Source organism: Phaeobacter sp. HS011 (assembly GCF_018101215.1).
Lineage (GTDB): Bacteria > Pseudomonadota > Alphaproteobacteria > Rhodobacterales > Rhodobacteraceae > Phaeobacter > Phaeobacter inhibens.
In genome coordinates, this window is record NZ_JAGEUF010000007.1 from 1 (window position 1) to 56579 (window position 56579).

General features: G+C 56.9%; 56 protein-coding genes and 2 pseudogenes (1 of these 58 running past the window's edge). 47 read left to right on the plus strand and 11 right to left on the minus strand.

What is annotated here, in order from left to right; translation table 11 throughout:
- Positions 1-57: 57 nt before the first annotated feature.
- A pseudogene (locus tag J4721_RS14185) lies at positions 58-560 on the minus strand (integrase core domain-containing protein); the annotation flags it as partial.
- Positions 561-579: 19 nt separating this feature from the next.
- Here J4721_RS14185 and J4721_RS14190 point away from each other — a divergent pair.
- The 6 genes and pseudogenes from J4721_RS14190 to J4721_RS14215 form a co-directional block, all read left to right on the plus strand.
- A pseudogene (locus J4721_RS14190) lies at positions 580-765 on the plus strand (IS3 family transposase); the annotation flags it as partial.
- A 338-nt stretch (positions 766-1103) separates the two neighbouring features.
- Positions 1104-1970, plus strand: coding sequence for a fumarylacetoacetate hydrolase family protein (locus J4721_RS14195; protein WP_211003040.1), 867 nt, complete (start codon positions 1104-1106; stop codon positions 1968-1970).
- Between the two features lie 77 nt (positions 1971-2047).
- Positions 2048-3100 (plus strand): AraC family transcriptional regulator, encoded by a 1053-nt coding sequence (locus tag J4721_RS14200; protein WP_211003038.1) that lies wholly within the window; start codon positions 2048-2050, stop codon positions 3098-3100.
- Between the two features lie 115 nt (positions 3101-3215).
- Positions 3216-4034, plus strand: coding sequence for a luciferase family protein (locus J4721_RS19920; protein WP_211003037.1), 819 nt, complete (start codon positions 3216-3218; stop codon positions 4032-4034).
- Positions 4035-4038: 4 nt separating this feature from the next.
- On the plus strand, positions 4039-5091 hold the full coding sequence (locus tag J4721_RS14210; RefSeq protein ID WP_211003035.1) for an SMP-30/gluconolactonase/LRE family protein: 1053 nt from the start codon (positions 4039-4041) through the stop codon (positions 5089-5091).
- Between the two features lie 102 nt (positions 5092-5193).
- Positions 5194-5766 (plus strand): cytochrome b, encoded by a 573-nt coding sequence (locus tag J4721_RS14215; RefSeq protein WP_211003033.1) that lies wholly within the window; start codon positions 5194-5196, stop codon positions 5764-5766.
- Between the two features lie 19 nt (positions 5767-5785).
- Here the strand turns inward: J4721_RS14215 and J4721_RS14220 are convergent, their stop codons facing one another.
- On the minus strand, positions 5786-6634 hold the full coding sequence (locus tag J4721_RS14220; RefSeq protein WP_211003032.1) for a LytTR family DNA-binding domain-containing protein: 849 nt from the start codon (positions 6632-6634) through the stop codon (positions 5786-5788).
- A 256-nt stretch (positions 6635-6890) separates the two neighbouring features.
- On the opposite strand from J4721_RS14220, the gene J4721_RS14225 reads away from it, so the two are divergent.
- The 9 genes from J4721_RS14225 to J4721_RS14265 all read left to right on the plus strand — a co-directional run bounded on the left by J4721_RS14225 (position 6891) and on the right by J4721_RS14265 (position 17633).
- Positions 6891-7676, plus strand: coding sequence for a MipA/OmpV family protein (locus J4721_RS14225; protein WP_211003030.1), 786 nt, complete (start codon positions 6891-6893; stop codon positions 7674-7676).
- Between the two features lie 57 nt (positions 7677-7733).
- The gene (locus J4721_RS14230; protein WP_211003029.1) at positions 7734-8939 is read left to right on the plus strand and encodes a fumarylacetoacetate hydrolase family protein; all 1206 of its coding nucleotides are present in this window, start codon (positions 7734-7736) and stop codon (positions 8937-8939) included.
- Positions 8940-9071: 132 nt separating this feature from the next.
- On the plus strand, positions 9072-9683 hold the full coding sequence (locus J4721_RS14235; protein WP_211003027.1) for a TetR/AcrR family transcriptional regulator: 612 nt from the start codon (positions 9072-9074) through the stop codon (positions 9681-9683).
- 105 nt (positions 9684-9788) lie between these two features.
- A complete protein-coding gene (locus J4721_RS14240; RefSeq protein WP_211003025.1) occupies positions 9789-10655 on the plus strand; it encodes a bile acid:sodium symporter family protein in 867 nt (288 codons plus the stop codon).
- A gap of 81 nt (positions 10656-10736) precedes the next feature.
- Positions 10737-12812, plus strand: coding sequence for an NADPH-dependent 2,4-dienoyl-CoA reductase (locus tag J4721_RS14245; protein ID WP_211003024.1), 2076 nt, complete (start codon positions 10737-10739; stop codon positions 12810-12812).
- Positions 12813-12846: 34 nt separating this feature from the next.
- A complete protein-coding gene (locus J4721_RS14250) occupies positions 12847-14364 on the plus strand; it encodes an NAD(P)/FAD-dependent oxidoreductase (RefSeq protein ID WP_211003023.1) in 1518 nt (505 codons plus the stop codon).
- A gap of 3 nt (positions 14365-14367) precedes the next feature.
- Positions 14368-15531, plus strand: a complete 1164-nt coding sequence (locus tag J4721_RS14255) for a 2Fe-2S iron-sulfur cluster-binding protein (RefSeq protein ID WP_211003022.1) — start codon at positions 14368-14370, stop codon at positions 15529-15531.
- A 31-nt stretch (positions 15532-15562) separates the two neighbouring features.
- Complete coding sequence (locus tag J4721_RS14260; protein WP_102877067.1) at positions 15563-17296, plus strand: AMP-binding protein; 1734 nt, start codon at positions 15563-15565, stop codon at positions 17294-17296.
- Positions 17297-17393: 97 nt separating this feature from the next.
- Positions 17394-17633, plus strand: a complete 240-nt coding sequence (locus J4721_RS14265; protein WP_211003021.1) for a transposase — start codon at positions 17394-17396, stop codon at positions 17631-17633.
- 403 nt (positions 17634-18036) lie between these two features.
- Here the strand turns inward: J4721_RS14265 and J4721_RS14270 are convergent, their stop codons facing one another.
- On the minus strand, positions 18037-18957 hold the full coding sequence (locus J4721_RS14270) for a LysR substrate-binding domain-containing protein (protein WP_102859033.1): 921 nt from the start codon (positions 18955-18957) through the stop codon (positions 18037-18039).
- A 300-nt stretch (positions 18958-19257) separates the two neighbouring features.
- On the opposite strand from J4721_RS14270, the gene J4721_RS14275 reads away from it, so the two are divergent.
- The 5 genes from J4721_RS14275 to J4721_RS14295 all read left to right on the plus strand — a co-directional run bounded on the left by J4721_RS14275 (position 19258) and on the right by J4721_RS14295 (position 24729).
- Positions 19258-20301 (plus strand): amino acid ABC transporter substrate-binding protein, encoded by a 1044-nt coding sequence (locus J4721_RS14275; protein WP_102859032.1) that lies wholly within the window; start codon positions 19258-19260, stop codon positions 20299-20301.
- 18 nt (positions 20302-20319) lie between these two features.
- Positions 20320-21525 (plus strand): amino acid ABC transporter permease, encoded by a 1206-nt coding sequence (locus J4721_RS14280; RefSeq protein ID WP_211003020.1) that lies wholly within the window; start codon positions 20320-20322, stop codon positions 21523-21525.
- A gap of 1 nt (position 21526) precedes the next feature.
- Complete coding sequence (locus tag J4721_RS14285) at positions 21527-22900, plus strand: amino acid ABC transporter permease (RefSeq protein ID WP_070356492.1); 1374 nt, start codon at positions 21527-21529, stop codon at positions 22898-22900.
- An 85-nt stretch (positions 22901-22985) separates the two neighbouring features.
- Positions 22986-23705, plus strand: coding sequence for an amino acid ABC transporter ATP-binding protein (locus J4721_RS14290; RefSeq protein ID WP_211003054.1), 720 nt, complete (start codon positions 22986-22988; stop codon positions 23703-23705).
- 67 nt (positions 23706-23772) lie between these two features.
- Positions 23773-24729 (plus strand): ornithine cyclodeaminase family protein, encoded by a 957-nt coding sequence (locus J4721_RS14295; RefSeq protein WP_211003019.1) that lies wholly within the window; start codon positions 23773-23775, stop codon positions 24727-24729.
- A gap of 440 nt (positions 24730-25169) precedes the next feature.
- On the opposite strand, the gene J4721_RS14300 is transcribed toward J4721_RS14295, so the two are convergent.
- The 4 genes from J4721_RS14300 to J4721_RS14315 are packed head-to-tail and all read right to left on the minus strand — an operon-like array spanning position 25170 to position 29878.
- Positions 25170-26600 carry an ATP-binding cassette domain-containing protein gene (locus tag J4721_RS14300; protein ID WP_211003017.1) on the minus strand — a complete coding sequence of 477 codons (1431 nt, stop codon included), beginning with the start codon at positions 26598-26600 and terminating at the stop codon, positions 25170-25172.
- Entirely contained in the window at positions 26593-27408 is an 816-nt protein-coding gene (locus tag J4721_RS14305) for an ABC transporter permease (protein WP_211003015.1), read from the minus strand. The genes J4721_RS14300 and J4721_RS14305 overlap by 8 nt, the downstream gene beginning before the upstream one ends.
- Complete coding sequence (locus tag J4721_RS14310; protein ID WP_211003014.1) at positions 27405-28346, minus strand: ABC transporter permease; 942 nt, start codon at positions 28344-28346, stop codon at positions 27405-27407. The genes J4721_RS14305 and J4721_RS14310 overlap by 4 nt, the downstream gene beginning before the upstream one ends.
- A gap of 8 nt (positions 28347-28354) precedes the next feature.
- On the minus strand, positions 28355-29878 hold the full coding sequence (locus tag J4721_RS14315) for an ABC transporter substrate-binding protein (RefSeq protein ID WP_211003013.1): 1524 nt from the start codon (positions 29876-29878) through the stop codon (positions 28355-28357).
- 531 nt (positions 29879-30409) lie between these two features.
- Between J4721_RS14315 and J4721_RS14320 the strand changes: the two genes are divergently transcribed.
- The 6 genes from J4721_RS14320 to J4721_RS14345 all read left to right on the plus strand — a co-directional run bounded on the left by J4721_RS14320 (position 30410) and on the right by J4721_RS14345 (position 37020).
- Complete coding sequence (locus tag J4721_RS14320) at positions 30410-31435, plus strand: low specificity L-threonine aldolase (RefSeq protein WP_211003012.1); 1026 nt, start codon at positions 30410-30412, stop codon at positions 31433-31435.
- 138 nt (positions 31436-31573) lie between these two features.
- On the plus strand, positions 31574-32110 hold the full coding sequence (locus J4721_RS19775; RefSeq protein WP_247656132.1) for a hypothetical protein: 537 nt from the start codon (positions 31574-31576) through the stop codon (positions 32108-32110).
- A 150-nt stretch (positions 32111-32260) separates the two neighbouring features.
- Positions 32261-33346 carry a low specificity L-threonine aldolase gene (locus J4721_RS14330; RefSeq protein ID WP_102873785.1) on the plus strand — a complete coding sequence of 362 codons (1086 nt, stop codon included), beginning with the start codon at positions 32261-32263 and terminating at the stop codon, positions 33344-33346.
- A gap of 57 nt (positions 33347-33403) precedes the next feature.
- The gene (locus J4721_RS14335; protein WP_102855086.1) at positions 33404-34423 is read left to right on the plus strand and encodes a low specificity L-threonine aldolase; all 1020 of its coding nucleotides are present in this window, start codon (positions 33404-33406) and stop codon (positions 34421-34423) included.
- 82 nt (positions 34424-34505) lie between these two features.
- The gene (gene proC / locus J4721_RS14340; protein WP_102873787.1) at positions 34506-35312 is read left to right on the plus strand and encodes a pyrroline-5-carboxylate reductase; all 807 of its coding nucleotides are present in this window, start codon (positions 34506-34508) and stop codon (positions 35310-35312) included.
- A gap of 412 nt (positions 35313-35724) precedes the next feature.
- On the plus strand, positions 35725-37020 hold the full coding sequence (locus tag J4721_RS14345) for a D-serine ammonia-lyase (protein ID WP_211003011.1): 1296 nt from the start codon (positions 35725-35727) through the stop codon (positions 37018-37020).
- Positions 37021-37358: 338 nt separating this feature from the next.
- Here J4721_RS14345 and J4721_RS14350 read toward each other — a convergent pair whose 3' ends face one another.
- The gene (locus J4721_RS14350) at positions 37359-37808 is read right to left on the minus strand and encodes a MarR family winged helix-turn-helix transcriptional regulator (protein WP_201765406.1); all 450 of its coding nucleotides are present in this window, start codon (positions 37806-37808) and stop codon (positions 37359-37361) included.
- A 122-nt stretch (positions 37809-37930) separates the two neighbouring features.
- Between J4721_RS14350 and J4721_RS14355 the strand changes: the two genes are divergently transcribed.
- Entirely contained in the window at positions 37931-38884 is a 954-nt protein-coding gene (locus tag J4721_RS14355; protein ID WP_211003010.1) for a catalase, read from the plus strand.
- Positions 38885-39539: 655 nt separating this feature from the next.
- Here the strand turns inward: J4721_RS14355 and J4721_RS19780 are convergent.
- Positions 39540-40262 carry a MarR family winged helix-turn-helix transcriptional regulator gene (locus J4721_RS19780; protein WP_247656133.1) on the minus strand — a complete coding sequence of 241 codons (723 nt, stop codon included), beginning with the start codon at positions 40260-40262 and terminating at the stop codon, positions 39540-39542.
- On the opposite strand from J4721_RS19780, the gene J4721_RS14365 reads away from it, so the two are divergent.
- From J4721_RS14365 to J4721_RS14405, 9 genes are all read left to right on the plus strand, one after another.
- A complete protein-coding gene (locus tag J4721_RS14365) occupies positions 40156-41052 on the plus strand; it encodes a catalase (RefSeq protein ID WP_211003008.1) in 897 nt (298 codons plus the stop codon). The two genes, J4721_RS19780 and J4721_RS14365, sit on opposite strands and share 107 nt — an antisense overlap.
- A gap of 128 nt (positions 41053-41180) precedes the next feature.
- Entirely contained in the window at positions 41181-41600 is a 420-nt protein-coding gene (locus J4721_RS14370; protein WP_102877051.1) for a group III truncated hemoglobin, read from the plus strand.
- Between the two features lie 93 nt (positions 41601-41693).
- Positions 41694-42431: a DUF2189 domain-containing protein gene (locus tag J4721_RS14375; RefSeq protein ID WP_102870307.1), complete on the plus strand. Its 738-nt coding sequence runs from the start codon at positions 41694-41696 to the stop codon at positions 42429-42431.
- Positions 42432-42722: a DUF1971 domain-containing protein gene (locus J4721_RS14380; protein ID WP_014875444.1), complete on the plus strand. Its 291-nt coding sequence runs from the start codon at positions 42432-42434 to the stop codon at positions 42720-42722. It abuts the gene before it with no gap.
- A complete protein-coding gene (gene ccoN / locus J4721_RS14385) occupies positions 42712-44331 on the plus strand; it encodes a cytochrome-c oxidase, cbb3-type subunit I (protein ID WP_211003007.1) in 1620 nt (539 codons plus the stop codon). The genes J4721_RS14380 and ccoN overlap by 11 nt, the downstream gene beginning before the upstream one ends.
- 5 nt (positions 44332-44336) lie before the next feature.
- Positions 44337-45068, plus strand: a complete 732-nt coding sequence (gene ccoO, locus J4721_RS14390) for a cytochrome-c oxidase, cbb3-type subunit II (protein WP_211003006.1) — start codon at positions 44337-44339, stop codon at positions 45066-45068.
- Positions 45065-45232 carry a cbb3-type cytochrome c oxidase subunit 3 gene (locus J4721_RS14395; RefSeq protein ID WP_014875441.1) on the plus strand — a complete coding sequence of 56 codons (168 nt, stop codon included), beginning with the start codon at positions 45065-45067 and terminating at the stop codon, positions 45230-45232. Before ccoO ends, J4721_RS14395 begins: the two co-directional genes overlap by 4 nt.
- Positions 45223-46095, plus strand: coding sequence for a cytochrome-c oxidase, cbb3-type subunit III (gene ccoP, locus J4721_RS14400; RefSeq protein ID WP_211003005.1), 873 nt, complete (start codon positions 45223-45225; stop codon positions 46093-46095). Before J4721_RS14395 ends, ccoP begins: the two co-directional genes overlap by 10 nt.
- Positions 46082-46246, plus strand: coding sequence for a hypothetical protein (locus J4721_RS14405; protein WP_211003004.1), 165 nt, complete (start codon positions 46082-46084; stop codon positions 46244-46246). The genes ccoP and J4721_RS14405 overlap by 14 nt, the downstream gene beginning before the upstream one ends.
- 44 nt (positions 46247-46290) lie before the next feature.
- Here J4721_RS14405 and J4721_RS14410 read toward each other — a convergent pair whose 3' ends face one another.
- On the minus strand, positions 46291-46746 hold the full coding sequence (locus J4721_RS14410) for an Rrf2 family transcriptional regulator (protein ID WP_014875439.1): 456 nt from the start codon (positions 46744-46746) through the stop codon (positions 46291-46293).
- 107 nt (positions 46747-46853) lie between these two features.
- On the opposite strand from J4721_RS14410, the gene J4721_RS14415 reads away from it, so the two are divergent.
- The 10 genes from J4721_RS14415 (at position 46854) to J4721_RS14460 (ending at position 54946) form a co-directional block, all read left to right on the plus strand.
- Positions 46854-47363 (plus strand): cytochrome C oxidase subunit I, encoded by a 510-nt coding sequence (locus J4721_RS14415; RefSeq protein WP_211003003.1) that lies wholly within the window; start codon positions 46854-46856, stop codon positions 47361-47363.
- Positions 47364-48836 carry a cbb3-type cytochrome c oxidase subunit I gene (locus J4721_RS14420; RefSeq protein WP_211003002.1) on the plus strand — a complete coding sequence of 491 codons (1473 nt, stop codon included), beginning with the start codon at positions 47364-47366 and terminating at the stop codon, positions 48834-48836.
- Positions 48836-49435 carry an SCO family protein gene (locus J4721_RS14425; protein ID WP_102855073.1) on the plus strand — a complete coding sequence of 200 codons (600 nt, stop codon included), beginning with the start codon at positions 48836-48838 and terminating at the stop codon, positions 49433-49435. The genes J4721_RS14420 and J4721_RS14425 overlap by 1 nt, the downstream gene beginning before the upstream one ends.
- Positions 49432-49992 carry a hypothetical protein gene (locus J4721_RS14430; RefSeq protein ID WP_247656134.1) on the plus strand — a complete coding sequence of 187 codons (561 nt, stop codon included), beginning with the start codon at positions 49432-49434 and terminating at the stop codon, positions 49990-49992. Before J4721_RS14425 ends, J4721_RS14430 begins: the two co-directional genes overlap by 4 nt.
- Before the next feature lie 6 nt (positions 49993-49998).
- Entirely contained in the window at positions 49999-50826 is an 828-nt protein-coding gene (locus J4721_RS14435; protein WP_014875434.1) for a formate/nitrite transporter family protein, read from the plus strand.
- Positions 50826-51317 (plus strand): hypothetical protein, encoded by a 492-nt coding sequence (locus J4721_RS14440; RefSeq protein ID WP_102873798.1) that lies wholly within the window; start codon positions 50826-50828, stop codon positions 51315-51317. Before J4721_RS14435 ends, J4721_RS14440 begins: the two co-directional genes overlap by 1 nt.
- Before the next feature lie 58 nt (positions 51318-51375).
- Complete coding sequence (locus J4721_RS14445) at positions 51376-51741, plus strand: cytochrome c family protein (protein ID WP_211003001.1); 366 nt, start codon at positions 51376-51378, stop codon at positions 51739-51741.
- A gap of 480 nt (positions 51742-52221) precedes the next feature.
- A complete protein-coding gene (locus J4721_RS14450) occupies positions 52222-53298 on the plus strand; it encodes a Hint domain-containing protein (RefSeq protein WP_102914735.1) in 1077 nt (358 codons plus the stop codon).
- Between the two features lie 247 nt (positions 53299-53545).
- Complete coding sequence (rpsD, locus tag J4721_RS14455) at positions 53546-54166, plus strand: 30S ribosomal protein S4 (RefSeq protein WP_014875431.1); 621 nt, start codon at positions 53546-53548, stop codon at positions 54164-54166.
- Positions 54167-54373: 207 nt separating this feature from the next.
- Complete coding sequence (locus tag J4721_RS14460; protein ID WP_024096346.1) at positions 54374-54946, plus strand: PA14 domain-containing protein; 573 nt, start codon at positions 54374-54376, stop codon at positions 54944-54946.
- A gap of 42 nt (positions 54947-54988) precedes the next feature.
- On the opposite strand, the gene J4721_RS14465 is transcribed toward J4721_RS14460, so the two are convergent.
- Positions 54989-55450: an Lrp/AsnC family transcriptional regulator gene (locus J4721_RS14465; RefSeq protein WP_014875429.1), complete on the minus strand. Its 462-nt coding sequence runs from the start codon at positions 55448-55450 to the stop codon at positions 54989-54991.
- Between the two features lie 156 nt (positions 55451-55606).
- Between J4721_RS14465 and hisC the strand changes: the two genes are divergently transcribed.
- Positions 55607-56579 carry the 5' portion of a histidinol-phosphate transaminase gene (gene hisC / locus J4721_RS14470; RefSeq protein WP_211003000.1) on the plus strand. Its footprint extends 113 nt past the window's final position, so 973 of the gene's 1086 nt are visible here — the first part of the coding sequence; it begins with the start codon at positions 55607-55609; its stop codon lies beyond the right edge, outside the window.

Consider the following 56579-nt stretch of genomic DNA (forward strand, 5'->3'; position numbering starts at 1 on the left):
GCACAAACTCTCAGATGCACAAGAGCCGGGAGGAGGGCATATTGAACCGCACCGGGTTTACCGGAGACTGATTTCAGTTAGGTACGCGGCAATGTCCTCAGTTTCCAGAGCGGCGTAGAAATTGGCCGCTGCTTCTGCCGGCGGGATGTGCCCAATGGGTTCAAGCAGGCGGCGGTTGTTGAACCAAACCACCCATTCGAGCGTTGCGTATTCCACGTCTTCGAAGTTGCGCCAAGGGCCGCGGCGGTGAATGACCTCGGCTTTGAATATACCGTTGATCGTCTCGGCCAGGGCGTTCTGCGCCTTCAAATGATCCCCCCAGATCATTTGATCCGCTGCGCGGATCTGCTTGAACTCATAGCTGTCTCCAACGCTGCCCGCAGAGGGCTCGATACCGGCTTCGCCCAACCGCTCTGTGTATTTGATCGAAAGGTATTGGCTGACCCACTGCGTGACAGGCGATGCCAGCACCGCCGAGAATGGCGGCCGGAGTGATGAACAAGCCCCATCGCCTTTGTCGGCCGCCGCTCGCGAACAGCCTGCTCCAGCGCTTCCATTACCCGGCAGGCGCATGCGAAGCATGCTGCCGTCGAAACGTTCTTCAAAACCATCAAGGCCGAGCTGATCTGGCGGCGATCATGGGCAACACGGCGGCAAGCTGAAATGGCGATCTTCGAGTACATCAATGGGTTCTACAATCCTCGCCGCCGCAACTCAGCACTGGGCTGGAAAAGCACCGTCGTATTCGAACGAAAAGTGGCCTAAACTAGCACCAAGGGCGGCACAAAAACGGGACAGGTCAGCTGCTTGGCTAACCAGCGGGACTTTGGATGGTTCTTGATGCGGCACCTGACATTGTCAGGCATGACCGGAATTTTGTATGCAATCAGTGGTCGCGCAAGGTTTGCAAGACCGGCTTCTTTTCCAGCGCACCCAAACGGCGCGGCTGCCGATAAGCTGAAATCACCAAAATCCTGATCGCTTTGAAACTTCTTAAACCTCTGACCGGTGCCTAAGTTTCTGGAGCAACCAAAGCGGGCGTGGATCACTCAGTTTGAGCGTTACCGCCAAATGCGGCTTGCTTTCAAATGATTGGACACACCATGCAACTGACCACAGGCCCTCAGGAGGGCACGTTTCAAGACTTCCTTCCCACAACTGGTTTTGCTTATGCTTTCGGTCTTGCCTACGCGGACCACATCCGAGAAACCGGATCCGAGACACCGGAAACACCGATTGTCTTTCTAAAGAACGCCGCACCAAAGCCGGGCCAGGATAGCGTGGTGATTCCGACGATGGAGACTCTTCTTCGCGCGGTCATTAGCGCTGAACCGTCACTCTGCGAACGGGTCGACGCGCTAAAAGATCAGCTGGTGCCGATGATGGATTTTGAAATCGAACTGGGCGTTCAGCTGCTGGAAGATTGCACCTTGTCAGAGCTGCAAGCAGCCAAGCAACTGCCCATGATCGGTTATTTTCTGGCCAATGATGTGACGTCGCGGACTGTCCAGATGATGGGCGAGCTGACGCGTGACCGATATGTTCTTTGGTCCGCGAGCAAGAGTTATGATGGTTTTTTCCCATGTGGGCGTACGCTTTGGGTGCCTGATGCCGAAGCACGGGATCTGCTGCCTGCTGTCCGGCTGGAATTGAAAGTAAACGGAAAGATACGACAAAGCGAGCCTGTCAGTAGCCTGATTTATACTCCCCGGCAGATTCTGGAGGGAGCGGCAGCGTTTGCGCCGGATCAGAAACTGCGGGCTGGCGACCTCATCGTTACTGGCACACCAGCAGGGGTGACCTTTCAGATTTCTGCCGAGCAAAAGGCAATTTTTGCCAGCATGCCGCTGGATGTCAGCATTCCCAAGTTTCTCGAATCTGGTCGCAACAACCCTGATTACCTGAAGCCCGGCGACCTGGTCGAGATGGATGCCGAATGGCTGGGGCAGCTGACCTTTACCATGACCTGACACCGCTTATCAGCCCAGAACGGAGACACCGGAATTGACGTTGCCGGTGTCTTTTCGTGTGGTTATTGTGGCTGGTCATGAAACAGGGTGATGCCATCGGTGAAGGAGACTACGCTCTTCCTTTCAGCTATACTGAATTGCTGGTCTCTTTTGCAGCGGATTCAAGGGTTTCGGCTGAATTGCTGCTTGAAGGCAGCGGGCTTCATCTGCGCGACCTGGTCGCCGCCCCAAGCCACGTGCGCAGCAATAGCTATAGCCGTATGGTGTTGAATTTGCTGTCCCAGGCCCGCGATGATGCGCTGCTGCCCTGGCGGTACGGCCGCGCCATGAGCTTTCAGACACATGGTGCTTTTGGCCTGGCGTTGCGCAGTGCCAGAACCCTCGGCGAAGCCTATGAACAGCTTCCGGAACAATATGGTTCGCGCTCGGGCGGTGCTCAGTTCCTGGAAACCCGTAGTGCAGCCGGTCACTACGACATCGTTGTCCATTCCGGCAATCCTGATACTCCGGATGAAGCCGTGCGTTTCCATGCGATTTCAAGCCTGATCAATCTGGCTTGGCTCGCCCGCGCGATAACTGGTACTCAGGAAGAAAGTTTGCCAGGGCAATTGCATCTGGCTTGGCCCTATCCGGAAGATGGTGTGCCGCCGGATACGGTGCCTCCCGGCCTGCAATTGGTGTTCTCGCAGGCCGAAACTTTTCTGCGGTATCCGACGGCGCATCTGCGCATCCGCACCCTGGCCGGCGCTGCCGATCTGAAGGCCGCTGCAAGGTCACGCATCGAACATGAGCTCTCGGTGCCGCCTGCGACGCTGAATACCGTAGGCCAGGTGAAATGGGCGCTTGGCAAACTAGGTCTTTCTAGGGGCGCGGTTGAAAGCGTGTCGGCTCTGCTGCATGTGTCGCCGGCCACACTGAAAAGACGGTTGAAAAGCGAAAACGCCAGCTTTCTCGATATCAAAAACAGCGAGCGTTTCGAATTGGTCAAACGCCGCCTGCGCTCCAGCGATGTCACCCTCAGCGTGATCGCGGAGGAGGCGGGATATGACAATCCCAGCAACCTCTCCAAGGCTTTCAAACAGCATTTCGGCCTCTCCCCCGGTGCCTTTCGCGCCGGTCTTCGCAAATAAATTCGGGTGAGCCGTTTCCACCATTAGTCTGAGGTAAATCCACATTTCGCCTTTGGCTGTGCCGACTAGGCTGAAAAGCCAATCAGCACAGCGGAAGAGAGTTCAGAAGATGTGGGTGCAGCGAATATTTCATGTGGCAAATGCGGTGCTGGTTTGTGCTGCAATCGGGTTTGCCTGGGGGCAGCACCAAAGCTGGTCCGCAACTGGTGGCAGCCTGTTTGGTTGGGTCGTGGTTACAGCTGCTGTTGTTTTTGCCCTGCTGGCGGCGCTGGTCTGGGCAATCCGTGACTACCGCGCTTGGATTGCGCTGGGGGAGGGTGGGCTGCCAAGCAACATCTTTGGATGGTTCGCGGTCACAGCCATGCGTCCGATGGCGGGCGATCCCTATGATCAATCAGTATTTGCCGACAAACTTGGCGGCAGTACCGATCAAACATTTTTAGGCGATTTACCCACTCGTGCAGGTCCGCGCCCAACCGTTGCGCCCCATGCTGTGCCGCATCGTCAGACTGACCAGATCCCAGATCGAGACGTGATGCAGCAGCTTTCGAATATGTTCGATGGCATTGTTGCCCGAAATGATGACCGGTTGCACTATCAACTTAGCCAATATGAGAAACACAATCAGGCGATCTGGCTGCGCGATGTGGAGGGAGGGAACCCCGCCACCGGCCTGGGTGGTGAGATTGGTCATTTCCACCCCAGCGACGGATCGATGCATACGATCCTCAGCCCCAGCGACGCTAAACAGGTACTCGACAAGGGGTGGGGCGAGCTGCACTCCATGGCGCGGTTCAAGCGGATCTTTCCGACTGAAACATTCGTCATGCTCTACGCGCCAGCGCGAGCTGAGCATGTGCCTGTGATCAGAGACATCATCGAAGCGGCAACATGCTACGCGCTGCCGCGCGGTAACAATTCAATCAAAGGATAACCTTATGAAACGCCTGATCTATTCCACTGCTGCCATCATGCTGCTGCTGGCTGGAGGTGGGGCGGCCACGGTTTCTTCACTTGGCGCGTTTAACTCCGTAACGACCGCTTACAATGGTCAGTGCCGCTCGATTGGTCAGATGGTCGGGGCCGAAGATATCATTGCCGACTACGATGCTGGTGTGGCCTATATTTCATCTTTTGACCGGCGCACCGGGATGGCAGGTGAAGAAGTAACCGGCGCGCTGCACAGGCTTGTGCTGGATGGCAGCGACCAGCTGGTGGAAATGCCGCTGACCGGTCTGGACCCCAGCTTGCCGTTCCTGCCCCATGGGATGGATCTGAAGACCATTGATGGTGTGCAGTATCTCTTCGTGTTGAACCACCGCAGCGCCAGTGATCCGCAAGCTGGGCACGATGTCTATGTCTTTGAAGTTGGCGTAGACGCGCTGACCTTGGCCAGGCATCACACCAGCGATGGCATCAAATCACCCAACGGGATTGGTGCGGTTGATCTTGATACGTTCTATTACTCAAACGATCGTGGGGCCTTTGGTGTTTTTGGGAACATGGTTGAGATGATGTTCGCCCGCAAGATCAGCGATCTGTCGGTCTATGATGAGGGCGAAACTGAAATTCTGGAACCAATGGCATTCGCCAATGGAGTTGCGACAACGCCGGACGGCTCAACTGTTTACGCCACTGCGCTACGCGAGGGTGTGGTTAAGGTGTTTGCCCGGGATCAGGCCAGCAACGTGTTGACTTTGCAGCGTGAAATCCCTGTTGGGCAGGCGCCTGACAACGTGCGCATTGCCGAGGATGGCCAGCTTTGGGTTGCGTCGCATTTGAACCTGATGGCGTTTGACGGTCATATCAAAGATCCAACCGCACTCTCACCATTTCAGGTTTACCGTGTCGAACCGGACACCGGTACGAGTGAATTGGTTATGGAGAACGACGGCTCCCTGCAGTCCTCGGTAAGCGTTGCTGTGCCCTACGAGGACATGCTGCTGATCGGTTCAGCCTTTCAGCCCGGCGTGAAGATTTGCGCGCAATAGCGGCGCGTGCTGACAGCTGCCGACGCCATTGAAGACAGTTTTTCGACAGCCCCATTGGCCCCTGTGCCGGCGGGGCTGCGGCAATCGAATGGAGATCATAAGATGAACCATCCACCAGTTTCAACCACGACCCTCAGAAGCTATGGCCGCATGGATAAGCTGTTGCATTGGGCTGTCGCAATCAATCTGATCGCTATTCTGTTTGCGGCCAACGGTTTGGCCGACCGTCCGGAGGCAGAGAAAGTCACCGAATACGGCAGCCACGGGCTGGCTGTGACAGTCCTGGCCGGTCTGATGCTGTTTCGCGTGATCTGGCGGCTCATCCATCCGGCGCCGCCGTTGCCTGACAGCGTTGGCCCATGGAGCAGAATAGGAGCACGGATTGTCCATTGGGGTCTGTACGGGCTGGTTGTTTTCCAGATCTGCATCGGGTTGTTCCTGGCCTCAACGGTTGAGACCGCCTTTGTCCCGGCTTTGATCGGGGTGGACTACAGCAGCTTTGGTCTGGCTCCGGCCTCTCTTTATGGTCTGTTGCACATCCTGCATGCCGTGACTTACTGGTTGATCGTCACTGCCGTAACCGTCCATCTGGCAGCGGCGCTGAAACATGCGCTTGTGGATCGGGACGGTGTGTTCTCGCGGATGATACCAGGTGCCGGAGGCCGCAGCAGTTGAGCGATCTGCTGCGCCGCTTTCACAACTTCCGCCGCAACGCTGCGTAACGGCGGCGGCTCACCGGGATTTCGGTGCCGTCTTCGAGCAGGCAGGTATAGGCGCTGCCTTGGCGTTTGACGGACGTGACATGTTTGAAGCGCACCCAATGCGACCGATGGCATTGCGCCCCAAGAAAGGGCTTCAGCGCTGAAACGCAGTCCGAAAAGGCTAGCTTCAGCGTGATGTTACCCGCAGCGGTAACAATCTTGACGTAATGGCCCTGTGCTTCCGCCCGGATCAGGTCATCACCCAAATGATGGGGAACTTCAGGCACCACGGTTTTCAACGCGGGTTCCGTTGATGGAACCGCGAGCAGCGAGCGCTGGTAGCGGCGTGCAAGATCTGCTGCGCGATATGCAAAGATACCTGCCAGCGCTGCCAGCCCAAGCGACGGCGTAACAATGTCCAAGAACTCCATCAGCAATTCCCAGCCCAGGCCGAAACCCCGGGTAATGCCGCGTGGTTCACCGCCGAACCAGCTGTCGAGCGCGAATGACACCGGGGTGAGCAACACCGGTAGCAGCAACACTGCAAGCACCAGCGGCCAAGGCATCCGCAGACCGGCCAGTACCCCCAGCACGGTCACACCCGACATCAGAAATGTTGCCACTAGCAGGTGCAGGAACCACAACAGAGCGGCGAGCGCCACATGCAGTTCAGCCGTGGCGACCGGTTCAAAGCTGGTAATGATCACGCTGCCAAGGACAGAAAACCAAAGACAATATCCCGCCAGTTGCTGCCAGCTGATGTCACGAAGCCCGAACAGCGTCTGAAACACAGTATCAAGCTGGCTTGGCCTGTCTTTGCTGTGGGGTGTTACTTGGGGCATGTCACTTGCCTCCTGTGGGCAGGGATCAAGTCGATGTCTTCTGTTTAACCCGGCACCGGCAGCATTAAACCACTATTTCACGAGCGGTAGCACATTGACCGTTCATGATAACACTGCACCCACTTGAGTATTTCTCCGCCGTTTTCATGAACTTGCCATGTGATCTCTGTGTGGGTTGAGACAGATGCACGGCACCGGCCTCGTGAAAACCGACTTTGCAAACGGGCCGGTACTTGATCGCATGAAAGGTGTACAAATGCACAAACTTGTTCCTGCTCCACCAGTTGTCTGCGCGGTTCTGGCCTGCACTCTAACTCTCCCGCAAATGGCCTCTGCCGAAGGCAAGAGCCTAACTGGAGTTATCGGTCTCGGCGCGTCTTACGGGCCTGAATTTCCGGGTTCGGACGAATCCAGCTCATCAGCGTTTCCGATCTTCAACCTGACTTGGCGCGACCGTGTCTTCCTGAACCAGCGTGGTTTAGGGGTCTATGCGCTGCGCAACTACGGTGCGGGTGACCTGTCGCTGGGTTTCGCTGTCGGCTATGACTTTGACGAACGGTTGGCCGAGGATGATGTCCGGCTGACCGGGCTGAGAGATGTTGAGGCCGGCGCCCTGTTCACCGCATTTATCGAGTATGATCTTGGGATTGCGGATCTGGAACTTGATATCAGCCATGGCCTTAGCGATGGGGGCCACGAAGGCACCCGTGCCACGTTGGCCGCCGAGTTTTCCACGGCTGTTTCCCCGCGCCTGAGCCTGTCCGCAAAGCCATTTGTGACCTGGGCGGACAGCTCTTACAACCAGGCGTTTTACGGCGTTTCCGCTGCCGAAGCGGGGGCCTCATCTTTTACCCGGTATGAGGCAGGATCCGGCCTTGAACGTGCCGGGATACAGCTGCAGGCATCCTACACTTTGTCTGAGCAGACCGGTGTGTTTCTAGGAGTTTCCCATGCCGAGTTGATGGGGGATGCCAAAGACAGCCCCATCGTCTTTGACAGTGGCCAGACCCAAATTTCTTCCGGCATCTTCTTTCGCTTTTAAACAGCGGCCCCGGCGTTTGCCGGGGTTGTCCGCTCACCTTCTATGACCGAGGTAATGATGAAACGAATTGCTCTGAGCGCTTGCGCCATCTGCGCAGGCTTTCTCTTTTGGGTCTTTGCCCTGAATGATGATCCGAGCCGACTGAACCCCATCTCTATAGAAGCGGGAACGTTGTCTTCCGACGTGCTGCCCATCGAACAGGCGATCACCCTTGGGCAGGTGAAAGGAGAGGATGGGCGCGCTGTGCCCGTTTTGATTACTGGCCTGACTGAGACCGCCGTAACAGCTGTAGACCTGACCGGGTATGGTGCCTCTGCAGATTTGGATCTGTTTAAGATCTTGGAAGAGGTCCCTGATGCCGAGTTGGTTGCGCTATACAGTAAGGCTGTGGGCGAGGCGGGCCGCACTGTGACGCAAGACTATCCGCTGTCTCAGTTCTTGCCAGCGGCAGGCAAGGGGCAGCGCCATATCGGATCGGGCACAAATTTCCCGGAACATGCCGAAGAAACCACCAGCAGCTCTGTGTTCAGCTTTCCCAAGTTCGGCGTAGCCACGCCACCTGTCACGTCGGTAGCATATGACCCGGAGGTTCTGCTGGACTACGAAGTGGAGATCTGCGCCCGGTTTGATCGAGATATCGCATCGCTGGCGGACTTCGAGGCGGCCCGTAAGGGGTTCTTTTTGTGCGGAGATTTCACCGATCGGTCGACGTTGCTGAAGATGATCGACACAGAAAACTTTGATTCCGGGTCGGGGTTCAGTGACGCCAAAAGCGGCCCCGGCTATCTCCCAAGTGGTCCGTTTCTTGTTATTCCTGTGGACTGGCGAAGCTTTGTCGCACAAGAGCGCATCGAGACGCGGCTGGATGGCGCGCTGCGCCAGGACGCGCGCGGAGGTCAAATGATCCTCGATTTTGGCCAGTTGGTGGAAAAGGTTCTGGATGATTCCGTTTCCACCCGGTTCCTCTATCAGGGCGATCGGTATCAGCTGATTGAAGATGCTGTTATTTCGACCGGCCAGGTTCTTATGTCAGGCACGCCGGAAGGAGTTATTTTCATGCCGCCTTCTATGCGTCACATGGCACGGGGTGTCATCCGACATGTGGTCACAGGTGCCTTCGTCGGCCAAGCTTCCGGTTATGACAGCGTTATTGCCTCGTTCATCCAGGACGAGTTTGCGGCCAAGCGGTTTCTTCAGCCAGGGCAGGTCGTCACTTATGCATCGGCCTCGATGGGGACGATCAGCATAACAGTGCGACGCTAATCCGCTGACCGCAGGGGCCGGTTGGTCCCTGCGGTATATGCCTGCCTGCGGTGAATTTCTGCAAAAGCTGATGGATTGTTCTCAGCCTTTGCCGGATATTGGCTCTGGACGCCACCGGAGACCGCTTGCGCTATGAAAACTGCCTCAACCGATAACCCGCGCAGTGGCATCACCAAAGCCGCACGTCACCTGCTGGAGCGCGGTGGGATCTCCGCCCTGTCGATGCGCTCTATTGCTAAGCATTTGGGGGTGTCTGCGATGATGCCTTACAAGCATTTCCCCAGCAAGGATCACATCCTGATGGAGCTGCGGCTGGAAGCATTTCAGCGGCTCACCACGCATATGCGGCGAGCCCAGGCAGTGGCCCAAACGCCGACCGATGCGCTGGTCGCTGTTTCGCAGGCATATGTAGAATTCGCTCTCAAGGCGCCCAATGACTACCGGTTGATGTTTGATGCGTGGGAGTTTGAAAACTACGCGCAGATTAGCGCCGATTTCGGCGATTCGATCAGCCGTGAAGCGGACAGTTGGCACGTCAACCTCGACGCCGTGACGGCCTTTGCCGAAGCAGAAAATCTAGCGATTGATTGCAATTTTGCGGCTCATTGGCTGTGGTCCTCTCTGCATGGCATGGTACAGCTTCATCTGTCGCGCAAGCTTGCTTTTGGTATGGAAATTCAGCAGTTTGAGCAGATTTTCTCCGAAAAAATCCCAACCTCTATCCGCGCTTTCTCCCAAAAGTAACGCAGCGTTCGCAAGTTTGCGCTATTAACTCAAATCATTTGGTTTACAGTGTAAGCCAAATGATGGTCGGCGTTGAATACGCTTGCCTAAGGGGAGGAAGGCCACATGGATATCGGAGCTGTTATCACCACAATTGCGATTGCCGGATTGATCGGCGTCATGATCGCAATGGGCAGCACACTGCAGGTCACGGATTTCCGCCGCGTGCTGACTCAGCCGCGAGCTTTATTGCTTGGAGTGGTGGGCCAGATCCTGTTGCTGCCGGCTGTTGCGGCCTCCATTGCAATCATCTTGGACCTGTCGCCCGCGTTGTCTGTGGGGCTGGTTGTGATTTCTGCCTGTCCTGGCGGCGCGCCATCCAACGCAGTCTGCGCTATTTCCAAGGGCGATGTGGCGCTCTCGGTGACATTGACCGCGATTTCCAGCCTTGCCGCCTTCTTGACAGTGCCGCTGTTAGTCGGGGCCGCAATTGATCAGTTTCTTGGGGAAGACACCCGTCTGCAGTTGCCGTTCTGGTCGACTGCAGCCCGCATTTTCCTGACCACCTTTCTGCCGGTGGTAACTGGAATGGCGCTGGCGCGCTGGGTGCCTATGGTTGCTGAGGCGATCCGTCGACCTCTTTTCATTGGGGGTTTCGGCATCGTTCTGATCACTTCGCTTCTATTCATGTTCAGCATGATTGAGCTGCTGACCTCCATTGAGGCACTACTGGCTGTGGTCATGCTCAATGTGCTGATGATGTCACTGGCCTTTGCTCTGGGGCGTGGCCTGGGACTGACCGAACAGGAAACCCGATCGGTGACCGTTGAGGTTGGAATGCAGAATATCTCCATGGCAATTGTGGTGATCATTGGCATCCTGAATGCCCCGGAACTGCTGGCGCCGACGTTCTTCTACCTGCCTATGGCTTATGTCACCGGGCTTGGGTTTGCCTGGTTGGTGCGCCGCTACCGCAGCCCGGTTCTGGCCTGATTTAAACCAGGCCGTGCGGCATATGTGCAATCAGTCGCCGCCGGTTTTCCCAATCCCCATTACTCCAGCGAGGACAACAGAATGAAGTACCCGAATATGTTCCGCCCGATTGATCTTGGCACAGTTACATTGCCCAATCGGGTCATCATGGGGTCCATGCACACCGGTCTGGAAGAAATCGATCAGACTGGTGAGATAATTGCTGAGTTCTATGCCGAACGGGCCCGGGGCGGCTGCGCCTTGATCGTCACCGGCGGGGTTTCCCCCAACTTTGAGGGGAGCACCGGGATCCCCGGGGAGCCTGACAGTTTTGCACGGCTCGACAGTGAGACATCCTTGGCAATTCATCGGGTGGTGACCGGCGCGGTGCATCGTGAAGGTGGCCGCATTATTATGCAGATTTTGCACACGGGCCGTTACTCTTATGCCGCTGGATCAGTTGCCCCGACAGCGCTTCAGGCGCCGATTTCACAACATGTTCCGCGAGAAATGACGGACGCAGATATCGAGCGCACGATCGATGATTTTGCAACCTGTGCCTGCCAGGCTAGGGACGCCGGGTATGACGGGGTCGAGATCATGGGCTCCGAAGGCTACCTGATCAATCAGTTCATTGCCGCAAGAACAAACCACCGCACTGACCGTTGGGGCGGTTCCTATGAAAACCGCATCCGCTTTCCAGTGGAAATCGTGCGCCGGATGCGCGAACGGGTCGGCCCCGACGCCATCATCATGTACCGCCTGTCGATGATCGATCTGGTGGAAGGGGGCTCCAGCTGGCCTGAGGTGGTCACGTTGGCCAAGGCCATTGAAGCTGCAGGGGCCACCATCTTGAATACCGGGATCGGCTGGCACGAGGCGCGGGTGCCCACCATCGCCCAGGCCACGCCCCGGCAGGCGTTCTCCTGGGTCACAGCCCGTTTGATGGGCGAGGTCTCAATTCCGTTGATTACCTCCAATCGTTTCAACAAACCCGAACAGGTCGAAGACGCATTGGCCCGCGGTGATGCCGATATGGTGTCGATGGCCAGGCCTTTCCTGGCTGACGGGGCGTTTATGACCAAGGCAAAGGCAGAGCAGGACGACAGCATAAATACCTGCATCGCCTGCAATCAGGCTTGTCTTGATCATATTTTCAGCATGAAGACCTGTTCGTGCCTCGTGAACCCGCGTGCGTGCAATGAAACAGTCTATTCCAGCACCCGGACCGATGCACCGCAGCGGATCGCCGTTGTGGGCGGCGGGCCCGCAGGAATGAGTTTTGCCAGCGAAGCTGCGGAACGCGGTCACCACGTCACGCTGTTTGAAGCTGCAGACAGGATTGGCGGGCAGTTGAATATAGCCCGCAATGTGCCGGGCAAGACGGAATTCGATGAAACTGTGCGATATTTCAGCCAGCGCCTGAAAGCCGCGGGCGTCACCTTGCGGCTGAACACAGCGGTTGCTGCCGAGGATCTTGCTACAGGCTTTGACCGTGTGGTGTTGGCGACCGGGATCAGGCCGCGGCCGTTGGACATTCCGGGGGCGGATCACCCCAAGGTGTGCAGCTACATAGATATCCTTACCGGGCGTGTCACCGCCGGCAGGACGGTTGCAGTTATCGGTGCAGGCGGCATTGGCTTTGATACCAGTGAATTCCTGCTGGCGGACCCCGAAAAGGATCACGCCGACCTGCCTGCGTTCTTTCGCAAGTGGGGAATTGACCCCAGTTGGGGCACCGGCGGCGATGAGGCGCGGGGCGGGTTGCAGAAAGACCGCACGCCTGATGCCCCCTACCGGCTTATCACCATGCTGCAACGCAAGACCACCAGCCTCGGCAGCGGCCTGGGCAAGACCACGGGCTGGATTCACCGTGCGGAAATGAAGCTGGGCAAAGTCGAAATGCTGGGCGGTGTTCAATACCACCGGGTGGATGACGAAGGGCTGCATATCACGGTAGACGGCACCGCGCGCCTGCTCGCAGTGGATACGGTGGTTGTCTGCGCGGGCCAGCTGCCGCAGCGCGACCTTGAACAGGGCCTTCGCGATCGCGGGATTCCTGTGCATCTGATTGGCGGCGCTGATCTGGCCACTGAACTGGATGCCAAACGCGCCATTCAGCAAGGTCTTTTACTGGCGGAAGAGCTGAGCTGTGCCGGCACGCATGAACTGGCCTAGGCCCGATCAGATACAATCAGGAGAATTATGAGTTATGACGGATTTTGACGCCATCGTTATTGGCGCAGGCAATGCCGGGCTTTCAGCCGCTGCGGGGATGCAGCGCAAAGGCCTGCGCACTCTCCTTCTGGAACGCCACAATATCCCGGGCGGCTGCGGCACGTCTTTTGTACGCGGCGATTTTGAATTTGAGGTGGCGCTGCACCAGCTGAGCGGTTTCGGCACCGAAGCCGACCCCTTTGTGCTGCGCGACACGTTCAGGGATCTGGGCGTGCTCGACAAGGTCGAGTTTGTAGAGGAAGGCGAAGTCTACCGCTTCTGCGTGCCAGGTGAGGTCGATATCACTCTGCCTGCGGATATTCCTGGCCTCATCCATGTGCTAAGCACGCAGTTCCCGCAGGAAGCCGACGCCATCGCGCGGTTTGTTCAGCTGTGCGGCACCCTGTGTCAGGAGTACTACGGCGTTTTCCCACGCGTTAAGCGGGCAGGCGACCCTGGGGCGCTACGTAAAAAATGCCCGAATTTGGTGCGGTACGGTGTGCGCAGCTCTCAGGATGTCCTGGATGAATTCTTCTCAGATCCCAGGCTCAAGGCTACGCTGGGGGCATATTGGCCCTATCTTGGCCTGCCGCTGGATGAGCTGCCCTTTGTTGAGCTGGGGCCGATGTTCTTTCTTTATGCACACTATAAACCCTATCACATCCGGGGCGGATCGCAGGCAATGTCCAACGCTTTGCTTCAGTCGTTTCTGGAGGCAGGCGGCGAGGTGCAGTTCAACACTGCCGCGGCAAAGATTCATACAGATCAAGGCCGTGTCACTGGAGTGACAACAGAACATGGGACGCGTTTCAATGCCGCTTCCGTGGTCTCAAACGCCAGTTCCATTCATACCTTCAACGAGCTTCTGGACGTTGAAACCCTGGAACCGCAAGTGCGCGAAACCTTCCAGCACAGCCGTGTCGGTGTGTCAGGGTTCATCGTATATCTTGGGCTTGATGTCTCTCCGGAAGAGCTGGGTATCACGGCCGCATCGAACTTCATCTGTTCCGATTTGGATGATCGTGCCGTCTTTGATACCGCCAACAACCTGGACGATCCGGCCGGCTGCCTGCTGACTTGCTACAACTACGACGACCCCACGTTTGCGCCCGAAGGGAAATCAGTGATCGGGCTGATGTGCGCGCAATACGGCAAAGTCTGGGAGGACATTCCGCAAGAGGCATATTTTGAAACCAAGTATGAGTTTGCTCAGCGGCTGATCCGATTGGCCGAACGGGTCTATCCGGGCATTCAGGCTCATATTGAGGAGGTTGAGGTTGCCACACCCCTCACCGTAATGCGCTACCTCAACACTCCCGGCGGTGCGATTTACGGCTTTGACCAGAACGCGCTTGAAACTCCGGTGTTCCGCCAGCGCCTCAAAGGTCCGGAGGGCCTGTATCTCGCAGGTGCATGGACCGGCCCGGGCGGTTTCCAGCCCACCTATATGTCCGGCCATGCGGCGGCCAACACTGTGGTGCGCCATCACAGAACCAATCTTGCAGCGGAGTAAAACATGACCTCATCGAACCCCCTCAGTGTTCTAGCCGGTTACGACGCGGCACAGGCCAAACAGGCGGAACTGGCGCAGTCCGGCACCGATTTCACCAAAGACCGGTTTGCAACTGCTAAGCAGATCGCGGCACTTCATCCCAAGCGGTTGAACCTGACAGTCCGACGGATCATCCGCGAAACCGGAACCGCCGTTACGCTGCGGCTTGCCCGGTCAGATGGTGAAATGCTGCCACCGTTTCAGGCCGGGCAATACGTCAATCTCTTCGTAACGGTTGATGGAACGCACACCGCGCGCCCCTTTGCGATCTCTTCGCCACCGCAGATCCGCACCCACTACGACATCACTGTGCGTGAGGTGCCCGGCGGATTTGTCAGCCCTTATCTGGTACGCGGCCTGACGGAGGGACAGCTGCTTCAGTCCAGCGGCCCGATGGGAACATTCTACCACAACCCGTTGTTTCATGGCGATGATCTGGTGTTCTTGGCTGGCGGCTCTGGCGTGGCTCCGGCTATGAGCATGATCCACGATTTTCTCAGCTCCGCCCGCCCGCCGCGGTTTCACCTGATTTATGGTTCCCGCAATACCGGTGATGTCATCTTTCGCGAACAGCTGCATCAACTCGCCGACCGCCACGAATCCCTGACGATTGACGAGGTTATCTCGGAACCTGACGCGGATTATTCCGGGCATTCCGGCTTTCTGAATGCGGATCTGATTGCCAAACTGGTGGGGCCGCTTGAGGGTAAGACCTTCTACCTCTGCGGGCCGAATGCGATGTATGACTTCTGCCAGCCCGAGCTGACTAAGCTCGGCGTCTCGGAACGTAAGGTACACGTCGAAGCCAATGGTCCGCCGCCCGTTCCGAACCTGCTTGGCGGCTGGCCTGCCGATGTGACGCTCGACCAAGAGGTTACGGTGACGGTGCGTGGGCGGGGATCCTTTACAACTCGCGCGGGTGAGCCGCTGCTTAACGCGCTGGAGCGCAACGGGTTTCAGGTGGAAAACGCCTGCCGCTCCGGAGAGTGCAGCCTCTGCCGGATCAAGATCCTTTCCGGTGAAGTTTTCAACCCGCCGCAGTCCCGCCTGCGCAGTTCGGACCGCGCCTTTGGCTGGACGCATGCCTGCGTGGCCTATCCGGCGGGCGATATCGAAATTCTGATTTAACGGCACTAACAACACCCGGGGGAGAGAGACCATGCAACAGCCAGAAGCTACAGTGGAAAACACGCAGAAAATTGATGGTAACAACAGGTTCTGGGCGGAACACTATGCCCCGGACATTCGCGGCTATGATCACCAAACCCGGCGTTACCAGCGTGTATCTGACATTCTTGACACAGCGGTACGCAGCACGCCGGAACGGGTCGGCTTTTCGCTGGTTCTTCCCAGCGGCCATTGTCTGGACAAAACCTATGCTGAGATCGGGCGCGCGTCCGACGCCATCGCCTGCTACCTGCGCGAGGATCTTGGCCTCTTTCCGGGTGATGTGGTCGCGATCCAGTTGCCCAACTCGATCCACTACCCGGTCATCTTGTTTGGAGCCATGAAGGCCGGCCTGAAAGTCACAAACCTCAACCCGCTTTATACGCCGCGCGAGATCGTGCATCAGCTGCAGGATTCCGGGGCAAAGGTGCTGTTTGGCTTCAATCTATTTGCCGACCGGCTTCAAACCGCGCTGAAGGACACGGCTGTTGAGCAGGTTGTGATTGCTGCACTTTGGGAGTTTTTCCCGCAGGCCGCCTCTGATGCTCTCCGCCATACAATCACGGATGTTGCCAAACTTGTTCCGGAGTATTCTTTTGACCATGTGCCGTTCGAAGACGCATTGGCACTGGGGATGGCTCATGGCGAGATCCGTTATGATCTGTCACAGATTGACCCCGGATCAGCGGCCTTTCTGCAATATACCGGCGGAACCACAGGTGTAAGCAAGGGAGCCGAACTGACCCACGACAATGTCACCCATGTTCTGGAGATGCTGAACGCCTGTGTGCATGGCGCAATGCAGAAAACGGACCATGGGCAGATGTCCATCCTGACGGTGATCCCTTACTATCATATTTTCGCTTTGATCGTGAATCTCATGCACTTCACTGCTGCTTCGGGCCGCAATGTGCTGATTCCCAATCCCAATCCGATTGCCAATCTGAAACCGGCCTTCGACAACTACGATATTGATTGGCTAACCGGGGTCGATACATTGTTCAACGGGCTGATGGCTCAGGATTGGTTCCAGCAGACACCGCCGCAGATCGGATTGGCCATTGGCGGCGGCACCTCTTTGCGGCCGGATACTGCCCGCCGCTGGAGCGAGCAAATCGGCCCGATTGTCGAAGGCTACGGTATGACCGAAACCACCTGCATGATCGCGCTCAGCCCTCTGGACGGAAGCGACAAACCCGGCACTGCCGGACAGCCGGTGCCGGGGCTGGATATCAAAATCACCCGTTCAGACGGCGCGCCGGTTGGGATCGGCGAGGCTGGCGAGCTGCATGTCCGCGGTCCCAATATCGCGACTGCATACTTGAACCGCCCTGACGCATCCGCCGAGACCTTTGCCGATGGCTGGATGGCGACTGGCGATATTGTCACAATGGATGCCGAAGGCCATCTCGCCATTGTCGACCGCAAAAAGGATATGATCCTGGTCAGCGGCTTCAATGTTTATCCGAACGAGCTGGAGGCGGTGATACAATCCATGCCAGGTGTGGCTGAAGTTGCCGTTGTCGGTGAAGCGCATCCTACCCGCGGTGAAAGCCCTGCCGCTTTTGTGAAGCGGGCCGACCCCGCCGTCACAGAAGAAATGGTCATCGAGTACTGCCGCGCCAATCTCACCGCCTATAAGGTGCCGACCCAGGTCCATTTCCTTGAGGAACTGCCCAAAAGTTCGGTTGGCAAAATATTGCGAAAGGAATTGCGGAGTTGCTGATTCAGGCCCTTTTGTTCTGCAGGCTGACTGGGCAATTGAATAGCCCCTCGTTTCTTAGACGCCCTTGCTTGGAAATTTTGGAAGCACGAAGACAGTGATGTCAGGGGTTGGTTTTACAGATGAGTTCAAGGCTGATGCGGTCGCACAGGTAGTGGACCGCGATATTCAGTTGCTGAGGTATCGGAGCATCTTGGGATCGGCACCAAGTCACGTTGATACGTGGAAAGCCCAATTTTCCCAGCCGCGCAAACAGATCAAGGAGAACACAGAACAGGTCTCAGAGATCAAACGCTTGAAGAAGGAACTGTCCCGTGTTTCTGAGGAGCGCGATATCTAAAAAACGGTTCCGGGCCACCGCTTGCCTGTGCGCGCTATAAACAGCTGGCGCTATGCTTTGCCCGAAGGGCAGTTGACCAAGAACGTTCTGGGCCGCAAAACCGATATCAGCGACGCCGGATGGCTGCGGCATCTACATTCCTATGGTCTGCTGTTTTGTAGCTTCCGGCCCGAGGCCGATATCGCCACTGCCCGATCTTGGCGTGCATGTCTTTGACTTGCTCTTCATCGACTTCAGGTGCCTTCCGACTGTCGCGCTCTAACGCCATCGTGGCCTTGAAATCTGGATGGTGTTGCTTCCGTTTCGACAAATCTGATCTCCTTCGTGTTGAAGATCAGCAGACAGAAAATTGCAGCTTACGTGAGTGTCCGGGTTACGGAGGGTAGCTCACTCCGGGCCGGTTTCACGGGGCAGGGCCACTTTGAATGTATTTGTCTCTACAGTTGAACAGATGGCTCAAAAATGAATCGACTATCGTTGATGTCGGTCTATGAAGCGGTCGCCACAGTTTGACAGTAAACTTGCCTGCACCTGTCATCGGGCGCACGCCAATCTGGTGATCCTTGGGAAAGCTCTTCGCAGTAAAAACGCTCACAACAGCAACGCCCACACCCTTCGCAACCATCGAAGCAACAGTTGTAGACATTGGTGTTTCAACACGCACAAATGGGTCTATACCAATCTCTGCAAAGGCATCATCCATTCTCTTTCTGTGAGCGTCGTGAGGCGGAAAGACAATCAAAGGCTCGTCTGCAAGGTCTTTCAGGGACAGCGTTTCGATGTTCTCGAACCGGTGTCCCTTCGGGAAAATACAGACCAAATCCGGCTCTGCAAAAATCTCAGTGGCAACTCCTGGAGGGTCGCTGCTGTATTCGGCCAAAGCGAGATCAAATCGTTGCGCAGACATCATTTCCGCAATGATATTTGACCGTCTGGTTTCGACAGAAACGCTTACTTCCGGGAACTCTTCGCAGAAGAGGGCCACCGCGTCCGAAATGAATCCATATGATAAAACGGGCGCACAAACGATGCCCACGTGCCCTTTTTGTTTGAGGCGCAGCGCGGTCGCAGTCTGTTGGATTCGCTCCAACCCAACATAAGAGCTCTCCACTTCCTCATAGAGAACTTGACCTTCCTGCGTTAGGTGAAGGCGACCCTTAACGCGATCAAAAAGGCGCACCTTGGTAATTTCCTCCAGCCGCAGGATCGACCGGCTGATCGAGGATTGGCTGGTGTTCATTATCTCTGCAGCGGCGGTTGCGGTGCCGACTGTTACGACCGCTCTGAATGCTTCAATCATTCTGTCGTTGATACGTATCGACATTGCCAGAGAGCTTTCGAGTTAGGGACGTCCGGAAGGTCCACGATCCGCTCAGGACCCAACGTGGAGCTCGCTTCATATCAATAATGCATAGACTTGATAGCAGCAAGCATTGGTTTGGATGGTGAACGGGCGGTAACCTTTTCTACACCATCGGCTGCCAAGGCCAGCAGAACTTCACTGAGGGCTGTCTCGAGCAAACACCAGACCAGGAAAATGCTCAGACCATTCAGTGAATTTAGTGAGCTGAGCTTCGAGCTGTCATTTGGGTAATGAACATGAATTCTTCCAACGGAGGGGAAAATGAAGAACCTGTTTTCAATGCTATCCTGCGCAGCAATGGCGGCTGGGGGACTTAGCATTGCGGCTCCTGCAGCTGCGCAATCCACCCTTGAAACCGTAAAGGCCCGAGGTCATCTCAACTGCCAGGTTGGGCCGCCGCGTGCAGGGTTTTACCAACTGCTCGAAAGTGGCGACTGGGAAGGCAGCGATGTAGCGGTCTGCCGCGCAATGGCCGCTGCAATCTTCGGAGACCCGAACAAAGTTGAGTTCCAGTCCGTTTCAGCATCCGTGCGCTTCACATCTCTTGCCAATGGCGAATCTGATGTGCTTTCCCGGACGGCCACCTGGACTGTTGGTCGTGACGCAGCCCTGGGCATCGATTTTACCGCACCGGTGTTCCACGATGGCCAAGGTTTTCTTGTGCGCAAAGACAGTGGTATCAAGAGTGCCTTTGATCTGACAGGTGCCACGGTTTGCGTGATTACCGGGCATACTTCGGAAGCGACCCTTCAGGATTTCAGCCGAGCTAATAATCTGGATATTCAGGCTGTTGCGTTCGACGACTCCGCTATCGTCAACGAAACCTACCTGAATGGCGGGTGTGATGCGATCACCACCGACAAGGGGGTTCTTGCCTCAGAAGCCCGTGGTTTCCCGGATCCGTCCGAACATGTCGTATTGCCGGAAATCCTGAGCAAAGAGCCACTGACACCTGCGGTTCGCAATGGTGACAACCAGTGGGGCGACATCGTTCAGTGGACCGTATTTGCGTTGATCAATGCCGAAGAACTGGGCATCACCCAGGCGAATGTCGAAGAGATTGCAGCCAATCCGCCTAACCCGCTTGTTGCCCGTTTCCTGGGCGCCGAAGGCGAGCTGAACACCGGCCTTGGTCTTCCAAAGGACTGGGTTGTGCATGCGATCAAAGCTGTTGGCAACTACGGTGAGATCTACGAACACTACTTGGGTGATGGTCGTCCCGAGGCGCTGGGTATTCCCCGTGCAGGTTCTGCTAATGCGCTTTGGACCGAAGGCGGTCTGATGTTCTCACCCCCTTTCCGTTGATCTGAAAGGAACCTAACAATGGCAACCACTTCACATAGCCGCACCGTGCCTGTTAAACCTCCCAGAAAAGAGCGTTTTACCGCTGCAGGTATCAAGAGCATCTTCTATCAATGCGCTGTCGTCGGAGTGGTTGCATTGATGGGATGGTATCTCTACGACAACGTATCGAGGAACCTGCAAAACCTAGGGCTTGCCTCTGGGTTCGGGTTTCTCGACATCGAAGCACCGTTCGATATTTCCTGGTCGGTGGTGCCGTATGAGCCCGGGGACAGCTACGCCCGGGTGTATGCAATAGGGATCACAAATACACTGATTGTCGCCGCGATGGCGATTGCGGCCTCTACCGGACTTGGCTTCCTGAACGGTATTGCCCGTCTGTCAAGAAACTGGCTGATCTCGCGTCTGGCGTCAGTTTATGTCGAGGTTGTACGCAATACACCTGCACTCATTCAGGTTCTATTCTGGTTCCTCGCGGTCTTCTCGATCCTGCCTAGGCCAAAAGACGGGGTTGATGTGGCCGGATTGGGGATTTTGCAAGTCAACAACCGCGGCATCTACTTTCCGCGCGCACTGCCGCAGGATGGGTTTAATGTCACATTACTTGCGATTGCGATTGCTGTTGTTGCGGCGATCGTGTTGGGAATATGGGCGCGGAGGCGCCGCATTCTGACTGGGCAACGGTTTCCAGTGGCTCTCGTTATGCCCGCAATATTGGTGCTGTTTCCCGCGACGGTCTTTGTGCTGACCGGGGCACCACTGAATTGGGAAATCCCGGTCCTGAAGGGCTTCAACCTGACTGGCGGGATCTCCTTTCCCCCAGCAATGTGCGCGGTGGTTCTGTCGCTGTCGATCTATCACGCCGCCTATATCGGCGAAGCCGTGCGGGCCGGGATCATGTCGGTCAGCCCGGGGCAGGGAGAGGCGGCTTTTTCGCTTGGGATCAAGTCAAGTTGGTCGATGCGGATGATAGTTCTTCCGCAGGCGCTGCGCGCGATTGTTCCGCAACTTATCAGCAACTGGATGAATGCCGTCAAGAACACGTCGCTTGCCGTGGCAATCGGCTTTCCCGACCTTGTAGCCCTGTTCTTGCAAACCTCGCTGAACCAGGTGGGATATGCAGTCGAAATCGTGGCCATGGTGATGATCTTCTACTGTTCGGTCAGCATCACGATCTCGCTCCTGCTCAACTACTACAACAAACGCGTTCAGCTGAAGGAGCGGTAAGATGTCAGATACCCCTAAATCCACAGCGTCGCCCGTGTCCGCAGACGCGATCATTTTCCAACCGAAACCTGCCAAGGCACCGCCCTCGGAAACGGTTGGTCCCATCCATTGGATGCGGGAAAACCTGTTCTATTCCTGGCTGAGCACAGCGATCACATTGATCGGCCTGTACGTTATCTACACAACCGTGACCGGCCTGTATCACTGGGGCGTGGCCGATGCCGTTTGGGAGGCGTCAAGCCGCCGCGAATGTCTTGATCAAAGCCCGCATGGAGCCTGCTGGGCCGGTATCTCCGCCTGGTACAACAGTATCATCTACGGCCGTTATCCTGACGAAGAGCAATGGCGGATTAACCTCGCCTTTGGTTTGCTGATCTTTTGGATGCTGCCGATCTGGCTGGAGAAAGTACAGGCACGCGCGTGGTTTGGCATCTCTGCCGTGCTGATCTTCCCGTTCCTTGCTGGTTATCTGTTTGCGGGAGGCGCGCGCGGCTGGTTCATGCAATTCGCATTGCTCGGTGCGATTGTCACATTGATCTGCAACTGGCTGCATGCGGTACTTTGTGTGCTGACCGGAAATGGGTTGCCCAAAACCGCTGTGGCCCTGTTGGGAATGACCAACAAACCAGATCGTCTGCATAAATATGCCCTGGCGACAGCGGTTGTTGTGATCTTCGCTATTGTCTACGCATTTTTTGGATCGTGGGAGCCTGTGCAGGTCAAAACCAATCTCTGGGGCGGTCTGTTCCTGACATTCGTGATTGCTGGGATCGGGATCACCGTGTCGCTGCCGATGGGCATCCTTCTGGCACTGGCGCGGCGTTCGGAATTGCCTGCGGTCAAGGTTTTGGCCGTCAGTTTTATTGAGCTTGTACGCTCTGTCCCATTGATCACCGTCCTGTTCATGGCTGTGACTATGGTGCCCTTATTTCTGCCGCAGGGTGTTGAGTTGAACAAGCTGGTACAGGCCATCGTCGGTGTCTGTCTGTTCTTCTCAGCTTATATGGCTGAGACCGTGAGGGGCGGGTTGCAGGTTGTTGCCGTCGGCCAGACCGAAGCGGCCAAGTCGCTCGGGCTTGGGTATTGGAAAACCATGTACCTGGTTGTGCTGCCGCAGGCACTCAAGGCGATGATCCCGAATATCGTCAGCAACTTCATCGCGCTTTTCAAGGATACGACGCTGGTCTCAATCATTGGCCTTTATGACATGTTGCTGATGCTCAAGGCGATTGGCCGGAACTCATCTTGGATCGGACTGCATCACGAGCCGCTGATCTTTGGCGCAGCCATCTACTTTATCATCTGCTTTGCGATGTCAAAATACAGTCAACACTTAGAAAACGTTGTCGGTGGCGGCGCCTCAAACAAGCGTTGATCCGGGAAAGTAAGGAATGAATATGACCCAGCCACTTCAAGCCAATCCGATCAACAGCGAAGCGACTGCAAAAGCTGTCATCGAAATGAAGAATGTAAACAAATGGTATGGCGAATTCCATGCCTTGAAGGACATCAATCTGACAGTAGCCCAAGGGGAACGTATTGTCATTTGCGGCCCTTCGGGCTCAGCCAAGTCGACGCTGATCCGGTGCATAAACCGGCTGGAGCAATACCAGCAGGGTGAGATCTACGTGCATGGCAAGCTGGTTGAAGGGCATGCAAAAAGCGTTGATCCTTCTGTCAGCGATGTTGGAATGGTGTTTCAGCAGTTCAACCTGTTTCCCCATCTGACCGTTCTGGAAAACTGCATCTTGGCGCCGATGTGGGTCAAGAAAATGCCCAGGCGTGAGGCGGAAGAAATTGCCATGAATTACCTCGCCCGGGTGCATATTCCCGACCAAGCCGGAAAATATCCCAAGCAGCTTTCTGGTGGACAGCAGCAACGGGTCGCCATTGCCCGTTCGCTTTGCATGAGCCCCAATATCCTGCTGTTTGATGAACCGACCTCGGCGCTTGACCCTGAGATGATTTCGGAGGTGCTGGATGTGATGACAGAACTGGCGGAATCGGGGATCACGATGATCTGTGTGACACATGAGATGGGGTTTGCCCGCCAGGTTGCGGACCGCGTCGTGTTCATGGATGCAGGTGAGGTAATTGAAGAGCAGCCGCCGGAATCCTTCTTCGACAACCCCCGAACAGATCGTACTCAGCTGTTCCTGAGTCAGATCCTCGGCCACTGAAAATCGCCCTCCTGAACAGGTGGCTGTCAGGGGCGAACCTTGCCAGCCGCTGCGGAAATCAAAGCAAATGAATCTGCGTGAACTGCGGTATCTTTCCAAGTCGGACGTTCAGTCTTTGGGGCTTTCATACTCCGAGATTGCTGATGCGATCGCCAAAATTCTGCGCAGGAAACAGAACAATGCAGCATGGAATAATCCGAATTCAACCATCAGCCCATATGAAGGGACGCGGTCGATTTCGTTCCATGCGGCTGCGTTAGATCCCGCATTTTCGGTTCACAAAACCTTGGGCCTGTCCCGTGACAACAGCGCACGTAACCTTCCGCATCTCGGGGGGCTGATAAACGTCCATGACGTGCATACCGGGCATCCGGTTGCCATTTTGGAATGTGAAGAAATTACCGGGCTTCGCACGGCTTCGCTCTCCCTGCTGGCCTCGCGGTATCTTACACCCCGCCGCAAAGCCCAGACTATTGGCTTTGTCGGGGCAGGGCGGCAGGCTTCATTCCATCTGGAGGCTTTTCTGTCTGAATTCGACCTTAGAAAGGCAATCCTGCTTGGCCGCGAAGGCGGCAGCTGCTCCCGCTTGGCCGATGAGTGCCGCTCCAAAGGCTTGACGGCATTGGTGACGCCGGACTGGCAAGAGGTGTTGCGAAGCGCTGATATTGTCGTGACCTCCGTTCCGGACGGACCCGGTTTTAAGCCATTTTTGGACGCGTCGCTCCTGTCCGAGGCATCGTTTGTGGCTGCCGTTGATGCCGGGCGGTCGTGGACTCCCAGCGGTCTTGGCTCTTTTGATGAGCTAGTGGTCGATGATATCCCGTTACACAATATGAAACCGTACGTGACCGGGGTGAAGCCAGACGGAGATCTGACCAGATTGGTCTGCGGCACACCGGGTTCAAGAGGATCACAAAGATCCGGGTTTTTCTTTACTGGAATTGCAATAGCCGACCTAGCAGCCGTTGAATTGGCACTGCAAAAAGCTGAGGTCATGAAGGTGGGCACGGTTCTGCAGCGGTGATGAAAGTCCATAGTGCCCGAAGGTTTGAAAACTCAGGTGCCGTCACATTTGCCCGGGGCATTTTGAGCTGCTGAACGGATGACCTAACTCCATTTTTGTGGAGCTATTCGCAACCGTCCGGTCTGAAAGCGGTATGATCCCGGTTCCGTCAAATACGAAGGTCTGGATTGCCGTAGGCATCACGGACAACCGTCGCGCCCTCAACCATCGTCTGGGCAACCATCTGACGCTTGAAATCGCGAGGAGAGTTCCTCTGGCCTCTCTTCCTGCCCATATAATAGTGTCCACTATTTTTTCGGACGCAACCGAGACTGGGTACAATCTGGGCTACCGCTTAAGCGCGATTGATCGCCAGTTTGCGGGCGCTTCACTATAATGCCCCGCAAAGTCGGTCGACACACGCATAGGACCGCGGCCCAACAGGGCCGCGCAGTCATCTGTCAGAACGTGCTTGCTCTCTGCTCCAGCAGCCCTGATTTTGTGAACTCAAAGAACCGGTCCGCCCGCTTTTGCAGAACTGTTTTGTCGTGTGAGATCAGCAGCACAGCAGCTAATGTCTGGGCCGCATAATCGGCAATAATATCAATAGCTAGGCGCTGAATTGACATATCCAGGCGTGATGACGGCTCATCGCAGACCAGGAATCTCGGCTGCGCGAGCAGAACCCGGACAATCAGTAACCGCTGCAATTCTCCACCGCTGAGCTGGTCAGGGCGCCGCAGCAGCACGGACGGATCCAGGTTCAGCTTGGCCATCAGCGCCGATTTGGAATAAAATCCCGCCCCCGAGGCCGGTGTCAGCTTGTCAAATACATCTCCCAGGATAATGTTCGGCGGGAATGCACTTGCCGGGTTCTGAAACAGTTTCTGAAACTTGGTGCGCTCGGCACGGATCAATTTTCGGTCCGCCGTTTCACCAAGCCAACGGACCGAACCAGAGGATGGCTTGAGCAGCCCTAGGCATATATCCGCCAAAGTGGACTTACCTACTCCGCTCGGCCCCAACAGCCCAACAACCTCCCCCTCACGGATATCAAGCGTTGCACCATTGACGACCGGGGCGCCCTTGGCAAATTCAAAGGTCACATCCTGAATACTAAGAACCGAAGCTGCATTGTTTTCCGTTCTGATACATTTCTCGGGCCACATCTGCGGTTCACTTTTGATCATGGCCTGCGCAGCCTGGCTACCCGACCCGTTCAAAATCTGCGCAGCATCGCCCTGTTCGGCAATTTTGCCCTGTTCAAAAATAACCAGATCGTCTGCCAGATCGCGCGCCACATTCAAATCATGCGTAATAATCACCAGCCCACGGCCGGTTTGCTTAAGCAGCTTAAACAGCCCGATGGTGCGTAGCTTGCTGGTTTGGTCCAGACCTTTGGTAGGTTCATCCGCAATGACGAAACTGGCGCGTGCGGCCAGCGCCATCGCAATCATGACACGTTGTTGCATCCCCCCGGACAGCTGCCCGGGAAATTTCAAACCGTCCGCTGGTTTCAGGCCAACCTGTGCAAACAGATCCTCTGTTGAGGCCCAGGGGCACCGCGGATCACGCCGCCAGCGCAGAATTTGCGCCAGCTGCTTTCTCACGGGCATCGTGGGATCAAGCGCCGCCGCAGGCTCCTGAGGTAACACAAAAACATGATCGCGCCACAGCGGCCCAGCCGCAGGCCGGTGATCCAGCAGAATGTCACCGCTCACCTTCAGGTCTGGCACCGGTAGCCCGGACAAAGCGGCTGCAAACAGGGATTTACCAGACCCGGATCGACCTATGACACAACATGTCCGCCCCTGTGTAAACTGCATTTGCGGCACATCCAGAGACAGCTGACCAGCTGACAGCGTCATATTGCGGACTTCAAGACTATGCATCGGAGTTTCTTGGTTTGGGTGCAGGCATGGATTGCGACACGATCAACAACGCCAGCACAACCCAGACAATTGCCGCCACTGGCGCCGCTAGCTGGACCGGTGAAATCTGCCAGTAGATCCGCAGATCATTAATCATCATGCCCCATTCGGCCTGTGGTGGGGCAATGCCAACCCCCAGGAAACCTATGGTGGCAATCGACAACACGATCTGGCCAACAGAAACAGCCCCAAGCGACAGCAAGTAAGATGTCATGACCGGCAGAACCTGAAAGCGAAAGATCCGCCAGCCGCTCGCTCCGGCGAGCCGCGATGCCAGCACATGGTCACTGTTCATCAGCTGATTGCCAACAGCATATGACAGACGGAAATACTCGGGCCATTTAACCAACCACAGTAAGAAGATGATCACAGCTGCGCCCCCGCCCAGAACATCCGCCAGCAGAATGATCACCAGTAAGCCAGGTAAAGCATAAACCGCATCCGAAAAGAGCGTCAAAGCAGCGGCGATGGCGCCGCCGAACCACATTGCCACCCCCGCAAGCGCACAGCCCGTCACCAGGCTAAGCGCAATCACCGCAACAGCGATACCCGCTGAATAGCGCGCGCCATGCAACACACGCGCCAGTACATCACGGCCAAGCTGGTCGGTGCCCAGCGGGTATTCCGCAGCAGGCGGAGACAACGCCGCCAGAAGGTTCTGCGCATTGGGGTCTGCCGTATAAAGTACCGGCCCCAGGCTAGCCGTCAGAATGAATAGAAGCGATAGAAAGACACCCAACCGCCAAGCGCCGCGCGCCCGCACCATCATTGTGCCACCCTTTGCCGGTAGATCTGCCAGGTCAGGATCTCAGCCAGTGCTGTGCTAAATAGATAAGACACGATCAGCGAGAGAACCAGCCCCTGCATCAGAGGCACATCAAGCGCCTTGACCGCATTGATCAATGCCCATCCTAATCCGTGATAGTTAAACACCATCTCAATCACGATCACGTCGTAAATCAGGAACATAAACACGACCGGCAGGTAATTCAGCATAGGGCGTATCGCATTCTTCAGACCATGGCGCCAAAACAGCTGGCGTTCGGGAACCCCCCGCATCAACGCATGCTGCATGTAGGGCTGTTGACGTACGTCTATCACCGCAGCCCGCACCACCCGGCTGAGTGGGCCCGAAACTGAGAGCGCGATAGTAAGTATCATCACCCAAAGCCGTGACCAGCCGGATGTTCCGCTGAGCGTCGCCAATCCCAATTCAACCACAAATATCTGAACCATGACAATCGCAACCAGAAACGCCGGGATTGTCGAAACCCCAGCACTGATTGCCGACAGCACCACATCCAGCTTGCTCCCCGGCTTTCGGGCACAAAAGAAACCAATGGGCACAGCCAGCCCCACACCTGCAATGAACCCCCAGAACACCGTCCGCAGGGAATTCACCCCGTGGTGCACAATGTCATGCATCACATCCCGGCCGCTGACCAGGGATGTGCCAAAATCCAGCATCAAGGTACTGACCAGCCATTCCCCGTATTGAACGATCACCGGCCGGTCCAGACCGTAGGATGCGCTGACCACATCGGCCAGAGCCTGATCAGGTTCAGCGCCGGCAAATCTGGCCGCTGCGATTTGCAGGGCCAGATTGTCCGGAAGAAGATGTACGGCCCAGAACGAACACGATGCAACAAGCAGCGTGATTGCCAAGACAAGCAGAGCCTTCTTTGCCAAGAGCGGGGCAAGTGTCATTCAGGTTCTCATTTCGCCCAAATCAGGCGGTTCAGACCAAAGTCACGCTCATAGACATCAAACTCGAAGTTTGAGATCGTATCAGATACAGCATAGACGTCGTCGTACCATGTGACCGTGACCATTGGCTGTTCGTCGTGGATCATTGCAACCATATCCTGCCGCAGGGTCTTCAGCTCGGACGGGTCTATGGTTTTCTGGTAGGTTTCAACCAGGCCATCGAACTTGTCGTTGTTCCAGTTCATGGAGCCCCAGAAGCCACCGCTTTGGTAGAAATTCTCGGCCAGCGCACCAATCGGATCGGGCACGTAGACAAAGCTGTCCGATACTATACCCGCCTCCAGCGTTCCATCAGTGTGACCTTCGGAGATGATGGTCCAGTCGCCCTGTTTGATCGACATATCAATGCCGACTTCTTTCAGCATGCCCTGAATAGCCACACCGATAACAGGCAGCTCAGGGCGCGAGTCATAGGTGCGCAGTTCAATCTCAAACCGCTCACCATCACGGGTCAGAATGCCGTCTTCGCCCTTCTCAAATCCTGCATCGGCCAACAGCGCTGCAGCTTTGGCAGGATCATAGGCAAAAGGTGCCAGGGATTTGTCGTGCCAGGCTGGCAGGCTGGCCGGAAACAGCTGTGATGCTGCAGTGTCTGGATTGCCGACAATAGATGTGGCGATCCCCTTGCGATCAATCGCATAACTAATGGCCTGACGCACGGCCACCTCATCCAGAGGTTTATGAGCCCCATTCAGTTTGAGAGCGCGAACACGGGGGATGGCTTGGATATCCACATCCACATTGTTTGCACCTGCCAGCATCCGCTTTGCGGTGACAGGCAGGCTGAACGCAAATTCGACCTCTCCCGCCTGCACCATCGCCTGACGTGCCTGTGCGTCGGGAACAAACAGGTATTCGACCTTGGAAATTGCAGGCCGAACATCCCAATAGCTGGTATTGGCCGCCAGTTTCAGCGTCGCCGGATCCGAGGCATCCGTTATCATATAAGGGCCGGTTCCCGCCAGGCTGCTCGTGCGCTCATCGGTCAGATTTGCGGCAGAAATGATGGCCGTATTCCAATCCGCCAAGATCGCCGGCAAGATCGAATATGGACGCTCCAGCGTAATGACCACCTCATCCTGTTCAAAGGTGATCTCTTTTACGGGGGCAGTTCGAAGCGAGCTTTCCTCCTGGAAGGCTTTCAGGTTGGCTGCGACGGTTTCCGCCGTCAGCGGACTGCCATCATGAAAGGAAACCCCCGACCGAATCTTGAAACGCCATTGGTCCAAAGTCTTGTTTACGACCCAACTTTCGGCCAGCAATCCGACGATCTCGCCTTCTTTGGTCGGTTTGGTTAGCGTCTCAACCACACCGGACCGCGACAGCGCTGTTCCAGAAGAGGGCTTCAAGGCACCAATTTTCCATGGCGAGGCAATCCGGATCGTATCATCTGCTGGATTAGCTGCCACTGGGGCGACCGCGGTCAATAAAACCGCACAGCTTGCAGTCGCAGCAAAAATAACATGTTTCATGGTGAAAATTCCTTACTGCCACGCCGGCCACTTGGAGTATTTTGAAGTGGCTAGCGACGAGTTCCCTTGAGGGTAGAACCCGCAAGGTGCATGAGTTCATCAAGCGCTTTTGCCACCTGTTTTTCGATATGCTGGCAAGACCAAGAGTGATCGAGGCTGGCATGCGGGCATTACCTGACAGTTTCAGTAATGTAAATACATGAGGCGCGTAACGTTCTGCATCTGCTGCTCTCTATACCTTCATTGCCACTTGCATCGAAATGGGTAGCACGATCTCCGCATGCCGCGACGCTCAGGGTCTGCCAGCGTTCCCATCGAGCTCTGCTTATCCGATGTAAAGATCTGTTGCGGGATCAACCAACAAGCCGAGGCTATATCACCAGCGCATGGAGGCCTGCTTCAACTACATTGGAAGGGACAGTTTGCACATATTAGATGTTCATCAACTCCAAAAACTCAGAGCGATGGTCAACCAGTAACCCTGAACAGTGGAGGACGCCTTACGAACGCACAGCCCATACAGGGTTAGACATGACGAATTTCTATACTGAAACTTACGCAGAGCCGACGAAGGAAATGCGGGAAGCAGGAACTTATGCGCCGGTTGGGAACTCCCTAATCGGCGAAGACCCCAGTACCAAAGCCCTTCTTGAACGTGCCGCGGATTTTTTGGGCAAGGAAGCAGCTCTGTTCATGTCTTCGGGCACGATGTGCAATGAGGTGGCCGTGCGGGCACATACCAGGCCCGGTCAGGAAGTCATCTGCGAAAAATCCTGCCACATCATCAACTTTGAATGCGGTGGCCCTGCCGCAATAAGCGGTGCCATGATCCACTCGATTGACGGGGACCGGGGTATGTTCACCGCCGATCAGCTGTCCGAGGCTATCCGCAGTGGCAACCCCTATTTACCCCAGACCGGCCTGGTTACAGTGGAACAAACCGCCAATATGGCAGGTGGCGCAATCTGGCCGCTCGAACAGCTGCGCAAAGTAGCCAACACAGCCAAACAGGCCAACATTCCAACACACATGGATGGTGCTCGACTGATTAACGCGGTCGTTGCCTCCGGCCATCCAGCTTCGGAAATGACCAAGGGCTATGACAGCGTCTATATGGATTTCTGCAAGGCGCTCAATTGCCCAGTTGGTGCCGTATTGGCCGGCTCTAAAGAGTTCATTCAGGAAGCGTGGCGCATTCGCCAGATGATCGGTGGGGGCATCCGCCGCACCGGTATGCTGGCAGCCATGGCGAACTATGCCTTGGATCACCATGTCGATAGAATCAACGAAGATCACCAACTGGCCCAATACATCGGGGAACGAGTGGGGAACATTAAAGGTGTAGCCTCTGTTGAGCCTGTTGAAACGAACATCGTGATCATCGACTTCGATCCCGCAGGGCCTGCTGCGCCTGAAATCGTTGCAAAACTGAAAGAGAACAATGTTCTGGTTGGTGCCTTCGGCAAATACCGGATCCGTGTTGTCACATTCATGGGCCGAACCCTGAAGGACGGCGAAATCCTGTGTTCAGAATTGGATAAAGTCCTGAACGGATAAGCCGCCAGTCGCCACCGCCCTATTCATACCGGGCGGTCGCGACCTAGGGCAGAAGCATACTTGCGTAGATCAGAGCCGATCCTTCGAAACCTGTCTCTTTGCATATCTTCCCCCCCAACACTACGGCAAGACTCTCCAGTGAGCTACTCCCCGATCGTTGGACAGTTTCCGCGTAAATTAAGCTACGCTCTGCCCCTGCTGACCGAGCTGGGTTGCGTCTTTTCTCAGCCAATTGACCACGGCTGGCGGTCTGCGGCCAAGGGCGGAATGTGGGTGCTTCCGATTGCAGAATTTCACCCATTTTCCAACGCCTGCCTTTGCACGCCAAACTGGCTTGCCAGCTCCGCGACCGTTCGCTTGCCCTTCAAAGCCTTAAGCGCAAGCTTGGCTTTGAATTCAGGCGAATGGTTCTTCCGTTTCGACGTATCTGATCTCTTCTTCGTCGAAGATCAGCAAACAGCAAATCGTAGCTTACGTCAGTGTTCAGATTTCAGGGAGCAGCTCGCAACTGAACCGACCGATGCCGCCATAGGGCAGGTATATTGTGCCTGGCTGTTCGCTTCGCTCAGCGACGTGGTTAACCCATACCAAAACTGCATGGTAGATCAATTACACGGCATTGGTATGAATTGTTCTATCCATGTAAACTCTACCCAACATGCTGTAATTGAATAATAAAAGAAAACACCAATGTTGTGTGTCGCCGTAGTGGAAGTCGTCAGAAGTGACCGCCTCCAGTTCGTGCGCAAATGCGGAATGTGACTGCCGCCACAACGTTTTCCGAAGGCGTTCTTCTACAGCCAATATTGGATAGGAGCTAAATGGATGGCAGGAGAAGCTACGGGTCGCCAATGGGCACCACTGCCGGCAAGTGCAGATGATGTCGTCGCCGACTTTTACAGTGACATGAAGTCGATCCCGACCAAAGGGATGCTGGACGCATTGCTCAATGCTCGTGTTGGCGACGTTCAGAAGGGTGAGGACCCGACAACAACGGAACTGTGTCAGCGCGTGGCTGAAATGCTGGGCAAAGAGGCGGCGATTTTGCTGCCTACGGGGACAATGTGCAATGAGATTTCCATTAGAATTCATTGCGCTTCAGGCTCTGAGCTGATTGCTGAAAGATCCTCTCATATCATCAATTTTGAAGCGGGTGGTCCTGCGGCTCTTAGCGGCGTGATGATGCATTCGATTGATGGCGAATTTGGGCGTTTCACTGCTGAGCAAGTGCGTGCCGCCTATCGGCCGGTTTCGCGTTATGCGCCGGAAACCTCGTTGGTAGCAGTTGAACAAACAACAAACCTCGGCGGTGGCGGAATCTGGAGCTTGGAAGAGCTCGGGGAAATTGCGGAAACCTCAAAATCGCTGGGATTGGCGACACATATGGATGGTGCGCGGTTGTTGAACGCCTGTGTGGAAACCGGGGTCTCCGCCAAGCAATATGCGACTGGCTATGACTCTGTCTGGATCGACCTCACCAAGGGATTGGGCGGTTTTGCCGGTGCGGTTCTGGCCGGGACGGACGACTTTATCAACCACGCCTGGCGCTATGCGCAGCAATGGGGCGGCGGGTTGCGCCAGTCCGGTTACATCGCCGCGACCGGGCTTTATGCGCTGGATAACAATCTTGAACAACTGGCCCGTGACAATGCACTGGCCAAAAGCATTGGTGCGCAGATCGCGCCCTTGCCGCATATCTCAGAGGTTTTGCCGGTTGAGACCAACATCGTGATCTTCAATCTGGATGAACGCGGACCGGATGCGGCAACGGTCGTGTCCAAGTTGCGGGACCAGGGCGTCCGCCTTGGTGTCTTTGGCGAACGGACGGTTCGGATCGTTACTCATATCGGCGTAGGGCCTGAGGGCGGAGATCTGTTGATCAAACGCCTGCGCGCCCTCCTGGAAGAATAGTTTTCACATTGGCAGCGGTGTGTCCGCCTCTGCAACCGATCATGAAAGATACATGACATGCGCGACTTTTTCTCAGACACCAAGACGATTCCGACACGAGCCATGCGAGAGGCCATCCTTGACGTTCCCGTAGGCGACGAACAAAAAGACGAAGATCCGACAACCCGTGCCCTTTGCGAACGTGTTGCCGCGCTCTTGGGTAAAGAAGCCGCTATTTTGCTGCCGACTGGTACCTTGTGCAATGAGATTGCGGTCAATGTGCAGACCAACCCGGGCGACGAGGTGATCTGCGAGGAAAGCTGCCATTTGATTAACTTCGAAACTGGCGGCCCGGCGGCGATCAGCGGCGTGATGATCCGCACCATTGCTGGAGAAAACGGTATCTTTGAACCTGCTCAGCTGCGGGCGGCAATCAGGCCTGCATCCCGCTATGCGCCGAAGTCGGCGTTGCTGTGTGTTGAACAGACCGCCAATATGGGCGGCGGCACGATCTGGCCGCTGGAAAAACTCAATGCGGTCGCTGAGATCGCGCATAGCGCCGGATTGGCCACGCATATGGACGGCGCACGGCTCCTGAACGCAAGCGCCGCCACCGGAATTTCTCCTGCAGACTATGCTGCTGGGTTCGATACGGTGTGGATCGATTTTTCCAAGGCTCTGGGCACCCCGATGGGGGGCGTTCTTGCAGGTTCGGCTGAGTTCATCCAAGAGGCATGGCGCGCCAAGCAGCAGATGGGCGGGGCCATGCGGCAATCAGGCATTCTTGCGGCAATGTGTCTTTATGGGCTGGATCACCACGTTGACCGGCTTTCTGAGGATCACCGTCTGGCCAAGTATCTGGCCGATCAGATCCGCGCGCTGCCGCAGGTCGCGCATATGCAACCTGTCGAGACCAATATCATCATTTTTGATCTTGATGACAGCGCGCCACTGGCCGCCGATATCGTCGCGGGTATGAAGGCCGACGGCGTTCTGATTGGGGCATTCGGTCCCCGCAGAATTAGGATCGTCACTCATCTGGATGTTGATATGCAGGCTGGCGAAGACTTGTTGGTGGCCCTGAAAAAGCAGCTGTAAAGCGCGCCTTTCACGGTCGAAGGTACCTCCCCTGAGGCAAGGGCAAGCAGATCTGTCGAGCAGGTCAATTTAGGAGAAAAAAATGAACCCGACCACACTGTTCATAGGCGCAGGAAACATGGGGAGCGCGATCATCAAAGGATATCTGTCTGCTGGTGGCAAGGCGGGAGACATATCCATCGTTGATCCGTTTGTTCAAGACAGCACGAAACAGGCACTGGCAGGTGCTCATTTCTATTCTGACTTTGAGAGCCTGGATCCAGCGCTGCGCTTTGATATGGTTGTGCTTGCGACCAAGCCGCAAGTGTTCCTTTCGGTAAGCCAGGACATCGAAAGAGTGACCGCAGCGAACGGGACGATTGTTTCGATCATGGCCGGGATCGGCAGCGAGACGATTTCAACGGCTGTTGGAGGAAATCTTTCAGTTGTCCGCTGCATGCCCAATATGGCGGCATCCAAGGGATATTCGGCGAATGTCGCCTTTACCAAGGACGAGGCGAAGAAGCAGGGTTTCGAACGCTTGTTTGGCGGGTCCGGGACCGTGCGTTGGGTCGACAATGAGGATCAGATCCATTTCACAACCGCTGTTTCAGGAAGCGGCCCGGCGTATTTCTTCGCTTTTGTCGAAGCACTGGCCGCTTCGGGAACAAATGCTGGGCTTGGTTCTCAGTTGGCGATGGACCTGGCAATTGATACGCTTATCGGGGCCAGTGAATTGCTGAAGTCCGATCGCGATCCGGAAAGACTTCGCAAAAGCGTTACGTCCAAAGGTGGCACAACCGCTGCTGCGCTAGAGGCGTTCGCGCATAACAACAATCTCCAGGCGGTTGTTGATGACGCAACCTCGGCTGCAATTTTGCGATCAAGAGAACTTGGAAATCCGGCTTGATCCTGCTTCAAAATAGAGCAGTAGGCTCAATCAGGGGGTGAGAGAACAATGGCGGTTGTTATTGGTCCGAAGCTGCGTTCCGAAAGCTCTCATGGTGGTGGCCATTGCAAGTCGTGGCCGCGCGCCAAATCAGATGCGGGGCTTCCATAACCAACGTAAGCGCCAATCCGCCCCACATTGTAGAGCCTTCCCCGTGCTGCGGGATATTCCCATCTCATGGTGGGGAGTGCATTGATTTTCGGGTCATTTCCGTCAGGTTGAAGCGGCTTTGATGCTGTGACCAGCCCCTGATGGCGCCAATGTGTCAATGTGGTGCTTTATGTGCCGTAAATTCTTAGCCCTCGGGACGTTTTTCTGGATTCCGGCCGCCGTTAAGCCAAGCATGTTACACGCAATCTATGAGGACAGGAACATGGATGAAACCCTTCTGGAGCGACTGCAGGCGGTGGAGCCGCTGATGTGGATCAATCCGGAACTCGGCCCCACTACTGCAGCGCATGTGCCGGTGCGGCCGGACCAAGTGACGGAAGCCGAAGCCAACTGGCGTGCGCTGGCACCGCTGTTGCAGCAGTGTTTTGAGGAGCTGGAGGACAGCGGCGGGATGATTGCCTCGGATCTCATCGAAGTCGCGGATTTGGCCATGGCAATGGGGCAGGGCGCAGGGCGGTTCTTTGTAAAGGGTGACCACGCATTGCCGGTGGCGGGCTCGGTCAAGGCGCGCGGCGGCGTTTACGAGGTGTTCCTGCATGGGCTTTCGCTGGCGCGGCAGTTGGGGCTGATTGCGCCGGATGCCCCGCCTGCGGCGCTGGCGGCCGGTAAAGTGCGGGATCGTTTTGGCAGCTGCACTGTGGCGGTCGGTTCAACCGGCAATCTCGGCCTTAGTGTCGGTATTGCCGCGCGGGCGCTGGGTTTTCGCGCGGCTGTTCATATGTCGGCGGACGCCAAGCCCTGGAAAGTCGAGCGCCTGCGCCGCCATGGGGTTGAGGTGGTGCAGCATCAGGCCGATTACGGTACTGCCGTGGCGTCTGCCCGGCTGCAGGCAGAGGCGGACCCGTCAATTTACTTTGTCGATGATGAGCGCTCGGAACTGCTGTTCTTCGGCTATTCAGCGGCAGCGGCCGAGCTGAGCGGCCAACTGGTAGAACGAAACATCCCCGTGGACGCTGAGAACCCGCTGTTCCTGTATTTGCCGTGTGGCATAGGTGGTGCTCCGGGCGGGGTGGCATATGGGCTGAAACAGGTGTTTGGCGATCATGCTCACTGCTTTTTCGTTGAGCCTGCCCAATCGCCTTGCGCGCTGGTGCAATTGGCGTCCGGCCTGAAGCGGGCGGTCAATGTCTATGACGTGGGCCTGACGAACAAGACCGAGGCCGATGGCATGGCGGTGGCTGAGGTGAGCCAGTTTGTGGTACAGGTCATGCAACCCTTGCTGAGCGGGGTGTATACTGTCGCGGATGACGATCTGTTCCGTTGGCTGGCGTTGGCGCAAGATCATGCAGGACTGCAGTTGGAGCCTTCAGCGGCAGCCTGTCTGGGCGGGCCGCAGATGCTGCTCTCAACTGCCGAAGGCCAGGGTTATCTGGCGCAGCACGGGCTTGTGGCAAAAACGGATCAAGCCACCCATGTCATGTGGGCCACGGGAGGCAGCCTGGTGCCCGATGAGGAATACCAAAGCTTCCTGCAAAAAGGCCGCGCTTTGCGGGACTGAGGGTTGCCCGGGTGGCGCCAAACAGCCGCCCCGGAGTAGCGTGCCCTGAGCTGCGGTCAGCAGAGTGCGGGCGGATCTTTGCGGTACATGAAGGAGTGCTGGCCGACGCCAAGGCTCTGTCGGCACATCAGGGCTCCCCTCGAAGCCATCGCTGCAGGTCATTCTGCCAGCCGACTCGACGAAGTCCTCCCCTGGAATTTCCAGCCGTCAAGTTGAAAGCCCGGTGCCCGCTAAACGCCACTTATTATCCAACAGTCCGATACTCTGGGACCAGGTCGAACCGATGCAGCTAGGCGAGGCTTGGTTAGCTGGGTATGGGAGGTCACTGAAGCTTAGAATTACTTCCGGGCGTTGGAAATTTTTGCGCAGATGCGAATGATCTCATCCGCCTCCGCCTGTGTCAGCCCGATCCGGGCAAATACATCGGAGGAAACGCTGCAGCTTTTTGTCCAAATGCTACGCCCTGTGTCCGTCAGGGAGACGACCTTTTGACGCTCGTTGCCCACCTGTACCTCGCGTGACAGCAGGCCTTTCGCTTCCAACCTGCGAAGCAGAGGTGTCATCGTGGCCTTGGACACTTCCAGTTTGCTGGCCAGAGTCGAGATGGACACCCGGTCCTCCTCAGCCAAAGCCATGAGTACCAAGTATTGAGTATAAGTGAGCCCCTGAGCTTTCAGAAGTGTTTGATAATGCTGCTCAACGGTATGCGATGCTGCATAGATTGCGAAACAAAGCTGGTTGTCCAACCTGACATCTGGCTTTTCATCGGTCTTCAGCGGTTCTTGCAAAACTCTGTGCTTTCGTTGTGGGACTGAGCACCCGTTAGATACCATCATTCTTTCCGCTTGCAAATAGTTAGCTAGCAAAGTATTAGTGGACAAATGAAAACAGCTCACAGGAGTACCTAGCTATGCGCACCGGATTATTTGCCCTCTGTCTTTCGCTGACTTCACTGCCCGCCTTCGCCGAAGGTGAGTTTGATACTGAGGGCGGATTTGCTGCCTTTGAGCAACTCTTTGGCGTGACAGAGGGAAAGCGCCGCAACCACACCAAAGGTTTCTGCATCGAGGGTGAGCTTGTGCCTGTTGACAGCGCGATCAAGGCTTATTCCAACAGCTCGCTCTTCACCGGCACATCGTCTGTGATCGCGCGCGTATCCCATAAGGGCGGCAAACCTAATCCGGCTGACGACAAATACGGGTTGCTGGGCATGGCGATGGAGATAACGACTGCCGATGATGATCTGCACGTGATCGCGATGAACACTGAACATTTCTTTCCTGTTGCGACCAGTGAAGCGTTCATTGAACTGCTGCGGGCCAAGGCCGCAGGGCCAGAGGCGACCAAGGCTTTCGCTGCTGACCACCCTGCACTTAAAGCCTACAAAGCATATCATGGCGCCTTGGACAAAACCCTGAGGCCCTACGAGGGCACAACTTTCAACGGTGTGAATTCCTTCTATCTTGTCGATGCGGCAGGCGCGCAGACGGGTATCCGTTTTTCATTTCGCCCTTCCGGTGAAGAAGGGATCGTGACGGATACGCATCCCGACTTCTTCTTGGAAAACATGCAATCGAACATAGACAACGGTGGAGTGTCCTGGGAGATGGTGGTGACTCTGGCCAATCCAGGAGATGTTATCGCAGACCCCTCGGTGCAATGGACGGGGGAGCACACCGAGATTGTCGCAGCCCGGTTTACGGCCAAAGCGGCGATGTCAGAAAGCGATGGCCAGTGTGATGACCTCAACTTCGACCCCATGGTTCTGAGCGAAGGCTTTGCTCCGTCGGAAGACCCAATGTTGCTGGTGCGCTCCATGATCTATGCTCATGGTGTTGGGCAGCGTCTCTCCGAAAAGGACTGAGTCCTCCGTTCACGGAAACTGAGTTGGTAAGGGCCTGGACGCATTGGCGATCATGTATCCGAAACGGAAACTCCTACCGGGAAACCGTTCCTAAGCTACCAATTTTCGGCATCACAAATCTGACCCCGTTACGGGCCTTGGCAAAGGCAAGTGACGGGGCGTTGTCTAGCAGCTATGCCTTGGGAATTACCCGGTGTCTTGGCGAACCAGCACCGTACTTCTTCGTGGTCGCATCGGTTTAACGCAAGCAAGAATGGTGTTTGTGGGGCTGCCTTGGGTTGCACCTTGCAGGGCTTACCCCAATGGCGCATGGCGGCGACATGCTGAGCGGAAATGCGAGCCATCAGAGAAGGGTGATGGTTGTTGCAGCACATGATGTTCCAGACCGCTTTCATCGCGGCGCGTAGCAACTCGGTTTCTAAGCTATCTTTCACTGATAGAAGCTGGGCTTTCCCATCCGAAAATGCGGCGGACCACCCGGGCATCGCCAACCTTGTAGGCATATTGAAGGAAACAATGGCTGCGCTGCATCTCGCGCTCTTTGGCTGTCATTGAAGCCGCCACCGTCCGAAACAGATGCTGCTGGGGGGAGGCGAGGTCTTACTCTAAGTTTATTTGAGAATGAACTATACTCGTGCGGAACCTGTTCCAGCACCTAAGTGGCAGTGCGGTCTTTCGGTGCGTTCTTCAGGTTATCGGTAAGGCGGGAAAGGCCGTCCGTGATCTGCTTCAGCGCATTAAGCTCAAGGCCGGTGGCTTCGATCAGGCAGGAAGTGATCTCGCGCGAAGCCGCATGAAGTGCAATGCCATCGTCTGTCAAGTGAACAAAAACTTGCCGCTCATCGTCCGTGCCTCGCATCCGCCGGACAAATCCCATGTTCTCAAGTCTTTTTAACAGGGGTGTCAGGGTGCTTGTCTTCAGTGACAATTGAGTTGCGAGTTCGCTGACACCTTGCTGGTCCCGCTCCCATAGCAGCATCAAGGTGATGTATTGTGGATATGTCAAGCCGAGAGGGCGGAGCATCGGCCCATAGACTTGGTTGATGGCATGCGAAGCATTGTACACTGCGTAGCAGAACATCTCATCGGCTTTTTCAGGCAGTTTGTTCATCCTGGTTCCGAGATCTCCAAATACATCGTGTGCGATACTTTTGCTTGACGACTGCTGGAAGTCAAGATTAGTGTCAGAACCACAAAGTGTCGTGCGCGATCTAAATTGCGCGAATTCTGACCGTGGTTTTTGCGGTTGCCGGAAGGAGGAGTGAAAGACGATGTCACAGGCCATAGAACTGATTGATGCCTTGAACGGAACATTTGGCCGCCACAGCGGCGCCCGCGCTTCACATGCGAAAGGATTTTCTGCCAGAGGTCGCTTCATTCCAGCGGCCGTAGGTCCCGAGACCGATATCCCGTTGCTCGCTGGAGAACAGCCAATAGTTGCACGCTTTTCGGTTGGCGGAGGAAAGCCCGGAATCAGTGACAAAAGCCCTACAGTCCGCGGTATCGGGCTTGAAATTGGAAAGGGCGCCGGGGCCTGGGCCATGGCCCTGATTTCCAACCCGGTTTTCTTTGCCAATTCCGCGGAACAGTTTAAGGCCTTTCTGGCAGCAAGGGTGGCCGATCCTGCAACCGGTGGGCCGGATCCTGAAAAGGTTAAGGCATTTAACGAGGCGAACCCGAATACGGTTCCCCATCAGAGCTATCTGAAGTCGGTGGCGCCTTGCCGGTGTTATTCTGCAGAACAGTATCATTCAGGCCATGCTTATCACTTCGGTACCAGCGAAGGCGTGCTTGCGGCCCGTATCCTTCTGGAGCCTGAAGGCGGCCGTCACGGCCTGACGGATGAGGAGAAGAAGGATCTGCCGGATGATTTCCTTTATGACAGGCTGCTGCGGGAGTTGAGTAACAGGCCTGCTCGATGGACGCTGAAGCTGGTTGTGGCGAATGATGCGGATGATATCTCGGATCCAACCGTCCCATGGGATGGGGTGCATGGCGAACTGATCCTTGGAACGGTGCAAATCGAGTTGCCGGATGACCGGGCGGAGAGCGTAGCCAAAGTGTTTGACCCCTCTCATTTGCCAGAGGGTGTGGCAGAGCCTCGCGATAATGTATTCGCCCTGCGCAGTCCTGCATATGCGGTCTCTGTTGCGCGCCGGTCCAGTTGAAACTGCTAAATCGGCTGCGCCCGAGCCGCCGTTGCCGGAGGAGAATTAAAATACGACTTGAAGATACCTATTTGATAAAGTAAGTATTCGGTAAAGTAGGGATGTCATGGTCAAACTTGGAGATTCTCATGGCGCAAGTACCGCGGGCGCGGCCACATATGTTTGATGTTACCCCGGAAGAGATCAGTAGGCTGGTATGTTGTTTTTATGCACGTATCCGCGTGGATAATGTGCTTGGCCCGGTGTTCAGTGCGGCCATTGAAGACTGGCCAGCGCACGAGGCGAAAATCTTGGCGTTCTGGAGGGGGGCGATCCTGCGCGAACCGGGGTATGAAGGAAATCCCATGCAGGTTCATCTGTCCAACTCGGAAATACTGCTGGAACACTTTCCTCGGTGGCTGGAGCTGTTCCGAGACACGGCAAACCGCGAGTTGAAACCGGAAACGGCCGCGGCATTTGCAAGTCTGGCCGACCGTATCGGCAATGGGTTGTCCTATGGAATCGAAAACTTCCGCAAGCCTGAAGGGGCTCCACCTGTTCTGGCATGAGTAATTTACGGGCAGTTGCCGGAGGGTCGCTGTCTCGTATGTTAGGATCGAAACCATCATTCCGTCCCGGACGGCCAAAAGGAGAGACGAAAAATGACTGCAGGCGTCTATTCCAAAGCAAGGGTGATCCAGGAGGATCCGGGGCAGGTGGTGAAGCGCTGGCTGGTTGCCGGTTGGCGGGATCTGCGCGCAAACCCCGGGTTTTCCCTTGTGTACGGGATGGCACTGGTTCTAGGGGGGTGGACTTTAATCTGGCTTCTTTCAGCGAGCGGGACCGGCTGGATGTTGCTGCCGCTGCTGGCGGGCGGGGTGCTGATCGGGCCGGTTGCAACGGTTGGGCTCTACGCTGTGGCCCGCGGGCGGCGCGAGGTAGCCTCAAAAGGGCAGATCGCGCTGGTGGGGGCCATCCTGATGGTCTTTGCCCTGACCTGGATCCGCGCGGCCACGGTGCTGTTTGCCATTGTGTACGGTCTGCGTCCCTTTGCCGGTTTCATCGAAACCCTGCAATTGCTGCTCAGCACGCAGGCGGGGTGGGTGCTGATGATCGCGGGTTCGCTGACGGGCGGGCTGTTTGCAGCGCTTGGCTTTGCGGTCTCGGCGTTTTCAGTGCCGATGCTGGTGGATCGCGAGATCGACGGCTTCTCGGCCATGGGGCTGAGCTTCAATGCGGCCACCCATAATTTCCGGCTCTGCGTCTGGTGGGGCGCTGCCATCACCTTCCTGACCGCCCTGGGCATTCTGACCGGGTTGCTGGGGCTTGCAATTGTCTTTCCGCTGCTTGGCTATGCCACCTGGCATGCCTACGCGGATCTGTTCCATGGAGATGCATGAATGGCTGAGGCTCTTCCCAAAGGCGCGGTGCATTACGCCACCTCGCGGTTTACGCAGGACACCCTTCCGGAGAAATTGCGTAAGGATCACAGCACCAAGGCGGGCGTCTGGGGTCAGTTGGCGGTGCACAGCGGCCGGCTGCTGTTCCGGCGTGAAGACAAGGCGGAGGTGATTGTCGAAGCGGGCGGAACCGCCATCTTTGCCCCGCAGGAAGTACATTCGGTCGAGGCGCTTGGCGCAGTGGAATTCGAAGTCCGGTTCCATCGGCAGGAGGTATCCGATGCAACGTAATCTAAGCATAGAGGATGGCGTCATTTTCGGCGCTTTATTTGCCGTGCTCTTGGGCGGGCTTGCCATTCTGGGCTGGGGCGTTCCGCTGGGCTACGTGCTGCACGGCTGGCTGATCGCGCTGGCTGCAGGCTGGGGCATCATGTGGATGCTGAACCGGGTCAGTGACGGGCCGGGAGAGGTGCCTTTAGAGTATAACGACAAAGTCATCCGCTTCGGTGTCATTGCTGCTTTGATCTGGGGAATAATCGGTTTTGCCGTTGGTGACATTCTTGCGTGGCAACTGGCCATCCCGTCGCTTAACGGCGATATGTCCTGGTCCAACTTCGGACGGCTGCGGCCGGTGCATACCTCCGGCGTTATCTTCGGCTTTGGGGGCAACGCGCTGATCGCCACCTCCTTTTATGTGGTGCAGCGGACCTCGCGGGCACGGCTGGCCAGCGAGACGCTGCCATGGCTAGTGTTTTGGGGGTATAACCTGTTCCTGGTGCTGGCTGCATCAGGCTACCCGATGGGCATCACTCAGTCCAAGGAATACGCTGAACCGGAATGGTATGCAGACCTATTGCTGCTGGTGGTCTGGGTTGGCTATCTGACCCTGTACCTCAGGACCCTGGCACGGCGAGCTGAGCCGCATATTTATGTGGCCAACTGGTACTATCTCGCTTTCATCGTGGTGATTGCAATGCTGCACACGGTGAACAACCTCTCGGTTCCGGTCTCGATTGCCTACCCCAAGAGCTATTCGCTGTTTGCCGGCACCCAGGATGCGATGACGCAGTGGTGGTACGGCCATAATGCGGTCGGGTTCCTGCTGACCGCAGGCTTCCTGGGTATGCTCTACTATTTTCTGCCCAAGGCGGTGAACCGGCCGGTCTATTCCTATCGGATGTCAATAGTCGGCTTCTGGGGGATCACCTTTCTCTACCTCTGGGCCGGGTCGCACCACCTGCATTACACGGCGCTGCCGGATTGGGTGCAGTACCTGGGCATGAGCATGTCGATCATCCTGCTGGTGCCCAGCTGGGCCTCGGTCTTCAATGGTATCCTGACGATCAACGGCGCCTGGGACAAGGTGCGCACCGATCCGGCTGTGCGCTTCATGATGGTGGCGATCCTGTTCTACGGGCTGTCGACGTTTGAAGGCTCCTTCATGGCGATCCGTCCCGTCAATTCGCTGAGCCATTATACTGACTGGACCGTGGGCCATGTGCATGCGGGGGCGCTTGGCTGGGTGGCCTTTATCACCTTTGGCGCCATGTACAAAATGGTGCCTTGGGTCTGGAAACGCGAGGGCGTCTATTCGCTGAAACTGGAGGCCTGGCACTTCTGGCTCGCCCTCTCAGGTACGCTGATCTACGTCGGTGCGATGTGGAACAGCGGCATTACACAATCGCTGATGTGGCAGACCTATGATGCGGATGGCGCTTTCCTCTATTCCTTCCTCGACAGTGTGATCGAGATGCACCCCTACTATGTGGCACGTGCAGTCGGCGGTTTGCTCTATCTGATCGGGGCCTGCATCGGTGCCTACAACATCTACATGACGGTGAGCGGTCCGCGGAAAACACAATCCCGGCAAACCGGGCCCTTGGCTCAGCCTGCGGAGTAACGCCCATGAGCACAGCACACCAGAAACTTGAACGCCACTCGCTGGGATTTGCCATGATGATCCTGCTGGTGGCCTCGATCGGCGGCATTGTCGAAATTGCACCGCTGTTTACAATCGAAAACACGGTGGAGGAAGTCGAAGGCATGCGGCCCTATACGCCATTGGAACTGGCCGGGCGCGACATCTATGTGCGCGAGGGGTGCTATGCCTGCCACAGCCAGATGATCCGTACCCTGCGCTCGGACGTGGAGCGTTACGGGCACTACAGCCTGGCCGCCGAGAGCATGTATGACCACCCGTTCCAATGGGGCTCGAAGCGCACCGGGCCTGATCTGGCCCGGATCGGCCGCAAATACTCGGACGACTGGCATGTGGCGCATCTGGAGGCGCCGCGTGAACTGGTCCCCGGATCTGTGATGCCCGGCTATGCCTTTCTGTCCGAAAACAGGCTGCAGACCGGTCACTTGCCCGCCGCACTGAAGGCGCTGAGCCGGGCAGGGGTACCCTACACAGAAGCGCAGATCGAAAATGCCGAAAAGGACGCGGTCTGGCAGGCAGATTTCGAGCAGAATTACGAAGGCGAGCTGCAGGAGAGTTACGGCGCAAATGTGCAGGTGCGCGATTTCGACGGCCAGCCCGGAAGTCTGACAGAAATGGATGCGCTGGTGGCCTACCTGCAGATGCTGGGAACGCTCGTTGATTTCGATTCTTTGAACCCCGAGGAGGTTAACCGATGACCCATGATGCAGTTCTGGTCTTCTCCAAAACCTGGGGCGCTATCTATCTGCTGAGTGTATTCTTGGCGGCCGTGGTCTGGGTCTACTGGCCATCGCGGCGCCGCATGTATGACGATGCGGCGCAGTCTCCGCTGGATGGGCGGGAGGACCAACCATGGCGCTAAGAGAAAAGGATCCGGTCTCGGGTACGGACTTGACTGGTCACGAGTGGGACGGGATCAAGGAACTGGACACGCCGGTCCCTTGGGCCGCCCGATGGTCGCTGTGGGGCAGTATTGCAGTGGCCGCCGTATTTTGGGTGTTCTACCCGTCTTTTCCCGCTGTGAGGGACTACGCCAAAGGGGCGCTCGGGTATTCCTCAAGGGCTGAAGTCATGGCCTCACTGAAGGAAGCAGAGGCGGACCGCGAACAAGCTTTCTCGCCTTTCACATCGGAGGATATTGAAGCGATGGCCGCCGATTCGTCGCTGGAGGAGCGCTATGGCGCGGCCATTTCCAAGCTTTATGCAGACAATTGCGCCGCTTGCCATACGGAAAATCTGAAGGGGCAGCCTGGCTTTCCGAATCTGGCTGACGGCCATTGGCTGTGGTCGGGATCGCCGGAGGAGATCGAATATACGATCCGCTATGGCATCAATGCGGCACATGATGAGACCCGCATCGCCCAGATGCTGGCCTTTGGGGCGGATGGGATGATCGAAAAGCCGCAGGTCAAGGAGGTGACGGAATTTGTGCTGTCGCTTTCCGGTCAAGAGCATGATGCAGAGGCGGCTGAGGCGGGCAGGGCAGTCTTTGAAGAAAACTGTGCCGCCTGCCACGGCGAAGACGGTCGCGGAGGCTATGAAAACGGTGCGCCGAATCTGGGAGATGGCCATTGGATCTACGGCGGCGGCAGGGAAGGCATCTACCAGAGTATCTACTACGGAAGGCAAGGTGTCATGCCTGCCTGGGAAGGTCGCCTGAGCGATATGCAGATCCGGATGCTGACGCTTTACCTGTTGTGGAACGGCGAAAATGCCCCAGGCTGAGGAAAACCCACGGTTCCGCAGGGCTATGTATCTGCTGATACTGGCCTTGCTGACCGGGTACATCGGCTTCAAGGCCTGGCACCTGTCGGTGGCCTTCGACGCGTGGGAAAATCAGTCTCTGGAGGGCGCGATTTCGGGGGCTGCCAAGTAGGTAGTTTGCAGAATGATACGCAAATATTTTGCGTATGAATGGCTTCAAGCAGCGCCTCGGCCAGCTTCCAACGCCCGAATCAGGTTCTTCATTCCTCGGTTTCCTTCGAGAACATTCTGCAGGGTCTTGCTGTCTAGTGCGGCAAAGAACACTTCCTGTGCCTCGGTCAGGATCGGCAATAGGCCGCAGGCCGGGGTCATCACGCAGCAGCCGCCATCTTCCTTCATGCACTCAACCAGCGGTGTGCCGCGCTCGGACTTACGCAGCAGCCCGCCGATTGATATAGCCTCCGGCGGCAGTGCCATCCGCATGCCCCCGTTGCGCCCGCGCACTGATTCCACGTAGCCCTCATGAGTCAGCCATTGGGAAATCTTGGCCAGGTGGTTGAAGGGCAGCTTCTGCATCTCCGCAATTTCACGCGTAGACATTAGCCCCTCCTCATGGGTGGAGAGGTGGATCAGGATGCGAAGTGCGTAGTCTGAAAACTTTGAAATCTGCATAAGCACTCTTCTCACAAAAAACACGTATTGGAAATACGTATTTCATTGACATGTATCGGCGCTCTTCAATAATAAGCATTATAAATACTTATTAAAGGGGGCGGCACATGCAGCCAGTTGTTCTTTTGATCTCGCTGATCCTGATGGCATTGCTGTCAGCGGTCTTCTACATGGCAGCCAGGGCTTCGCAGGGCGAAGCCCCCGGGCCAAATGCCAACAGCAAACGCACCGGCCTGATTTGGGCGATGGTGATTCTCGGTGTAATCGTGTCCGTAGGCTCTCTGCGCAGCTGGCCGCACGCGTTGGCCAGTACCGGCGATGCGCTGGAAGTGAGTGTCAGTGGCGGTCAGTGGTGGTGGGATATCGACACCACCGAAATTCCGGCTGGGAAGCCGGTCAACTTCAACGTCACGACCGAGGACGTTACCCACGGCATGGGTATCTATGACAGTGAGCTGACGCTGCTGACCCAGGTCCAAGCGATTCCCGGTTACACAACCAAGGTCACCTATACGTTCACCGAACCGGGCAGCTACCAGCTCCTGTGCATGGAGTTCTGCGGGGTGGCCCACCACGACATGGTCAATGAATTCGAAGTTGTAGCGGTGGAGGAATAAATGAACACTGTATCTGAATCTGCAGTGGCTGATCGGGCTGCTGCCGGGCCTCAGCCCCATCCTCAGGCCGGCGCTGTCAAGCTGACCATGATCCTGTCAGGTGCGGTTTTCGCGCTGATGATGGTCTTCGGGCTGATCATGCGTGCCGCTCAGGGCCAGTGGATAGAACTGGATCCGACGCTTTTCTATCAAATCCTGACAGCCCATGGCGCGGGCATGGTTGGTACCGCTGCGCTCTCAGGGGCCGCCATCATGTGGTATTTTTGCGGTCGTTACGTCGTACTGACCGCCGGTATCTTCTGGGCCTTTCTCGGCCTGTTCCTGCTGGGTGTTGTGCTGATCCTGGGCGCGATCTTCATCGGCGGATTTGGCGGTGCCTGGACCTTCCTATTCCCGCTGCCCGCCATGTCCGGCGGCGCCTGGGAGGCTGGGGCTGCCGCGGCCTTCATGCTGGGTTATGTGTCGATCGGTGTCGGTTTCCTGCTCTACTATCTTGAGCTGGGGCGCCAGATCCATGCGCGATATGGCAGCCTGGCGCGGGCGCTGGGCTGGAACCTGATCCTGGGCCGCGAAGACAACAACCCGCCGCCGCCGACCATTGTTGCTGCGGCAGCCGTCACCATCTTCAACTCTATCGGCATCATCCTGGGTGCGGCCGTTCTGGTGGCCAGCCTGGTGCATCTCTTGGTGCCGGGGTTTGAGGTCAATGCGCTCTTGGCCAAGAATCTGATCTATTTCTTCGGCCATGTCTTCATCAACGCCTCGATCTACATGGCGGTGACCGCAGTCTACGAGATCCTGCCGGAATACACCGGTCGCCCTTGGAAATCGAACCGGGTGTTCGCGATCGCCTGGAATGCGGTGCTGATCTTCGTGATGGCGGTCTACTGGCACCACCTGCTGCAGGATGTGGTAATGCCGCCCTGGATGCTGGTGGTGGGACAGTTGGTCTCCTACTTCAGCGGCATTCCTCTGATCGCAGTTACGGCCTTTTCCACCTTCCTCTATGTGCGCGGATCGAAAATGACCTGGGATCTGGCCTCTTCGCTTCTGGTCTTGTCGGTGGCGGGTTGGTCAGTAGGGTCGATCCCGGCGTCGATCGATGGGATGATCAGCGTCAATAAGGTGATGCACAACACCATGTGGGTGCCGGGCCATTTCCACACCTACTTGTTGCTGGGTGAAGTTGCGATGGCCTTCGGCTTCATGGCCTGGCTGGTGCGCGGCAAGGCCATTGCCGAGATGGGCGGCTTGGACCGCGCGGCTTTTGCCACCTATCTCGCTGGCGCTGCCGGGTTTGTCATCGTCTTCCTGTTCTCCGGTGCCGCCTCAATCCCGCGTCGCTGGGCGGTGCATTACGAGGAATGGCTTACTCATGACCGCATCGGTACAGCCTTCAGCGCGCTGGTGGTGCTGGGAACCCTGATCTTTGTGCTGCGGTTTGTGGCGCGCTTGGGCCGGAGCAGCAACTGATGCTGGCGCGCGCATTCCCATCATTTCTCGCCGCCCTGATCGGCGGCGGGATCCTGTGGCACGCCACGGACGGTGCGCGCGCCTTCACAAGCGAAACGGCCCGGCGGCTGGACGTCGCCCGGTCGCCCCGCCCGGTGCCGGGTGTGATACTGGAAGACATGTCCGGCCAGCGCGTGCCGCTGCTGCCGCAGGAGGGCGAGGTGGTGCTGGTTGAGTTCATCTACACGGTCTGCGGTGACATCTGCCAGATCGCGGCGACAGATTTTGCCGAGGTCCGCGGCCGGTTGCAGGCTCAGGATGTGAAGGCACGGCTGATCTCAGTTAGCTTTGACCCGCAGCGGGACACTCCGGAGCAGATGGCCATCTACGGCGATGCCCATGAGGCAGATGGCGCAGTGTGGACCGTCGCCCGGCCGGAAGAAAGTGACTTGGATGGGCTTCTGGAATTGTTTGATGTGACAGTCATCCCTGATGAATGGGGCGGCTACCAGCACAACGCGGCAATCCATGTGATTGACGGCAGCGGCCGGTTCTCGGCTGTCTTTGATACTGATGCGGTGGAAGCGGTGGCTGCCCATCTGCAGGAGGTTCAGCCATGAGGATGATTTGCCTGGGACTGCTTGCATTGGCCGAAGCCGTTGCCATGCGGGAGGCAGCTGTTAGCAGTCCGATTCAGCATGTTTTGGTGCAGATGCCCTTGCTGGTGCTGGCTGGAGCGGTGGCCGGGTGGCAGTTGAGTGTGCCGCGCCACTGGGCAGTGCCGCTGCTTCTGACAGCCCTGACGGCCTTACTGTTCTGGATGCTGCCGCTCAATGTGGACTGGGCGCTGACGCCAGCGGGCGAGCTGGCCAAATATGTATCGCTGCCATTGTTGCTGGGACTGCCTCTGCGGCTGTCCTGGCCTTGGTTGGGTCCGATCCTACGCGGGTTTATTAAGGCCAATGCGTTGTCGATGCTGGGGGTCTTGGGTTTCCTTTACACTCATGCGCCTGTCCGCATCTGTAATTCTTATCTGGTGTCCGCGCAGCAGGATCTTGGCTTTGCCTTTCTTTATCTTGCCGCGGCTCTGGCCTGCCTTTGGGCCATCCCGGTTTTGTTCGGACATCCGCGCTGGCTGCCGCTGAGCACTGACGGATGCACCAAATGCGGAGCATGAACTGACATGACTTATTCCGACACTGTTCTTGGGTTTGCGCAGCTGGCGCAGAAGAAAAGCCAGAACCTGCGCACCGATCCACTGGCTTTCCTGATCCTGGCGCTCAAGGCCGGCGCCTTTGTTGGCGCAGGAATCCTATTGATCTTTTCGGTGGGGCAGGGCGTCGAGGGGGCCTTCCGCCCGATTGTCATGGGGGCAAGCTTTGGCATCGCACTGACGCTGGTGGTCTTTGCCGGAGCGGAGCTGTTTACCGGCCACACCATGTATATGACGCATGGATTGCTGACCGGCACCAGCAGCCTGAAAGACCTTGCCTGCTGCTGGGCGGCAAGTTGGTCGGGCAACCTGGTTGGCGCGATACTTCTGGCGGCGTTGTTTGTGATAGGGGGCGGGGGCCTGATCCTGGGCGCCGGCGAAGACGCGCTTCTGTACAAGGTCGCCGCCAAGAAGATGCACGGATCAGCACCGCAGCTATTCGCCAAAGCGGTTCTGTGCAACTGGCTGGTCTGCCTCGCCTTGTGGTGTGCGGCACGGTCCAAGGATGATGTAACCAAATGCATCGTCATCTTCTGGTGCCTCTATGCATTCATTGCTGCGGGTTTCGAGCACAGCGTCGCCAATATGACGGTCTTCTCGGTTGCCTTGCTGTCCGATCACCCGGAGAGCATCTCGCTGGCGGGTGCGGCTCATAACCTCACTTTCGTCACTCTGGGCAACGCTTTTGCGGGTGCGGGGATCATGGGCTACGGGTACTGGCGTGCGGCTTCCAAACCGCAGATGCGGACCGCGACCGCAAGCGACGCAGTTCTTCAGAGTGAGAAGGAGGCGCACTGATGGGTTTTTTCGCGGACAGAAGCGGTTTGGAAACCTTTGCCGGGCAGTCTCCGATTGATGTGGCTAAGCCTATGGCTGCGATCATCTTCATATGGTCCGGAGCGGCGATTGCCGGAAACCTGATTGCAGCGCCGGCCAAATTTCAGGCACCCTCTCTTACTTTGCCGGTGGCCCTGGATGTGGGCCGAATGCAATTTCAATGGCTGGGGGTGGCTGAAGCAGTTTGCGCCTTTCTCGTTTTGGCCCTGCTCCTTGCCTCCAAGCGGATGGCCAGCTGGCAATTGGTTGCGGTGTTTGCAGCTTTTGCTCTGCAAAGATTGTGGATCCTGCCAGTTCTGGACGAGCGCACTCTGGCCATCATTGCAGGTCAGCCGGTGAAAGAAAGCTCGCTTCATTTGGTTTACATCGCAGCTGAGGTCGTGAAGGCCGCTTGCCTCGTTTGGGCTGGTTCCCAAGCCATGCGCCCGCTCTCAGCAAGGAGCCGCGCCTAAGACTATCTCACCCAAAACACTCAATGATTGATGTCAATACCACGAAAGGAACGAAGTGATGAGGAACATTCTACTGGCCGTTTTCCTAGCAATTGGCAGTGGCCAAGCCGCAGCGGCAGATGGTGATGCTGCCGCAGGTGAAAAAGTGTTCAAGAAATGTGCCGCCTGCCATGCAGTGGAGGAGGGTAAGAAGAAAGTCGGGCCGACAATGTTTGGTATCTGGGGTAGGCCCGCGGGGGCGGTCGAAGGGTACAAATACTCCTCTGCTATGCAGGAGGCGGAATTCTTTTGGGACGAGGAACAGCTGACGGGATTCCTAGCGGCACCAAAGAAACATCTTCCAGGCACAAAGATGGCCTTCCCGGGATTGAAAAAGGAACAGCAGATCAGCGACCTGTTGGCATACCTAAAAACACTGAATTAGCGTTTTTAAAAAATCTGGCCGACTACTCTGCTATTCTGATGAGTAGTTGGCTGGAACATTTGTTCAGAAGGGCCCGGCTTCACTTCTGGGCCGCGTTGTAGACTGAAGGTTATCGGGCTTGGGTGAAACAGTGTCCAAATCCTGCTCCCGCAACCAAATCACAACACTAAATGCAACAACATTGCGCCCGCACCAGCGGGTGCTCTACGTGTTCGAACGCATAGCACCGTAAGCACTGTCGAAGCATCCTGCGTTAAACTGCGCAAAGACCCACGCGTAGGGCCCGACTGGTGCGACGGCGACAGGAACAGGTGGCAGACGGTTGGGGGCATGGTCTGACGTTAGGTCTCAACGCCTGGCGGCGCGCTGTGGCATCGGCGCCGCTGGCAACGCGCGCTGTCTGTGAAGTGCTTTTGCATCGGAACCGGTTCTGTTAACGTTGACTTAACAAAAAACCGCCGCAGGCAGGCAGTCGAGTATATGCAAACAGGCTTTCGAGGCACCTATGTCATTTCGTGGGGGCAGACTGAGATTGATGGTCTGCCGGGGGCACCGGTGTCTGCAGTGGCGGCGGGGGCCAGCTGGCGATGGGGTGGAGCACCGTTGCGCGTTGACGGGCCGGGGAATATTTTGCAGCTGGAGCAAAGCGACGGAGAGCGTGATTTGCGGCGCAGCGCGGCGCGCAGCGTTCGCCGGTTGGTGGGGCTGGCGATAGATCCCAAGGCTGACGAAACGGGTTCGCAGGCTGCGGAGCCGGAGGCCGGGACGGTGCTGCGGGATCGCCATTTTGTGGTCACGGACGGGTTGCGCAATTACACTGTTACCCTGATCGAGGTGGGGCAGGGGCAGCGTCCCCTGCTGATGTTCGTGGATTGCCATCCGCCGCAGGATACGGATCTCTGGGTTGTGGATGTGCGGCTTGAGGGCTGCGAGCGGGCTGGCGTGACATCCCATACCGGGGTGATCTGTTTTACGCCCGGCACGATTTTGCGCACCCCCGCAGGTGGGGTGCCGGTCGAACACTTGCAGGAAGGGGACTGGATTCAGACCCGCGACAGCGGTGCCCAGCAGATCCAGTGGATCGGTGCGCGGCGCATGACTGGCGCGCGCCTGTTTGTGACGCCTGAACTGCGTCCGGTGCGGATCAGCGGCGGCGCGCTTGGCATGCAGCGGCCAGATGCCGATCTTCTGGTCTCGCCCAGTCACCGCGTGTTGTTGCGTGGGCCGCATGTGCAGAGCCTGTTCAACACGTCCGAGGTGCTGGTTGCGGCGCGTGATCTGATCAACGGGCGCGATATTGCTGTCGATACCCAGTTGCGTGAGGTCACCTATATCCATCTGTTGCTGTCGGATCATCAGGTTCTTTGGGCGAATGGGGTGGAGACGGAGAGTTTTCACCCGGCCCAGGCCGCGCTGAGTGCGCTGCGCTGTGAAGACCGGACGCGCCTGTTGCAGGTGCTGCCGGATCTGGAGGTGGATCCGATGCGATATGGCGATTTTGCACGGCGTAATCTCAGCCAGCCGGAGGCGGCAATCCTGCGTCACGCAGCCGCCTGATCCGTTGCGGATCCAAAGGTGCAGAACCTTGGATATTGCCCGGTTTTTCGGAGCAGGGCATAGCGTAGGAAAAGCTGGTTGACTCTCTCCAGCCCTCGTCTATACACGCGGCTTCATTGGTGTTGGTGGCTCCCGCAAGGGAATGCCTGTCATGCCCGAGGCGCGCGAGTGAGTGCAACGCGGAGCAAGAGGACAACGCCCTTCGATGCAGCCATTTGGTTGCGATATAAACTGAAGGAGATCAGCCGTGACCAAACGCACGTCTGCCAAGTACAAAATTGACCGCCGTATGGGCGAAAACATCTGGGGTCGTCCGAAGTCCCCGGTGAACCGTCGTGAATACGGCCCCGGCCAGCACGGTCAGCGCCGCAAGGGCAAGCTGTCCGATTTCGGTATCCAGCTGCGCGCCAAGCAGAAGCTGAAAGGTTACTACGGCGACCTGACCGAGAAGCAGTTCCGTCGCATCTACTCCGAAGCTGAGCGTGTAAAAGGCGACACCGGTGAAAACCTCATTGGTCTGCTGGAGCGCCGCCTGGACGCGGTTGTCTACCGCGCCAAGTTTGTTGCAACCGTTTTTGCGGCTCGTCAGTTCGTGAACCACGGTCACGTTCTGGTCAACGGCAAGCGCGTGAACATCCCCTCCTACCGCGTGAAGGAAGGCGATGTGATCGAGGTTCGTGAGAAGTCCAAGCAAATGACCGCGCTGCTGGAAGCTGTTCAGCTGGCCGAGCGTGACGTGCCTGACTACGTTGAAGCCGATCACTCCAAAATGACCGCCACTTTCGTGCGCGCACCGGGCCTCTCCGACGTGCCGTACCCGGTTGTCATGGAACCGAACCTGGTCGTAGAATTCTACGCCAAGAACTAAGTCCTGTTCCAACCGGACGAGACAGAGAAGGGGCTGCCATCGGGCGGCCCCTTTTTTCGTTCTTGGGGCTGTCACTGTGGTTTTGGCTGTCTCGTGGTTGCCTTGCCGGGCTTGCGCCATTGGCATTAGCGATTGTCAGCTGCCCCTTCACAGACCTATCCTGTCCCCAGAGGCCCGTTCAGAGGCCATGGAACAGGAAGGTAGACGATGAAGATGACCCGTATTCTGGGGTTGGCTGCGATGGCGGCTGTGACGGCAACATTGACATGGGCCGCCCCTCTGCGCCTGACACCGGCGGATCCGCAGCCCCGAGGGCTGAAGCCCGGTCTGTCGGTGCGCTATGCCTATCCCGATGATGTGAAAACCCTGCGCAGCGCAGCCAAGGCGCTGGAGGCAGGTGCGGAAGCCGGTCCGCCGCTCAAAGGGTTGGACTATCGCGATACCAGCATTGGGCAGAAGGCGCTGACCTCGAAACGTTCTGAAAATGTCGCGGCGGATATTCGCGGCTATGTGCGGTTTGATGCGCCGGGCATTTATACCATCGATTTTCTGACCAATGACGGGATGCGTGCGGTGATTGGCGGCAAGGTTGTCGGCAAGTTCGATGGCCGCCAGACCTGTCAGGAGACCTTTGCCCAGAAGGTGGAGGTGCCCAAGGCGGGCTGGTATCCGCTACAGGTGCTGTATTTCCAGCGGCTGAACACCTCTTGCCTGCATATGCGGATGGGACCGGAAGGCAGCCGTGTAACCTGGATGCCGAACAAGGCCTTTGGCAGGTAACAGAGGGCGGCGATCATGATGCCACAGGGGTGGTGCCCGCCGTTACAATGGCAGCGGGCGCCCCTCTGCGATGGCTTCCATCGCGAAATATGAGGTGACGCTGTCCAGCTCGACCCCTTCGATCAGGCGCTGGTAGACTTTGTCGTAACTCGCCATATCCTCGGTCACGACCTTAAGCTGGTAGTCATAGTCCCCGCCAATGCGGTGAAAATCCACCACCTCAGGGATGGTCAGCACATGGCGGCGGAAGGTCTGCAGCCAGTCCGCCGAATGATGCCGCGTGCGCAACATCACAAAAACCACCAGATCCAGCCCCAGCTGTTTGCGATCGAGCCGGGCGGTGGTGCCTTGCATCAGGCCGCTTTCCCCGAGGGTTTTCAGCCGTCGCCAACAGGCGTTCTGCGACAGGCCGACCTGCTCTGCTAGATCGCGTTGAGAGAGGCTTGCGTCGCGCTGCAGCGCGCGCAGCAGGGCAAGATCTATGTGGTCCAGCTTGTGCGTCATGGCGCCATCATAGGCAGGGGGCAAACGGGAGTTCAATCGCTCAGTGTTGCGGTGCAGCCCGGAACCGCAACACTGCAACCGAAAGCGGGACGTCTTGCCGCTTTCCCATTGCGGTCAAGGTGGTTATTACGAAGCGGCATCTAAGGAGCATCTATCATGACCCACATCGCGCCGCAGCCTGGCATTCTGGATATCGCTCTCTATGAGGGTGGGGCTGCCCATGTGAAGGGGATGAGCAATGTGACCAAGCTCTCCTCCAATGAAAACCCGCTTGGGCCAAGCCCGAAAGCCATTGAGGCAATGCAGGCGGCGGTTTCCGAGATGCATCGATATCCAAGCTCGGATCACAGTGGCCTGCGACAGGCCATTGGCGAGGTCTACGGCCTGCCGATGGAACAGATCATCTGCGGTGCCGGCAGTGACGAGATCATCACCTTTCTCTGTCAGGCCTATGCGGGTCCGGGAGATGAGGTTCTGTTCACCGAGCATGGCTTTGCCATGTATCGCATCAGCGCACTTGCCGTCGGGGCGACACCGGTTGAGGTGGCGGAGCGCGATCGTGTTACGGATGTGGACGCGTTGTTGGCTGGATGCACCGAACGCACGCGGCTGGTGTTCATCGCCAATCCGAACAACCCCACAGGCACCATGATCGGCATGGCTGATCTGGCGCGTCTCGCCGATGGTCTGCCCAAGGGCGCGCTTCTGGTGCTGGATGGAGCCTATGCGGAATATGTCGAAGGGTATGACGCTGGTGCCGCGCTGGTCGCCAACCGCGACAATGTCGTGATGACGCGCACTTTCTCCAAGATCTACGGGCTGGGTGGCGCGCGGGTTGGCTGGGGGTATGCGCCGAAGCCGATCATCGACGTGCTGAACCGGGTGCGGGGGCCGTTCAACCTCTCCTCCACTGCGCTGGCCGGGGCAGAGGCTGCGGTGCGCGATACCGACTACACGGAGCACTGCCGCCTGGAAAACGCCAAATGGCGCACATGGCTGGCGGAGGCGCTGGCGGAACTGGGGGTGCCCTCTGATACCTCTTGTGCCAACTTCATTCTGGCGCGTTTCGCCAGCCCGGAAGAGGCCGGCGCCTGTGACGCATTTCTTCAGTCGCGCGGACTGATTGTGC

Coding starts and splice junctions, on each gene's coding strand:
- J4721_RS14410 (WP_014875439.1), bottom strand. CDS start 46,746: ATGCAGATTTCAAAGTTTTCAGACTACGCACTTCGCATCCTGATCCAC.
- J4721_RS14435 (WP_014875434.1), top strand. CDS start 49,999: ATGACTTATTCCGACACTGTTCTTGGGTTTGCGCAGCTGGCGCAGAAG.
- ccoP (WP_211003005.1), top strand. CDS start 45,223: ATGGCGCTAAGAGAAAAGGATCCGGTCTCGGGTACGGACTTGACTGGT.
- J4721_RS14270 (WP_102859033.1), bottom strand. CDS start 18,957: ATGTCGATACGTATCAACGACAGAATGATTGAAGCATTCAGAGCGGTC.
- J4721_RS14295 (WP_211003019.1), top strand. CDS start 23,773: ATGAATCTGCGTGAACTGCGGTATCTTTCCAAGTCGGACGTTCAGTCT.
- J4721_RS14465 (WP_014875429.1), bottom strand. CDS start 55,450: ATGACGCACAAGCTGGACCACATAGATCTTGCCCTGCTGCGCGCGCTG.
- J4721_RS14330 (WP_102873785.1), top strand. CDS start 32,261: ATGGCAGGAGAAGCTACGGGTCGCCAATGGGCACCACTGCCGGCAAGT.
- J4721_RS14230 (WP_211003029.1), top strand. CDS start 7,734: ATGAAACGAATTGCTCTGAGCGCTTGCGCCATCTGCGCAGGCTTTCTC.
- J4721_RS14405 (WP_211003004.1), top strand. CDS start 46,082: ATGCCCCAGGCTGAGGAAAACCCACGGTTCCGCAGGGCTATGTATCTG.
- J4721_RS14375 (WP_102870307.1), top strand. CDS start 41,694: ATGACTGCAGGCGTCTATTCCAAAGCAAGGGTGATCCAGGAGGATCCG.
- J4721_RS14395 (WP_014875441.1), top strand. CDS start 45,065: ATGACCCATGATGCAGTTCTGGTCTTCTCCAAAACCTGGGGCGCTATC.
- J4721_RS14245 (WP_211003024.1), top strand. CDS start 10,737: ATGAAGTACCCGAATATGTTCCGCCCGATTGATCTTGGCACAGTTACA.
- J4721_RS14335 (WP_102855086.1), top strand. CDS start 33,404: ATGCGCGACTTTTTCTCAGACACCAAGACGATTCCGACACGAGCCATG.
- J4721_RS14445 (WP_211003001.1), top strand. CDS start 51,376: ATGAGGAACATTCTACTGGCCGTTTTCCTAGCAATTGGCAGTGGCCAA.
- J4721_RS14420 (WP_211003002.1), top strand. CDS start 47,364: ATGAACACTGTATCTGAATCTGCAGTGGCTGATCGGGCTGCTGCCGGG.
- ccoN (WP_211003007.1), top strand. CDS start 42,712: ATGCAACGTAATCTAAGCATAGAGGATGGCGTCATTTTCGGCGCTTTA.
- J4721_RS14275 (WP_102859032.1), top strand. CDS start 19,258: ATGAAGAACCTGTTTTCAATGCTATCCTGCGCAGCAATGGCGGCTGGG.
- J4721_RS14450 (WP_102914735.1), top strand. CDS start 52,222: ATGCAAACAGGCTTTCGAGGCACCTATGTCATTTCGTGGGGGCAGACT.
- J4721_RS14380 (WP_014875444.1), top strand. CDS start 42,432: ATGGCTGAGGCTCTTCCCAAAGGCGCGGTGCATTACGCCACCTCGCGG.
- J4721_RS14460 (WP_024096346.1), top strand. CDS start 54,374: ATGAAGATGACCCGTATTCTGGGGTTGGCTGCGATGGCGGCTGTGACG.
- J4721_RS14440 (WP_102873798.1), top strand. CDS start 50,826: ATGGGTTTTTTCGCGGACAGAAGCGGTTTGGAAACCTTTGCCGGGCAG.
- J4721_RS14210 (WP_211003035.1), top strand. CDS start 4,039: ATGAAACGCCTGATCTATTCCACTGCTGCCATCATGCTGCTGCTGGCT.
- J4721_RS14195 (WP_211003040.1), top strand. CDS start 1,104: ATGCAACTGACCACAGGCCCTCAGGAGGGCACGTTTCAAGACTTCCTT.
- J4721_RS14320 (WP_211003012.1), top strand. CDS start 30,410: ATGACGAATTTCTATACTGAAACTTACGCAGAGCCGACGAAGGAAATG.
- J4721_RS14370 (WP_102877051.1), top strand. CDS start 41,181: ATGGCGCAAGTACCGCGGGCGCGGCCACATATGTTTGATGTTACCCCG.
- proC (WP_102873787.1), top strand. CDS start 34,506: ATGAACCCGACCACACTGTTCATAGGCGCAGGAAACATGGGGAGCGCG.
- J4721_RS14365 (WP_211003008.1), top strand. CDS start 40,156: ATGTCACAGGCCATAGAACTGATTGATGCCTTGAACGGAACATTTGGC.
- J4721_RS14250 (WP_211003023.1), top strand. CDS start 12,847: ATGACGGATTTTGACGCCATCGTTATTGGCGCAGGCAATGCCGGGCTT.
- J4721_RS14415 (WP_211003003.1), top strand. CDS start 46,854: ATGCAGCCAGTTGTTCTTTTGATCTCGCTGATCCTGATGGCATTGCTG.
- J4721_RS14220 (WP_211003032.1), bottom strand. CDS start 6,634: ATGCCCCAAGTAACACCCCACAGCAAAGACAGGCCAAGCCAGCTTGAT.
- J4721_RS14345 (WP_211003011.1), top strand. CDS start 35,725: ATGGATGAAACCCTTCTGGAGCGACTGCAGGCGGTGGAGCCGCTGATG.
- J4721_RS14225 (WP_211003030.1), top strand. CDS start 6,891: ATGCACAAACTTGTTCCTGCTCCACCAGTTGTCTGCGCGGTTCTGGCC.
- J4721_RS14310 (WP_211003014.1), bottom strand. CDS start 28,346: ATGACACTTGCCCCGCTCTTGGCAAAGAAGGCTCTGCTTGTCTTGGCA.
- J4721_RS14300 (WP_211003017.1), bottom strand. CDS start 26,600: ATGCATAGTCTTGAAGTCCGCAATATGACGCTGTCAGCTGGTCAGCTG.
- ccoO (WP_211003006.1), top strand. CDS start 44,337: ATGAGCACAGCACACCAGAAACTTGAACGCCACTCGCTGGGATTTGCC.
- J4721_RS14430 (WP_247656134.1), top strand. CDS start 49,432: ATGAGGATGATTTGCCTGGGACTGCTTGCATTGGCCGAAGCCGTTGCC.
- J4721_RS14255 (WP_211003022.1), top strand. CDS start 14,368: ATGACCTCATCGAACCCCCTCAGTGTTCTAGCCGGTTACGACGCGGCA.
- J4721_RS19780 (WP_247656133.1), bottom strand. CDS start 40,262: ATGAAGCGACCTCTGGCAGAAAATCCTTTCGCATGTGAAGCGCGGGCG.
- J4721_RS14290 (WP_211003054.1), top strand. CDS start 22,986: ATGAAGAATGTAAACAAATGGTATGGCGAATTCCATGCCTTGAAGGAC.
- J4721_RS14240 (WP_211003025.1), top strand. CDS start 9,789: ATGGATATCGGAGCTGTTATCACCACAATTGCGATTGCCGGATTGATC.
- J4721_RS14315 (WP_211003013.1), bottom strand. CDS start 29,878: ATGAAACATGTTATTTTTGCTGCGACTGCAAGCTGTGCGGTTTTATTG.
- J4721_RS14355 (WP_211003010.1), top strand. CDS start 37,931: ATGCGCACCGGATTATTTGCCCTCTGTCTTTCGCTGACTTCACTGCCC.
- J4721_RS14305 (WP_211003015.1), bottom strand. CDS start 27,408: ATGATGGTGCGGGCGCGCGGCGCTTGGCGGTTGGGTGTCTTTCTATCG.
- J4721_RS14260 (WP_102877067.1), top strand. CDS start 15,563: ATGCAACAGCCAGAAGCTACAGTGGAAAACACGCAGAAAATTGATGGT.
- J4721_RS14425 (WP_102855073.1), top strand. CDS start 48,836: ATGCTGGCGCGCGCATTCCCATCATTTCTCGCCGCCCTGATCGGCGGC.
- J4721_RS14215 (WP_211003033.1), top strand. CDS start 5,194: ATGAACCATCCACCAGTTTCAACCACGACCCTCAGAAGCTATGGCCGC.
- J4721_RS14200 (WP_211003038.1), top strand. CDS start 2,048: ATGAAACAGGGTGATGCCATCGGTGAAGGAGACTACGCTCTTCCTTTC.
- J4721_RS14285 (WP_070356492.1), top strand. CDS start 21,527: ATGTCAGATACCCCTAAATCCACAGCGTCGCCCGTGTCCGCAGACGCG.
- J4721_RS14265 (WP_211003021.1), top strand. CDS start 17,394: ATGTCAGGGGTTGGTTTTACAGATGAGTTCAAGGCTGATGCGGTCGCA.
- J4721_RS14235 (WP_211003027.1), top strand. CDS start 9,072: ATGAAAACTGCCTCAACCGATAACCCGCGCAGTGGCATCACCAAAGCC.
- J4721_RS14280 (WP_211003020.1), top strand. CDS start 20,320: ATGGCAACCACTTCACATAGCCGCACCGTGCCTGTTAAACCTCCCAGA.